Genomic DNA, 50,184 nt, shown 5'->3' with positions numbered 1-50,184 from the left:
GATGATTATGTTCATTGGTTCAATAACATTCGAATTCACGGAACACTAGGCTATTTAACACCAGTCGAATTCAAGCAACAGACCTTATAATTTTTGTCCAGTTTAGTGTTGACATTCCAAAAGCAAAAATGGAGCGATGAGATTCGACAAGAATATAAGATTTCCAACGATGATCTAGTATTTGGTTTTATAGGAAGACTTAATAAAGATAAAGGAATAAATGAGCTTTTATCAGCATTTAAATATATTTCGCAACATAATGTTAAAGTTAAATTAATGATGATAGGTCCTGAGGATAATGATGGAGTTAACCAGGACTTATTTGAATGGTCTCAACAAAGTGACTCAGTAATATATTGTGGGTTTACCAATGAAGTAGAAAAATACTATTCTGCTCTTGATGTTTTTATTTTACCAAGCTATCGTGAAGGGTTTGGTTCTGTAGTTATTATGGGTATTCCCGTTATTGTAACTGATATACCTGGACCAACCGACGCAATGCTGCGAGGAGAAACAGGTCTCGTCGTTCCAAAAGGTGAAGTAGATCCTTTAATTGAAGCAATGAAAACAATGTTAAATCCCGTGCTACGTCAAGAAATGGGTGAAAAAGCTATCGTATTTGTTCGGGAAAAATTTGATCAACGGGTACTTTGGAAACATATTCTTGAAGACAGAAATCGGCTTGTTATAAAGGAAAGGGAAAGAAAAGAGGGGGTAGTATGAAGGAAGATATGCCCAAAGTATCAATAATTATGGGAATCTTCAACTGTTCTGGTACTTTAAGAGAAAGTATAAACTCAATAGTAAATCAATCATACAAGAATTGGGAATTAATTATGTGTGACGATGGTTCAATAGATGACACCTATCGGATTGCAAGACAATATTCAGATCAATACTCTAACATTAAAGTAATAAAAAATGATAAAAATCAGGGACTTGCATATAGTTTAAACCATTGCCTTCAATATTGTAGGGGAGAGTATATTGCTAGACAGGATGCTGATGATCGTTCTCTACCTGAACGATTAGAAAAAGAAGTTAGGATTCTAGATAATAATCAACAGTATGATATTGTTAGTACAGGGATGAAATTTTTTGATGAAAAAGGGTATTGGGGAGAGATTATCCCAATTGAAGAACCAATGCCAGACGATTTTATCGCTCAATCACCTTTTTGCCATGCACCATCTATGCTTAGGAGTAAGGCCTTGTTAGCTGTTAATGGGTATGATGTTACAAAGAGAACTTTACGTGTTGAAGACTATAATCTTTGGTTTAGGATGTATGCTAATGGGTCTAGAGGCTGCAATATTAAAGAGTCTCTTTATGAGGTAAGGGATGATCGAAGTGCTATTACTAGACGGAAATATAACTTGAGATTAAAAGAGGCATACGTACGAATCAGTGGGTATAAAATGTTGAAGCTGCCGTACACTTCGTATATTTATGCTATTCGACCGCTTATCGTGGGGTTAGTGCCTACTGAAATATATAAATTGCTACGGCGTTATAGGTATAATTAACTACTTATAAAATCCAGATCTATTGCAAGAATGAAAAGTTTGGATACTTTTGTTTATTTAATTAATTTATTGATATCTTCTATTCCCCTTAGTAGTAAACCCATTATAATTGAAAACTTTTGATAAAAGAGCTATTGACTTATAGTGATTATGTTGTATGATAAAGGCAATGGTGTTCTTAATAAAGAACTAAATTAACGACTATAAATAATATATTATAAAATTTTTTTATCGCTGTTGGATCTCGCTATCCACTCTTTTTTTTTGGTAGTTTTGTTCTTTAAAGAGAACAGCAGGATAGGAGGAACTTAATGAGCGCAATTGCTGGTATTTATCATTCTAATAATGCACCTGTTACAAGGGATCATTATTCAATCATTATGGATAATCTAGCTCAATTTCCTGCTAATGATATTCAATGCTGGAAAAGAAATAATGCTTTCCTTGGATGTCTTTCGCAGTGGATTACACCTGAGTCTAGAGGCGAACAATTGCCATTTTATGATTCAGTAGGAAAGATAGCTATCACCGCGGATGCCATAATTGATAACCGCGAGGAGTTATGTACCTTATTGCAAGTAGAAACAAGTATAAGAAAAACCATTCCCGATAGCCAATTAATTTTACTATCTTATTACAAATGGGAAGAGGATTGTCCTAAATACTTATTAGGTGACTTTGCTTTTATGATATGGGATGAGAGAAAACAAAAGTTTTTCGGAGCTAGAGATTTCTCTGGAACTAGAACCTTATATTATTACCATGACGAACAGCATTTTGCTTTTTGTACAACTATAGAAGCATTATTAAATTTACCATATATACAAAAGCAGTTAAATGAAGATTGGTTATCTGAATTCTTGGCTATTTCTTCAGTTGTAGATACCGTAAATACATCACTAACTCCCTATAGAACAATTGAACAAGTACCTCCTGCTCATAGTATTTCTGTTGAAGGTAATAAAGTTAAAATAAAACAATACTGTACCTTGCTGGCTGATAATAAATTGAAATTTAAATCTGATAACGAGTATGTAGAAGCTTTTCAAGAAGTCTTTCAAAAATCAGTTAATGCGCGTATACGTACACACCACCAGGTTGGTGCTCATTTAAGTGGGGGGTTAGATTCAGGTTCAGTTGTCGGCTTTGCAGCAAGATCACTTAAGAATGAAAATAAGCTATTACATACATTTAGTTATATTCCTTCTAGAGGCTTTAAAGATTACACACCAAAACGGTTGTTGGCTGACGAGAGACCTTTTATTAAAGAAACAGTTAATTATATCGGGGGGATTAAGGATCATTATTTAGATTTTGCCGGAAAAGACTCATATTCTGAAATTGATGAATATCTTGATATTCTAGAAATGCCATACAAATTTTTTGAAAATTCATTTTGGATTAAAGGAATGTTTGAGACAGCTAATAAAAAGGGAGTAGGAGTTTTGCTAAATGGAGGAAGAGGGAACTTCACTATATCTTGGGGCCACGCATTAAATTATTATGCGATTCTTCTCAAGAAAATGAAGTGGGTAAAACTCTACAAAGAGTTAGACCAGTATAGTCAAAATGCCGGTGGGGCTCGACTACGCAGAATCCCTGTTCTAGCTAAAGTAGCTTTTCCAATAATAAATAAAATGAATTCTTCCGTTACAAACAATCATTTTCCAACGTTGATCAATGCTGATTTTGCAAAAAGGAAAGATGTATTTAATAAAATTAGTAAGTATGGTTTAGATGAAACAGGTTGGTTTGCTACAAATGATATATATGAACAAAGAAAAAGGCATTTTGAGGATTGTTTTCATTGGCATGCAACAAATACTCTAGCAGCTAAATTATCTTTACGTTATTCGTTATGGAAAAGAGATTCAACAAATGATTTAAGGGTTATTCGCTTTTGTTTATCTGTTCCTGAAGAACAATATGTTCAGAATGGAATGGATCGAGCACTCATCAGACGGTCAACTAAAAAATTATTACCTGATAAAGTGAGGTTAAACCAACGTATACGAGGTGTACAAGGGGCAGATTGGGTTCACCGAATGACTCCTGTTTGGGATGAATTCACAAAAGATGTTCAGCAGTTGGCTAATGATGAGAATCTATTAACCTTTGTAGACAGTGAGGTTATTAAGGCCAGTATTGAAAAAGTAAGTAAAGATCCACAACCAAAATACGCTACTGATCCGAACTATAGGCTACTAATGCGCAGCTTGATTGTTTCAAAATTTATAAAAAGGTTTTCTTGAAAGGAGGTGAAAAAATGAAAAATGAATGGCAAAAACCAGAGTTAGAAGTACTTGATGTAAATATGACAATGGCTAATCCTCATAATGGGGAACATCTAGATCAAACTTATCCTGAAGGTACCCCTAGGAGTGAACTGACTTACAGTTAGTATTTGTCTTTTCCGATTTCATATATTATGAAATCAACTTGATTTTAAGTTAGAGTTCTCTTACATATGAGAACTTTAACTTAACTAAACTATTTAAATTAAACTTATATACCAAATAGTTAAACGATAAAAAATGACGGTTTATATTTTAAGATTTATAAATTAAAGGACAATTGCCGTTTGAGAAACTTTTATTATCGGTTTGTTCTTTACTAAGAATTTAAGTTGTGTATTAAAAAAGAAATTTAGTGTTATATTGTTTTTCATTTCCTTATTGTTCTTTTTAAAGTGTATGAATAGTGATTTTGGAGGCTGTTATGAGTGCAATTGGCGGTATATATAATTTTAAAAAAGAACCAATAAATAATAAATATAGTATGGATTTAATGAAATCTTTACAGTGTTTTCCAGCAGATAATGTTCAAACTTTACAACAAGATAATATCTTTCTGGGGTGTCATGCACAATGGATTACACATGAATCCATCAATGAAAAGCTGCCTTATTATGACTATAATAGACAGCTAGCTATAACAACTGATGTAATCCTTGATAATCGAAAAGAGTTATTTGAAATGTTACAGGTTAATAAACAAGATAGAAAAACAATGTCTGATAGTCGGTTAATTCTTTTGGCTTATCAAAAATGGGGGAATGAATTACCTAAGTATTTAATTGGTGATTTTGCATTCGTTATCTGGGATGAAAAGAAAGGACAGCTCTTTGCTGCTAGAGATTTCAGTGGATCTCGTACACTTTATTTTTACAATGATTCCGAACAATTTGCTTTTTCAACCACAATAGAGCCGTTATTCACATTACCATATATAAAGAAAGAGCTAAACGAAGAATGGTTGGCTGAATTCCTTGCTATTCCTAACATTGTTGAATCAGTCGACATGGTGTCAACACCATATCGATCTGTGCATCAACTACCTCCTTCACATAGTTTGACTGTGAAAGAAGGGAAAATCACCCTACAAAGGTACAGCAAAATTGAAGTTAATGAAACTTTAAACCTTAGTTCTAACAAAGAATATGAAGAAGCTTTTCAAGAAGTGTTCCAAAGAGCTGTTTCAGATAGACTTCGTACTTATGGTAAAGTTGGATCTCATTTGAGTGGAGGATTAGATTCAGGGTCAGTTGTTAGTTTCGCTGCCAAAAACCTAAGAAAAGAAAATAAACAACTAAATACATATAGTTATATTCCAGAAGGAGATTTTGTCGATTGGACTGATAAGTATTATGTACCCGATGAAAGACCTTTTATAAAGGAAACGGTCAAACACGTCGGAAACATAAATGACAACTACTTGGATTTTGCTGGCATAAGTCCTTTAACAGAAATTGATAATTTCTTAGACATAATGGAGATGCCATTTAAATTTTTTGAAAACACTTTTTGGCTAAAGGGAATAAGTGAAAGAGCACATAAAGATGGAATTAAAATTCTATTAAATGGTGCAAGGGGGAATCACTCGATTTCATGGGGGTCTCTGTCATTAACTTATCAATATTACAGTAATTTAATGAAGAAGGTAAACTGGATACGCCTTAATCAAGAGCTAGACGCTTACTGTAGGAATTTTAGGACCGGTAAGAAAGTTATGATTCCGTTTGTTGCTAAAAAAACATTCCCTAAATTAGGACAAATGCTCTCTAAAGGTAATCAGAGCGAATATCGGTTCCCAGTTTTTATTAACCCATCCTTAGCTGAAAGGACAAAAGTGTTTGATAAACTAGGAGATTATGGAGTTAACTTGAACGGTGGGTCAAGTGTCGGAAACTTAACTGATTATCGAAAGGAATATTACCAGAACTTAAATGTTTGGAATAAAAGCGGGGTAGCAAATACAAAATTATCATTGCGTTATTCCTTGTGGGATAGAGATCCTACCAATGATTTAAGAGTGATTCAGTTCTGCTTATCGTTACCTGAGGAGCAATATGTCAACGGGGGAATGGAACGCTCATTTATTCGAAGAGCCACTAAAGGGTTTCTTCCTGATACAGTAAGGCTAAACCAAAGTCGGCGTGGGATTCAAGGAGCAGATGTAATTCATCGTATGGCTCCAAAATGGGGAGAGTTTATTTCACAATTACATTCGATGATTGAGGATCCTCAAGTTTCTTATTATCTAGACATTGGAATTCTAAAAAATGCTTTGCAAAAACTTGGGAATACTCCAAAGCCAGAAATGGTTTTTGAAGATGAGTTTAAGATTTTAACACGCAGTTTAATAGTTTACCGTTTTTTAAAGAAGTTCTGACGGATGAAATGAAGATTGAAAGGAGGTGAGAAAGATGAGAAAAGACTGGAAACAGCCATTATTAGAAGTCTTAGATGTTAGAATGACAATGAATGGGAATGGGAATGCAGTGCCTGATTGCTTTGATGTAGGTGAGCAAAATGGTCAATTAAAAGGAAATGTTGATATGGATACATCAAATGCTAGTTGCCTAGGAAGTTAAGAATACTATTAATTTGTGATTAAGCACGTTAATGATTGGCATAGGATCCGTAAACTAAGTTTGCTTTGTAGTATTTGAGAGTTACATGGATGTTAAGTAATTTAAAAAACTTGGATAGTTAATTGTTAACATGTTGACAGATTACCTTTAAAAAAGTAGAGGGGTAATTAAGACAAGTCCCTCCCTTATACCTTAAACAAGTATAAGGGAATCTTAATTAGTTATATTTTTAAGGAGGAAACACTGTGACAAAGCAAATCTCTTACACAGCATTCGGACTAAAAATTTCAAGCGAATTTCCTCTACCAGAGTTACTTCCAATCAAAGAAGATAAAGCACCCGATGTTGTCATAAAAAAAGCCGACCTACAACAAGTCTGGTTTGAACATTCAGAGGTTGATCAGTATTTTGTCATCGATGAAACATTCATCATGTTTAGAATGCCAGAAGTTGCGATTTTTCTTATCAAAAATGGAAACGAAATTCTCGTTTCTCCATTTGACAATGCTCATGAAGACCACATTAGGCTCTATACGTTAGGAACTTGTATGGGGGCAATCTTAATGCAAAGAAAAATCCTCCCCTTACATGGTAGTGCGGTTGTGATCGACGGAAAAGCATATGCGATTGTAGGTAATTCTGGTGCAGGAAAATCCACATTAGCTTCGGCTTTTATAAAGCGAGGTTATCAACTATTAAGTGATGATGTAATACCTGTAACGTTAAATGAATCGGGATGTCCATTCGTTACACCTGCTTACCCTCAACAAAAGCTTTGGTTAGAGAGCTTGAGTCAATTTGGGCTGACATCAGATGGATATCGTCCAATTATCGACCGTGAAACAAAATTTGCGATACCAGTAATGGATCAATTTGTAACCGAACCTATGCCACTCGCTGGAGTGATTGAACTTGTCAAAACAGAAAATGAAGAGATTTCAATACAGCCAATTCAAAGTTTAAAAAGGTTACATACATTATTCGTTCATACGTACCGTAATTTCTTTATTGAACCTTCAGGATTAATGGATTGGCATTTTCAAACGACAGTTAAAATGGCTAATCATATAGATCTATTTCATTTACAACGACCAGTATCAAGGTTCACTGCCCATGACTTAACGGAATTAATTTTAGAAACGGTATATGAGGAGGAGAAAGTTATATGATAAAAAATCAAAATATTACAAATAATCATGTCGTTAGTCAAATAGAAGGTAATATCGTTTCCGATATGGATGGGGAAAAAGTGATGTTAAGTATCCATAATGGGAAATACTACAACCTTGGGGATATAGGTGGAGAGATTTGGGATTCGATCAAAGAACCAATTACGATTGAAGACTTAGTAATTAAATTACAGGCACAATATGATGTCGAAAAAGCTGAGTGTGAGGAACATGTGGTTACCTTTTTAAGTCAATTATTAGATGAAGGGTTAGTACATGTAGAAGATTAGAACTGTTTCGGAGGTATCTATGAAAATAATAAAACGCGTTAAATCATTTTTCGAATTAAAGTGTGAAACAAAGAAATTATTGTTAGAAGCATTTCTCTATTTAGGGTGGGCAAGGTTTTTGAAAACGCGTCCTTTCGCTAAGATTGCGCCTTCACTTGGTCAAAAAATGGAAGAGACGACTTATACTCCGAACATGGCAAATAGAGAGACATTACTAAATGTATCAAACGCAATCCATATTATGAGCCGTTATACATTATGGGAGAGCCAATGTTTGGTAAAGGCCATAGCCGGGATGAAGATGCTAGAGAAGAGAAACATTGAAAGTACTTTGTATTTAGGGACGGGGAAGGACGACGAAGGGAAATTCGCCGCTCATGCATGGCTTAGAAGTGGGCCTTTTTACGTATCTGGTTCAGAAGGAATGGAGAAATTCACCGTGATCGCTAAATTTGCAAAGGAGATTACGCCTGAGAAGGTTGAGGGAGAAAGTTATGGATAAATCAATCAACACAGCTGCTATATCAAGTGAACTTACCTATATTTTTGATTTATTGAAAGATAACGGTAAGGGTATGAAAATACCAGAGTTAGATTGGGACTTGTTTTTAAATCTTTCATTACACCATCGTGTCTTTCCATTGCTTCATTCAAAGATGAAGAACCTTGAAGGTCCCGTGCCGGTCCAAGTTTCAAAGTTTATGCAAGTACAATATCAGCAAAATATTTTTAGAATGATGTCCTTAGCCGGAGAGATGGAAAAGGTCAGTGACATCTTTTCTAAGAGTAAGATAAGAACACTCTTTCTAAAAGGGCCTGTTCTTGCTCATGACCTGTATGGAGATTTATCGCTTCGTACGTCAAGTGATCTAGATTTTCTCATTCCGATTGAGCATCTTGAGCGAGCAGAGGAGATTCTAGTGGAACTTGGATATGAAAAAGATGATTATATTGAAACGGTATTAAACGATTGGCGCTGGAGGCACCATCATGTGACTTACTATCATCCTGTGAAGCAGATGAAGCTTGAGATTCATTGGCGTCTACATCCAGGTCCTGGGAAAGAACCAAGTTTTCAAGAGTTATGGAGGCGAAAGAACGAATGTTCTGATAAGAATACGCCTGTATACTTGCTTGGAAAAGAAGATTTATTTGTCTTCCTCGTTGCACACGGTGCACGGCATGGTTGGTCGCGGCTGCGCTGGTTAGTCGATATCCAAAAAATCATGAAACAGGAGCTCGATTGGAATAAAGTTTATCAACTTTTTCAAAGGTATCACAATCCTCACGTGGGTGGTCAGGCAATCATTTTAGCAACACAATTATTAGAAGCTGAGTTTAAAGAAGAAATGTCTCCATTTGTAACAAATACAGCGGTGAGGTTAGCTCAAGAAGCTATTTTTTATCTGGAAAGAATGGTGAATTTGCATACAGATCCTGTACCAAAAGAGATAGCAAGTTATCATGCAAGTCATCTTTTTTCATTAATGTCAACCCAGCAAAAAATGATTCACCTTCTCAGCTTATTACATCCGTTTCCTGAGGATGCTCAAACGTTACCATTACCGAAATCCCTTCATTTTCTCTATTTTCCTCTGCGACCTGTCTTATGGGCTTGGAGGAAAACGAGGAAACAGGCTGTTTTGTAGGAGGCATCGATATGAAAGATATTCTCTATTTTCTTAAACAAATTCATGCTTATGCTGGGAAAAAGCTATACACGAATATGTTTGCCATGATGTTAATTGGCTTGCTTGATGGGATTGGGATTTTATTGTTAGTTCCGATGATTGCGCTGACTGGCGTTGTGAACCTAGATGCAGAAGGGACGCCTTTAGCTGGTGTACTTGGCTTTTTGCAAGACATTCCTGGGGCGGTGGGCCTTCCTGTGATTTTAGCCGCTTTTGTTTTAATTGTCATTGGTCAAAATCTAATCCAAAAGCAAATCACGATTCGAAATACAAAAATCCAACATGGCTTCTTCCGACATATGCGCGTTGAAACGTATCAGTCATTGCTTCACGCTAATTGGAAGTTCTTTATTAAGAATCGCAAGTCTGATTTGATTAACTTGTTAACGGCTGAGATTGCTCGGTCCAGTGCGGGGACTCATTCATTCTTGCAATTTTTAGCTTCGCTTATTTTTACATGCATTCAAATAGGTCTCGCGTTTTGGTTATCAACCAGTATCACTATGTTTGTCTTAGTTTGCGGGCTGTTTCTGCTATTCCTTAACCGTAAATTTTTAAAGCGTTCTCTGGAGTTAGGGCACCGGAACTATACGTTAGGGAAAGAGTATTTAGGAGGAATTACCGATCAAATCAATGGTATTAAAGATATTAAGAGTAACACATTAGAAGAATCTCGAATGGACTGGTATAAAAAAGTAACGGCAAGTATGGAGAAAGAACAGGTGGAGTATACCGTTTTAAAAACGACTTCACAAGTTTACTATAAAATAGCTTCTGCTGTTTTTATTGCCATCTTTATTTTTATCGCAGTGAATCTTTTTAATGCCCAAGCTGCTCAGCTTATGCTAATTGTCATCATTTTTTCAAGGTTATGGCCTAGAGTTTCCGGAATTCAAGGTTCCTTAGAACAAATAGCCACAACTTTGCCGTCTTTTAAAGCAGTGAAAGCATTACAAAATGATTGCAAATCGGCGAAAGAGTTTGAGAATATTAGCAGTTCAGACGTGGAACCAATGAAGGTACGAAAAGGAATAGAATGCCAAGACATTCATTTTCGTTATAACGACTCTAGTTACGCGTTGCAAAATATCAACCTTTCTATCCCAGCAAATCAAATGACCGCTTTTGTCGGGCGTTCGGGAGCAGGAAAGAGCACGCTAATTGACTTACTCATGGGGTTAAATCAAGCAGAGCAAGGCGAAGTGCTCATTGATTGTACTCCTTTAACAAGTGACAATCTCATTTCACTTAGAAGAGCGATTAGTTATGTCCCACAAGATCCATTTTTATTTAATGCGAGTATTCGTGAAAACTTGCAGTTGGTTGTACCGGATGCAAGTGAAGAAGAGATGTGGGATGCGCTAGAGTTCTCTTCAGCGGCTGAGTTTGTAAGAAAACTCCCTGATGGTTTGGATTCTCTAATCGGAGATAGAGGCATTAAGTTATCTGGAGGGGAGCGCCAGCGTCTAGTGTTGGCACGGGCGGTTTTACGTAAGCCATCGATCCTTGTGCTCGATGAAGCGACAAGTGCGTTAGATACAGAGAATGAGGCAAAAATTCAAGCAGCCCTTGAACGGTTAAAAGGAAAGATGACCATTATTGTCATTGCCCACCGTTTGTCAACGATTCGAAATGCTGATCAAGTCGTGGTCCTTGACGAAGGAAAAATCATTCAAAAAGGTGGATTTTCGCAACTTGCTGAAGAAAAGAGAAGTACTTTCCGTCATTTATTACAAAACCAAATCGAAGCTGCACACTAATTAAATTTGATTAGGCCCACTAGCAGTGTGTTAGTGGGTTACCTATTATTAAGGAAAAAAGGGAAATAGAATGGAGCGAGCATTATTGGGAAAAGCAGGAGGGAAAACAATGATCATTTTTTTATTACTATTTGTCGTTCTGATCATTTATACGATTTGGGATAATAAACGGATTGTAGTGGTGGAGCAAGAAATAGTGATAAACGAGTTACCTGCTGAGTTTGAGGGGTTTCGCATTGTTCAAGTAACTGATTTGCATGAGAGAGAGTTTGGGAAAGACCAGGAGAGGTTGTTGGCAAAAATTAATTCAATCGACTATGATGCCATTGTCTTTACGGGTGATATGTTAGACAGTGCTACGAGTTCAAATTTTCAATCATTTTACCTTTTAATAGAAGGAATACATAATAAAGAGCATGCCTTATACGTTTCTGGTAATGCTGATCCAAAGAATTATACTTTGCATCCTGACCAATCATTTGGAAAATCGTTGTTTATTAAAGGGATGGAAGAACGAGGAGTTAAGCTGCTAGAAACCATTCACAGTATTAATAAGGGAGGAGCTAGCCTACACTTTGCTGAATTTGAAATAGCTATATTAAATACAAAGAGCAAACATAGAGAGTATGAAACAAAGACAGGGCCGAATAGAGAGGCTTATCAAGCTTATAGTCAACATCTCCAACAGTTAGTAAAGGAAATCGAAATTCTAAACGATATGGAAAAGTCTGATATACTGATTGCTCTTACGCATTACCCAGTCGTTGATAATCGAGTTGATTACATAATGTCTAGTTCACCGTACAATATAAAGGAGTTTGATTTGCTGTTAGCTGGACATTATCACGGGGGCCAAATTCGTCTTCCATTTTTGGGAGCCTTGTTTGTTCCTGAACCTTGGTATGAGAGGGGAGGAATTCTTCCACCAAGGGACCGTGTGAAAGGTTTATGGGAGTATAGAGGCATAAAACAATATGTCAGTGCAGGACTTGGTAGCAGTGATGCGCTTCCGTTCTTACAGTTTCGCTTTTTGAATCCTCCTGAGATTAATGTACTAACCCTACGAAAAGAGGTTGTCTCAAACTAATTTTAACTTCGCTACATAAATGGGACAGCCTCTTTTCCTAAGAACTGCTTTATTGTACTAATTATTAACAGTGCGCCGGTTTTTCCTTATAAACTCTCTTACTTCTGCTGGTGTTAGGCCAATCGATTTCGCCTCTTTTATTAGTTCTGTCCACTCTTGTTTGATTTTGTCTTTCGTATTTGTCGTAACCACATTTTTAACCCCCCCATTACTTTTGTTCTGATTTCAACCAGAACATTTCCCCTATTCTGAATTTTTTCTTAAAATTGATACTGTATCTTCCTTTTTCTCTCTACTAAAATAGTATCATAAAAAATTTGGTAGAATAAGAATCGTTTTCCATGAATTTACAATAAATGCTAACTCTATCCGACGGTATTCGACAGGTTTCTGCTATGCTCGTAGTGTTATGTGGGTAAACACAACAAAATTTTATCTTCTTTGTCTTGTTAAGTGTACTTATCTTAATTTTTTATCAGGGTCAATCTCATGACAGAAAAGAGTTCAATAATGTTCTACTACATTAATTTGCAAGGGATTGTTGTTGAACTATTGACAATAACCTAAATTCATGTGTATAATTACTTCGAAATCGAGATAAAATTTAAGGATATGATCATAATGAACTCAAATGAATTGAATAACCAAGATCAATCTCTCAAATTATTTGTTGTTATGACTCGTGCAATGGAAGCTATCACAAAACGTGTAGAGGAAGACATCAAAAGGTACGGTCTTAATCCAACAGAGTTTGGGGTTTTAGAACTATTATATAGTAAAGGAAATCAGCCCATCCAAAAAATTGGAGAGAAAGTCTTGCTTGCGAGTAGTAGCATTACGTATGTTGTAGATAAGCTTGAAAAGAAACAGCTGCTTGAGAGACAACCATGTCCAAAAGATCGACGTGTTACTTACGCAGCCATAACAGACAAAGGAAATCAGTTAATGGCTGATATTTTTCCTAATCACCGTCAAGCCATTGAAGAAATCTTCGGAGGTTTGGATTACGAAGAGAAAGAAGCGATGATCGCCAACTTGAAAAAGTTAGGATTCTATGCTCAGGAGATTTAACCTGTGTAAACTAAATTAAAAGAAATAAACTTGGATTAATAGGAATATACTTCACACAAAGGAGAGTCTTTATTTGAAGTCAATTGACCCGAATGAGCTTGCTGAACGTGAAAATTATAAATTTTTAACCGGAAGTATTATACCAAGACCAGTAGCGTTTGTTACGACACTTTCAACTGAAAACGTACTTAATGCTGCACCGTTTAGTTACTTTAATATCGTATCTGCGAATCCACCGATGATTTCTATCTCTGTTCAACGAAATGAGGGGAATTTAAAAGATACATCGAGGAATGCCATCGACCGTAAAGAATTTGTTGTGCACATTTCTGATGAGTCCTATATAGAAAAAATTAATGAGACAGCTAAGACACTTCCTCCAACTGAAAGTGAAGTAATCGATGCAAAACTAACACAAGTTGAAAGTTTAAAAGTCAGTGTACCGGGTATACAAGAAGCAAGAATTCGAATGGAATGTGTTCTAGAAAGAGCAATTCCTTTAGGTGGGACAGAGGAGAATCCTTCCTGCGATTTACTGATCGGCCGAATTGTTACGTATCATATTCGTGATGATCTTTATAAGAACGGAAGAATTGATGCGATCGGATTAGAACCAATAAGTCGATTAGCAGGAAGTTCCTATTCAAAATTAGGAGAAACATTTCAGTTGAAACGTCCAACGTAAGTACGCCTTTTGAATGAAAGGCTTTCTCTTTACGATAATATCTCAATTTCATAATATATGAATTTATTTAATATGAGTTGATTTTGATTAGGGGGTGATCGGTTTCAACCTGACCTACATATGAACAAAAATGGAGTGATAACGAATGAGTTTTCTAAAAAAATTATTTGGTAATTCTAATTCAACAAAAAAGGAGAGTTTTAATATGTCAAACGTAAAATTAGCAGTTATTTATTATAGTTCTACAGGAACAAACTATCAATTAGCAAAATGGGCTGAAGAAGGCGCGAAAGCAGCAGGTGCAGATGTGAAAGTAGTAAAAGTACCTGAATTAGCTCCCCAAGATGCGATTGAGTCAAACCCTGCATGGAAAGCCCATGTTGAAGAAACGAAAAATGTTCCAGAAGTAACGTTAGATGATCTTGAGTGGGCAGATGCAATTATCTTTAGTGTTCCAACACGCTTTGGTAACATGCCTGCTCAAATGAAGCAATTCATCGATACAACAGGTGGATTATGGGCTAACGGCAAACTTGCAAATAAAGCAGTTAGTGCGATGTCTTCAGCTAGTAATGCACATGGTGGTCAAGAAGCAACAATCCTTTCGTTATATACATCAATGTACCATTGGGGTGCGATTGTAGCATCACCTGGTTACACAGATCCAGTGCAATTTGCATCTGGAGGAAATCCTTATGGAGTAAGTGTAACGGTTGGTCAAGACGGAAAAATGCAAGAAGATGTTGAAGAAGCTGCTAAGTATCAAGCGAAACGTACTGTTCAAGTAGCTGAGTGGATTAAAAAAGGTAATCAATAGTCACAGTAAAGCGTAATCTTTTGGATTGCGCTTTCTTTAATAAAGAAGTGCTCGAATTTAATCAAACGTTTGTTTAATTTGTCGAATTTACTTAATGCTAAGATAGACATAGATTATTTTCAGATAAAAGACATTTACCACTTGAAAAGTCAAAGAAGGTCAAATATAATAATGATAGAGATAATATTCTTTAAAGCCAACAAGGCTTTTTCTTTTATACTATTGGTCAAAGTTAGTCAAAGTCAAATAAAAATCTAAATCAAGGAGGATTGAATTTAAAATGAATCTATGTGAAAAATGCCAAAGCAAACCAGCGAATGTGAAACTGAATTTAATTATTAATAATTCTAAAACACAAATGTCACTATGTTCAGATTGTTATAGTGATACACAAACTCAATATGGTATGTCTTCATATCATTTTGATGATTTCTTCAAAGGGTTTATGAATTCACAAAATGCGTCATCGAATGGCTTTACACAACAGCAAGTGAAGGAAGCGGTTCCTAACCAAGGTGGAAATGGGTTTCTTGATCAACATGGGCGAAACCTTTCAGAAGAAGCAAGACAAGGTCGAATTGATGCAGTAATTGGACGCAATAAAGAAATAGAACGAGTGATCGAGGTGTTGAATCGTCGTTCAAAAAATAACCCAGTCTTAATTGGTGAAGCTGGTGTAGGTAAGACAGCGATTGCTGAAGGATTCGCTCTAAAAATTGTAAAAGGCGAAGTGCCAGCTAAACTTCTAAATAAGGAAGTTTATGTACTAGATATAAGCTCCCTTGTTGCTGGGACAAGTTATAGAGGTCAGTTTGAAGAAAAGATGCAACAACTTGTAACTGAGTTACAAAGCCGTGATAATGTGATTCTTTTTATTGACGAACTCCATATGATGGTTGGTGCAGGTAGTTCGTCTGAGGGTTCTATGGATGCAGGCAATATTTTAAAGCCAGCCTTAGCTCGTGGTGAATTCCAACTCATTGGTGCTACTACTCTAAAAGAGTATCGTATGATTGAGAAAGATGCGGCTCTAGAACGTCGTTTTCAACCGGTGATAGTGAAAGAACCAACGACAGATGAAGCATTTGAGATATTAAAAGGAATTCGTTCTATCTATGAGAACTATCATAATGTCAAGTACTCTGATGACGTATTAAAAGCTTGTGTAACGTTATCAGATCGCTACATTCAAGACAGATTCCTACCGGACAAGGCGATTGATTTACTTGATGAAGCTGGCTCAAAACTAAACTTATCACAAGGGGTTACGGATAAAGACAAACTCCAAAGTCGTTTAAAACAAATTGTTCTTGAAAAACAAGATGCAACAAAAAATGAAGATTATGAAAAAGCTGCAAGCCTACGTGATGAGGAACTTTCATTAAAAAGGAAGCTTGAAAATGATGTAGTTGAGCCGGTAACAGAAGTAACGGTTGAACATATTCAAGATATTATTGAAAAGAGCACAGGAATTCCTGTCAAAAAACTTCAAACGTCTGAGCAGTCAAAAATGAAAGATCTTCAATCAAACCTTGCTAAAAAAGTAATTGGTCAGGAGAAGGCGATTGAAAAAGTCGCAAAAGCGATTCTTCGTGCTCGCGTAGGTCTAAAACCGAAAGCTCGCCCAACTGCTTCATTTCTCTTTGTCGGTCCAACAGGAACAGGTAAAACGGAATTAACGAAAACCCTTGCTGCTGAATTGTTTGGAAGTAGAGATTCGATGATTCGTCTAGATATGAGTGAATACATGGAGAAACATTCTGTATCAAAACTTATTGGATCTCCTCCAGGATATGTAGGTCATGATGAAGCAGGTCAGTTGACTGAACAAGTACGTAGAAATCCGTACTCAATCATTCTCCTAGACGAGATTGAAAAAGCACATCCTGATGTGTTAAATATGTTCTTACAAATCATGGAAGACGGACGTTTGACAGATAGCCAAGGAAGAGTAGTTAACTTTAATGAAACGGTCATTATTATGACTTCGAATGCCGGTGTTACAGATAAAAAGCTTGGCGCGATTGGCTTCAATGAAACAGAAGGTCAAAGTGTACTAGCTACACAAAGTATTTTGGAAAACTTAAGAGATTACTTTAAACCTGAATTTTTGAATCGCATCGACTCGGTTATCGAGTTTAGCCATCTTCAAAAAGAAGACTTAATCAAAATTATAAATATTATGCTTGAAGACTTGCAAAACACATTGAATGAACAAGATTTAAATTTGGACGTAACACAAGCAGCTAAAGAAAAAATTGCAGAACTTGGTTATCACCAGGCTTTTGGAGCACGTCCATTACGTCGAACGATCCAAGAACACATTGAAGATCAAATTACGGCTCTGATTATTACAAGTGAGCAAAAATTCAAAGGGTTTAAAGTGGACGTATTTAATAATGAAATTAAAGTAGAAAGTCAATAAAAACAAGCGAGCAGTAGGGATTAAAATATCCTTACTGCTTTTTGCTGTATCAAGAATTTAACATTAAGATGCAAACTACGATCAAATAGAATGAGAAGTTGTTTACTGGATAAAGTAGAACAAAGGATCAATTGAAGAAAGGGGAGGTTACATTGTCATCCAAAGAGAAAGATTCTAAATTTGAAAGTGGGAAAAGGTCAAAGTAAAGGGTTGTACGGATTAGATCCAGAGCAAAGCCTTTTGTCTGTAAACTTTGCTACAACTGATAATTTATACTTCCGTGAGCATGGGCAAGAAAATGACAAAGAAAATTAATTGTAAATAAATTTTTTCCTTTGAGTACTTAAGCTAGAATAAGTACTCTTTTTTCATTTAATGAATCAATAGGAGAATAAACATACACTTTTAGGGGAAATTACAAAAAAGTCTGTTCTTATGAGGTAGCGAGATGAGTGATACAAGTAATACTTTAGTTCGTGAAATAGGAAAAAACCTCTCAAGATTCGAGCAGTTATTTCAAGATTGCTCTGATGTAGTCTATCGTACCTTTCAAGTTGAAGGGAGAGTTTCCTACATCATTTATGTTGATGGTCTTGTTAACACGACGGATATACAAAACCATGTTGTTCAAGACATACTGACTCATGATGGTCAAAATCTTTCATTGGAAAGAATTGAACAAGAAGTTTTATCGCTTGCTGATGTAACAGAAAGTGATAGTTTAGATGAGTTAACAAAGGTCATTCTTGATGGAAGTGCGGTCCTTCTTTTGGATGAATATGAAAAAGCTTTAGTCTTTCCGGTATCAGGATTTGAAACAAGAGCTGTCTCGGAACCCGAATCAGAATCAGCCATTAGAGGACCACGTGAAGGGTTTATTGAGAATATACGGGTGAATACGTCTCTACTTAGACGAAAAATACGGACACCGAATCTAAAAATTGTTACAAATAAGCTCGGTGAACAAACGAAAACTAGTCTTGGTATCGCATATATAGACGGAATTGTAGATAAGAAAGTACTACAAGAATTACACAACCGGCTTAACCGAATCAAAATTGATGCAATCCTTGAAACTGGTTACATTGAAGAACTTGTAGAAGACCATCCATGGAGTATATTCCCACAAGTCGAAATTACGGAAAGGCCAGACACCGTAGCGGCCAATCTACTTGAAGGCAGAATTGCCATTTTAGTTGATGGTACTCCATTTGTGATGATCATTCCAACAACGTTTTGGCAACAATTTCAGGCTAGTGAAGATTATTATGACCGATTCTATATTGCTATTTTCCTTCGATTTATTAGATTTTTCTTTCTAGGCGTTGCACTACTTTTGCCAGCGTTATATGTAGCCACAACAACGTATCATCAAGAAATGATTCCTACGAATTTATTATTAAGTATTGCTGCTAGTCGGGAGGCTATCCCTTTTCCTGCTGTTGTCGAAGCATTAATTATGGAAATATCATTTGAAGCATTAAGAGAAGCAGGGGTTCGGCTCCCAAAAACAATTGGTCAAGCTGTAAGTATTTTAGGCGCTCTTGTAATAGGTACAGCAGCTGTAGAAGCTGGGATTGTATCAGCGCCGATGGTGATTATTGTTTCTTTAACTGGAATTGCTTCTTTCACGATTCCTAAATTTAGCCTTGCGATTTCAATTCGTTTATTACGGTTCCCCTTAATGATCTTAGGAGCAGTTTTTGGGATGTTTGGCATAGTCATTGGAATGGTAATAATCTTAACCCATTTGTGTAAAATGAGATCTTTTGGAGTGCCTTTCTTTGAGCCAATGGCGCCACTCAAGATCTCGGAACTGAAAGATGTTATTATTCGAGTTCCGAAATGGTTAGGTAATAACCGGCCGGAAGAGTTTGTGAAAGAGAATGTTCAAAAGCAAAGCGAAAACTTAAAACCTTCTCCTAGTCAAGGTAAGGAATAAAGTTGGAGGAAATCTCATGAGAAAACTGTTGACACTCTCTGTTTGTACGATTGTGTTCTTATCATTAATTGGTTGCTGGGATAGACAAGAGATTAATGACATCGCCATCGTAACGGCAACTAGTATTGATAAAATCGGTGAAAATGAGTATAAGGTAGCCACACAAGTCCCTTTGCCTGGAGAAATGGGAGGAGTAGGGAGTGACGGTGGCGGTGGTGGAACATCAGGTGGAGCTCTCATCTATTTGGATGCAGGTATTGGAAGAAATGTTCGTGAAGCGAATGCTGAATTACAACAAAGGATGTCTCGTCGAATGATTTTTGGTCATCGGCGAGTTGCCATATTTGGAGAAGAATTAGCACGAGATGGTCTGCGAAAGTCTCTTGATGTTTTGACGCGAACCAGAGAAGCACGACTTACAACGCAAATTTTTGTAGCTGAAGGAGAAGCCATCCACGTGTTAAGTGCTAACCCGCAATTAGAAAACATTTCATCAGAAGCTGTTAGGGAAATCGGGTTCCGTGAATACCACCTTACACTAAGAGATTTTCTTCTAGACTTTCAACAGAAAGGGAATGATCCATTACTACCTGTTATTTCAATTGTACGAAATCAAAGCCCAGATCCCGAGCTTGTGCAAAATCAAATAAAGATAGATAAAATAGCTGTATTTAAGCGAGATAAATTAGAGTTTATTACAAATAAAACGCAAACATTTGCAGTCAAGTGGTTATTAGGAAAAATGGAAGGTCAAGCCTACACAATTGAATGGAAACCAGGTGAAAACATTGTTCTTCGAATAAAAGAACAAAACGCAGATATTTCATATGACATAGAAAACGAAAAACCTGTTTTTTATTTTAACATTAATTTAGCTGGAAATATTATTGAAAATGAAACTAGTTTAAACTTTGAAGAAACCGGGACATTAGAATCGGTAAACGACAGGATAAAGGATGAAATTAATAAAGAAGTTACTTCACTCTTAAAAGAATCATTTTCTAGAGGTATCGATTCACATGGATTGGGATGGTTATTAAATAGACGTGAAAGGGATAGGTGGAATGATGAATGGAAAGATGATTGGCGCGAGAGTTTATCTGAACTTGCTTACGATATTCAAGTTAACAGCGAAGTGGAGTTTACTGGATTAGTGACCCAAGGGATTGGAATTGGAGAGTGATGCATGATGTTAGAAATCATCTTTATTTGGATAGTTTTAATTTCAACGTACTTTATGGGATTAAATATATTCAAAAAAGAAAAGAAGGTTAAGTATCTTTATATTGTATTCTCAGGTATTACGGCATTGATTAGCGTTTTTTTGAGTTATGGAAATTTCCTTGAAAGTTATACAATGTTTCTACAAAATTCATTTGGTGAATTTACAAATATGGTGATCGGAAGATGAAAACCCAAATCTCCCAACGACAACTTGGGTTTCTAGCTGCGAACATGTTTATAGCTAGTAGCCTAATTGTTCTCCCTCAATCATTAATTGATTTAGCTTTGCAAAATACTTGGATCATCCCGTTTCTATTGTTTCTTTATGTGGTTGTACTCATAAATATAGCGTTATTTGGAATGAAGAAAGTACAGTCACTTTCATTGCAACCAAAAAGTATGAGAACTAAATTATTTGCTTTGTTTATGGTAATTTTTATTTCTCATATTTTAGTACGTGACCTGAGAATTATAAGTGGGTTTATAGAAGTAACGCTTCTTCCATTAACACCGACCTTCATCATAACTTTTTTAGTTATTGGTTGTAGTTTGTATATGGCTTGGGCTGGAGTTGAAGTAATTGCAAGGTTTAATGAACTCATATTCAGTATATTTATTTTCGTTATTTTGTTTATTCCCATTTCGTTAATAGGAGATTTTACATTAGAAAATTTCGAACCAGTTCTTGGTTTGCAAGTTATTCCGTCTCTCTTACAGTCTTCCTATATTGGGTTAGCTTGGACAGGCGAATTCATTATTGTTCTGCTAATACTTGGAGCTAGCTCTTCGATAAAGGAGACAAAAAAGACACTTATTTGGGGGGCGGGACTGGGGCTTGGTTTGCTTTTTGTTCTCATTTTCACACAACTTGCAGTACTTGGAGCTGAAATAGTTCGTTATTCGACTTATCCAAGTTATTATCTGGTTCAACAAATTCGGCTAACTGAGTTTTTGGATCGTCTCGATTTTGTTCTTGTATCATTGTATTTCCCTACTGCGTTTTCAAAATTTGCCCTTTTATTATATGGGTTAAATCGAGCGATGAACCTTTTAGTTAACAGTAATAATAAGATAACTTTAGTGCCACTAGCGAGTTTAATGGGGATATTATCGATTTTATTATTTAAAAGCGAGAGTTCATTGTATGAATATCAAATACATACGTGGGCAACACTTGGGCTTTTGTTAGAGCTTATTATTGTTATAGTTATGTTTTTTATTTTGAGAGGAAGCAGTGGCTCGAATCAAAGAGAAGTAACTGAACAAAAATAATTGAGGAAATAACGTTCATGCACGGAACGTATGTTCGTGATTGGTCTTTTGAATGAAAACTTTAATTTGACACAAGTTATATATGAGGTGGTGGAATTATGAAGAAAAAGGGAAAAGAACAGTTTTCTATGCCTACTGAAGCTAATTCAAATGGTGAAATAGGCGTGCGAACGGAATTAGATCCGGCTCATCCCACGAATACGGTAGATCGTTACGCAGGAGATTCAGTTGATGCTCATAAAGAATTAGAAAGAGCCAATGAAGATTTGGCAGAAGAAGAAATTTCTCAAGTGTTTAATAATTCTTAAAACAGGAAGGCCCAATTAAGGCCTTCCTGTTTCAGTATCGCCTAGTATTAAATTGACTTGCAATATAACCAAACATGGATTAATGCTCAATTAAATTAGATAAGTTTACAACTTGCTCATTTTGAGGATCAGCTAATGGGAAAATCCTTGCTGTATCATGATCATCACTTACTCTTTGGATAAAGACTGGTGTATCGTTATACGTTACATTGGCCATTACAGGTGAAGCTGCAATTTCTTGGGCGCGTTGTTTCAGCATAAAGTTCACTCCTTTATTGTTTTGTCGACCTTACTATTTGCATCAAAATATATTGTTATTCATAATCGAATCATAAGAACGTATTTGTCGAATGACACAACGAAAGTGGGGGAGTCAATGAAATTAAGTATTTTAGACCAAGCACCAATCTCAGAAAATCAGACAGCCTCAGATGCCTTATATGAATCAATGAGGTTAGCTGAAGTTGGTGAAAAGTATGGTTATACACGTTACTGGATTGCCGAGCACCATGATCTAGGTGGTCTTGCTTGTTCAGCACCTGAGGTTGTTTTAAGTTACATTGGTTCAAACACAAAAAAAATTAGAATCGGCTCAGGAGCCGTACTATTACCACATTATAAACCTTATAAAGTAGTGGAATTATATAATACATTAGCAACATTATTCCCAGGGCGAATTGATATTGGCATTGGCCGAGCTCCTGGTGGGTCAGCCGAAGCGACCAATGCTTTATCAGCTAACTTTTTACAGCAGGTGTTTCAGATGCCTAAGTCGGTTGAATTACTCTTGAATTTTTTGGAGAATAATCACCCTGACGATCATCAGTTCGCATCTGTTACTGCTGCACCGTTTCCACAAATAGCACCTGAACCGTGGCTATTAGGGACTAGCAAGAAAAGTGCGTTGCTAGCAGCAAAGTATGGCTTACCTTATGCATTTGGACTATTTATGAGTAGTAAAGATGGAATCAACATTATCGATGAGTACAGGAGACAATTTAAAGCTAGAAATAAAGGCGATAAACCAAAGGTCATCCTAACGGTTTCTGTTATTTGTGCAGATACGACCAAAGAAGCCGAAGAGATCGCCCTTAGTTCACTTGTATGGAAATTGATGATGGAAAAAGGAAAAGGGAATGAGGGGGTTCCATCTATTACAAAAGCAAAGGAATTAGCGCTAACGGTTGAAGAGGAACAGAAATTAGTAAAAATGAAAGAAAGGATGATTATTGGTAACTCACAAACTGTGAAAGATAAAATAGCGAGTCTTCAAGAAGCATATCATATGGACGAGTTGATGATGGTCACGATTACATATGACCCAAAAGCACGAAGGAAGTCTTACAAATTAATAGCAAGAGAAATGCTTTAAAAATTTCATATAATTTATAAGGATTCCATATTTGTATTTTTAAAAAATCAAATATAGATAAGTAGAAATACTTAGAGGTAAAAAGAGGAATTCATAGATGGAAAAATAATAGCAATTATATTCGCATAGGAATCGTTAAATTGGCTAATATTCCCTATTTATTAACATTGTTATTATTATGATTTTTAATAAAATGAAGGGTGGGAAAAGTTAAAGGCCCAAACAATCAAATACTGATGAGGAGTGAGTAAATTGGTATCAGATTTATATCCTTCAAGAATTAGCAATGAAGCAAAAATTCTAAAAAGGCAGGATCCGATTATTTATACGAATCCGAATCATTTGGCTACTGGGCCATTATCACAAGACGAATTGCATTCGTATGAAAAAAACGGATATATTTTGTTGAATTCTTTATTTTCAAAAGATGAGGTTACTATTTTAAAAGAGGAACTAAAAAAAACAATGGACCTAAATCGTTCTAATCAATCTAATGATGTTATTAGGGAACCAGGGAGTGATGAAGTTCGTTCTGTTTTTGAAATTCATAAAAACAGTGATTTTTTTAAACGTCTATCACAGAATGAACGAATCGTTTCAATTGCCCAACAAATTTTGGGGAGTCAAGTTTATATTACGCAATCGCGAATTAACTTTAAGCCAGGATTCAAAGGAAAAGAATTTTATTGGCACTCAGACTTTGAAACATGGCATGTTGAAGATGGAATGCCAAACATGAGAGCAGTTAGTTGCTCAATTATCTTAACAGACAACTATGAATTTAACGGTCCACTAATGTTGATTCCAGGTTCGCATAAGTGGTATATTTCATGCCCTGGAAAAACACCAGAGAATAATTATAAGCAGTCTCTAAAGAAACAAGAGCTTGGTGTACCGGATAATGAAAGCTTACATTGGTTGGTCGACGATACTGATAATCAAATCGATCGTGCAACCGGCCCTGCAGGTTCGGTATTATTTTTTGACTGCAATGTAATGCACGGTTCAAGTGGTAATATGTCACCATTTCCTCGAAGCAATGTTTTCTTTGTATTTAACAGCATTGAAAATAAACTAGTTTCTCCATTTTCAGGAGGGCAGCCTCGTCCTGAATTTTTGGCAAATCGGGAAGATGTTATGGCAATTAATCCTGTTAAAGAAGACATACTACAACAACGTATACTTACTTAAAACACTGAAGGGGCATGTACTATAATTGTATGTGCTCTTTTTCACATTAATTATTACAGGCTAACCGAAATTAAACAAACGTTTGATTAATAAATGGACACTAAATAATAGGGGTTTAAAAATCAATCTGAACTTTGTCGATTTAGCTATGTCGACCCGTTGACATTTTTGTTGAATTGTGCGCTTCCCCAGGAAATTTCATTTATTTACTGAATTATCTGATATATATATATACTCGCTTTCAGTAATGTATAAAAAGATAAAAACACCTAACAATAAATGGGTAACCCATTCGATTGGAAGGTGCTGTTCTTGGTACTTATATTATCCATTATAGGTTTATTGTTATTAAGTAGTTTTATCGTTCTAACATATTTTGTAGTAAATGAACGAACTATTGTAGTAGATGAAAAAATGATTACGTTTGTCAGTGAATTAGAGCATCCGATTGTAACAAAGGTAATGAAAGTACTTAGTGTAATAGGTGATACTTGGCCGGTAATCATTATCTCTATTATTTTATTGATTAGTATTCACATTTTATATAATAGAAAAGATGAGGTCATTTTATTTGCAGTTGTGTCACTTGGGTCAACAGTAATCAATCAATTATTGAAATATTTATTTAAACGTGATCGTCCTTTGTTTGATCCGCTCCTTATTGAGTCTGGTTATAGCTACCCGAGTGGTCATTCTATGGCAGCCTTATCCCTATATGGTATTCTTACGTTTTTATTTTGGAGACATATCCCTTCTAGAAAAGGGCGTGTTATATTACTTTTATTTAGTACACTTATGATCCTTTTTATTGGAATAAGCAGGATCTATTTAAGAGTTCATTTTCCTAGCGATGTTTTAGGTGCTTATCTAATGAGTGGATTTTGGTTGCTCATTACAATCTCAGTTTTTCAATATATAAAGGATAAACAACACAAGAAGAAGGATACAGATAAGATAGCATACGATAAATAAAAATAAAGAGGGAAGGGGGAAGTGACTAATAACTATATTTCCACCTTGCCTTAGTTCGTTAGCGAAAAAAATATGGGAGCCAAACATAGGTCGCAAGCACAATGACGATTATTGCTATTAGATTAAGTCGAAAGCCTGTTTTAATCATGTCTTGAATAGATACATACTTTGAACTGAAGATCACAGCATTTGGAGGGGTAGATATCGGTAACATGAAGGCGCATGTAGAAGCTAATGCGACTATCGCCATTAATGTATAAGGTTCTACTCCAATACCACTAGCAAGTCCTACTGAAATAGGTATAAACATATTGGCAATTGCCGTATTTGATAAGATTTCTGTCATAAACAATAAGGAGCAAGCGAAGACAATTAACAAAATAAAATACGGTAGGGTACCGATTCCACTTAAATGCGTTCCAATCCAGCCTGTTAAATTCGTCTCAGTAAAAGCGGCAGCTAGAGAAAGTCCTCCACCAAATAGCAATAGAATGCCCCATGGTAATCGACTCATATCAGTCCACCTCATTAAACTACCATCTTGTGATTGACTAGGAATAAAAAATAAGACAAGAGCCCCAATTAGGGCAATACTTGTATCTGTGATGTCTATAGGCAATATACTCCCGAACATCCAGAACAGTACAGTTGCTAAAAATACGAACGAAACTGCTTTTTCTTCTTGTTTAATCGGTCCTAACTCATCCAGTTGCTGTTTTATGATTTCATTTGGTATTCGACTATGTGATGACATTGGAAATCTAAAAAGGATTAAAAAGAAGAGTGAAATTAACAAAACGACTGTAACTGGAAAGGCGAAAAGAAACCAATCAACGAACGTAATCTTATGATGAAGGACCGTATTCGAAATACCAGCAAAAACAGCATTAGGAACAGAACCGATAAGTGTAGCTAGTCCACCAATTGAAGCTGAATAAGCGACAGTTAAAAGTAAGGCTTTCGTAAAAGACTCTATTGAGCGTTGATCGAACAATCGTTTGTTCTTTATCTCGGAAATTAAAGCAACAGCAACAGGGAACATCATTAAAGCTGTCGCAGCATTTGAAATCCACATAGAAAGAAAAGAAGTGCCCAGTAAAAATCCTAATATTATTCGCTTTGCGCTTGTTCCAGTTATTTGTAAAACATTCATAGCGATTCTTTTATGTAAATTCCACTTTTCTATTGCTAGAGCTATAGTAAAACCACCTAAGAACATAAAGATAATCGGGTTCATATAAGCTATTGCTGTAGATTCTTGACTGGTACCACCACTTAGAGGAAGCAAAATGAGTGGGAGGAGGGAAGTGGCACCAATTGGAATGGGCTCTGTAATCCACCAAGTCGCAACTAACACTGTTATAGCCAATACAGCTCTTGGTTCATTAGGTAATTGTGTTAATGTTGGTATAAAATATAAAACTAGGGCCATAAAAGGACCTAAATAAAGTCCAGTCCATTGACGATTTGTATAATGAATAGGGATCACCACCATTTAGAAATACAAAAATTTTACGTTTCATATAAAGATATGTATGTTGATTGGGATGTAGGACAACTTGTGAAAGATTTTATATCACTTAATCAAGGATTTTTCGCTATATAACGAATTAGATTAATTTCTTTTTTCGTCTCAAAATATAGAGTATTCTTTTGATTTGAGACAAAAAGCGTTCATTTCTTTTGCTTCTGATAATATATGTTATGTAAACTAGAATAAAAATAAAATTTGTTTTGAAAATGACCTTCCCTCCCTAATTACTTAGATACTGAAGCTAAACTATTTAACAAAAAATATCCCTCCTTTAAAATGTTGTTTTAAAGGAGGGATATAAATCGTATCTTCTTTCTTAATAAAGAGATCATCTAGCATTATTTAAGTTTCATCTCTGGGAATATCCATCATATCCACTGCGTTTTTCAGATCATCATTGTTAATATGAGTATAGATCATCGTTGTTTGTATTGAGGAGTGACCTAGTTGTCTTCTTAACTTTGGAACATCATTAATTTCTGCATGATATCTAGTAGCAAATGAGTGTCTTAGTTTATGAACCGATAACGACGGTTTGCCGAATGCTTTTGCATATTTTTCGATTAGTTTTTCGACAGAGCGAGCAGTTAATCTTCTTGGTGTTCCCTTTGGACCCATGGGTGCTGCGACAAATAGTGCTTTATTTGTTTTATCAACTTGATAGCGATCTTCGCGAATTTGTAGGTATTCCTCGAGGTCATTCATTGCTAATTTACTAAAATAAACATATTGTTCTTTGTTTCCTTTCCGAATAACCCGTGCTGTATATTTGCTGTAATCAATATCATCTAAATTTAAATTGACAACTTCAGAAAGGCGAAGACCTGATCCTAGAATAAGCGATACAATGGCTGTATCTCGTTCTCGGTTTAACGTATGGAAGTTCACTAGTTTCTTATTATCTTTATTTACATGACCGTAATCATAGGAGATGAACTGCCTGAACGCTTCGTATTCATCTCCCATAAGAATTTTTCCTTCCATTTTATTTGCAATTGTTTCCATGCTTTCTTTTATTTCATTAAATTCGATTTTAGCCATAACATTTCTATTTAAGTAGGGCTTTAAATCTCGAGTTTCTGCAATATTTTGTAAGTAGTTAAAAAGGGACTTTAATGCTGATAACTTTCGATTTACAGTTACTTTTTTATTGTTCAATTGATATTGTAGATAGCTTAAAAACCCTTCAGCTTCTTGGACAGTAAGCGATTCTAAAAGCTCGAGAGGAACATTTTTGCTATCACAAGTATACAATTGTTCAATTTTTAGCCAATTAAAAAAGATTTTGTAATCATGAGCATAATTTAATAAAGATGCTGCTGATAATTTTCGTTTTTTAAAATTTATGTATTCTTCAACATACCAAGGTAAATCTTTAAGTAAAGTTTGTAATTTCTTATAGGAACGTTGTTGCTCATGGTTTGTCAAAAATATCACCTCATTATTAACAATTCTACAAGATGAAGAAAATCCCTCCACAATATTACGTCAAATTTATATTTTACGTAATATTGTGGAGGAATAGAGTGAGCTCAAAAGAACAACCTTCTGAGCTCACTCCTCCTATGTTCAAACATTTTTAGTATATAAAAATCAACTTCTCACAATCGTTATAGCAAATTACATTAATCATTGGCTTGTTGAATTCGTTCATAAAATTCATTCACTGCTGAGTAACCTTGTTGCTCTAGGCGCCAATTCTTTGCTGCTACTTCAATAAGGCTCGCAATATCTCTTCCTGGACGCATTGGAATTTTAAGGTGAGTAACAGAAACGTCTAAATAGTCAACAACTTCATCAGGATGCTCAATTGCGTCATAATATTTCGTTTCATCCCACGTGGCTAATTCGATATCAAGATTAATCATCGTTTCATTTTGGAAAGCTCCAGAACCGTAAAGTCTTGGTACATTAACCATCCCAATACCACGTAAAGATAAGAAATCACGGTTTGTTTGATTATGTGTTCCCACCAACATTTCAGGTCCGATTTTCTTTATAATAACTAAATCGTCTGAAATCAGCCGATGTCCCTTTTCAATTAATGAAAGTGCAGATTCGCTTTTTCCAATCCCACTCTCCCCTCTAATTAGTAATCCCACGCCAAAAACATTTACACAAACAGCATGAATTCCAATACTCGGTGCCAATTCTTTCTCCAAATAATTATTTAATTTACTTATTACTTTTGTCGTTTTCTCTTTAGCTCGAAGAAGTGTTACACCTTCTTCATTACAGTGCTTCTTTAAATAAGGAAGACCTTCTTGGTCACGCGTTATAATGATGCACGGAGGAAGTTCTTTTATTATATTTCCAATCCTTTCATCGCGCTGGTCTTTTGTTAATGAATGTAAATATGTAATTTCTTGTCTCCCTAATAATAGTATTCGTTCCTTTGGGAAAAATTTTAAATAGCCGGTTAATTCTAGCCCTGGACGGTGAATATCATCATTATCTATGGAACGTTCAAGACCTTGTTGTCCAGCAAGAATTTCTAATCCTAATTTCTCCGCTAATTGTTGTACGGTTATCATAATTTCAAAGCTCCTATCTGTTACAAACTTTATATTTTTTAGCTTCTTGTTGTTTGTTCTCTATACATTTACTGTGAGATATCAAGCCTTATTAAATAATCCACCTTTCTTGCTTATTTTTTTATTAAGCTGAGTCTTTATACGTCTTAAGCAAATTAATTTATCATCGAGTTCATAGCCAACTAATTAAAAACTCTAAAGATAAGTCTTAGATTGGTAATATTTACACTCTAGTTGATATAACCGTTGCTGAATAAAATAAAACATTTCTCAAAATACTATAATCAAATCCAAGAAAGAGGTGTTTAAACATGGCAAGTAGCAACAATAATTCAAATCAATTATTAGTTCCAGGTGTGCAGCAAGCATTGGATCATATGAAGGTTGAAATTGCATCAGAATTTGGGGTTCAATTAGGAGCTGACACGACTTCCCGTGCAAACGGCTCTGTTGGTGGAGAAATTACAAAACGTCTTGTCCAAATGGCTGAGCAGCAAATGGGTGGATCTCAGTTTTAAAAGTTATTAAATTAGGGGGCGCTTTAGGCGCCTCTCTTATTTTGAGAAACGACTCATATTTCTTTCTTTCGAACACTAATAAGACCAATAAATTTTTCCTCTGTTTATTTGATATATGAAAGCCGAATCTCTCTAACACTCGATCGAATAGAGGCTAAATTATTTGGGTTACAAGTTGCGACTACCTTCTTAACATTCGGGTAACCTCTAGCCTACTTCACCAGTGCTTTTCCCATCTCTGTTAAGTATCCCTTTCTTTTCATCAATCTTGACTCTATCTGTACTAATCAGTAACATAATCCCCCTCCTTAATGTTTTATTCTATTGCTGCCTAGAGGGAAATTCTATCAATTAATACTACCTTACCATAATAATCCAAAGTCTTGCTATTTAAAGAGTAGATGTTAACAAAATTGAAAAGGTTATGAGACTAAAAGCTCATTAGTAGAAAAGAACTTGAATCATATGAATGGAATGACTATTGTGGAATATAGAATAATTTATTACTTGGAGGTTTCATACTATGCTTGCGCCATATTCGAAGTTTGATAACTATAAGCATGTAATCACACAATTATCATCCCCCCCTTAACGTGGGTCAATTAATGGATCAACAATTTTTATTAGATAAAGATGAAAGAAAGAACATAGAAATTTATTATGCGCCATTTGAATATGTGAATGAGAAGGCAAAAGTTCTTATTGTTGGAATTACACCGGGGCTTCACCAAATGAAAAAATCCTTTTCGGCAGTGAATGAGTTGAAAGATCAAATATATGATGATGAACAAATTCTACACGAAGTTAAGAAAAATTCTAGTTTTGAAGGACCCATGAGGAAAAATCTGATTACGATGTTAGACGAACTACAATTACCTCACTTTCTAGGGCTATCTTCTACGAGTGAGCTTTTTAGCAGTGCAAGTTACATCGTACAAACAACTTCTGTTCTAACATATCCTGTTTTCTATAAAGGGAAAAATTATAGTGGGTCGACACCCACTATTTTAAAAACGGACATATTGAAGAAATATATAATGGAGAATTTCGCAAAGGAATTGAGGTACTTACACAATCCATTGATCATCCCATTAGGAGTAAACGTTTCAAAAGTACTGAGCTACCTTGCTGACAATGACATTATTAATTCAAACTCAATTTTAGATGGTTTCCCTCACCCTTCAGGTGGCAATGGTCATCGTCATAAGCAGTTTGCAGAAAATAAAGAAGCTATGACAAAGATAATAAAAGAATACTTTGAAAACTAAGGTATTCGGTGTGTTCTAAATACAGTAAAAATAGGTGTCGCAACATCCTATTTTTACTTTTTTACTCTTTACCAGGTATTCAAGAAAGTTAGCGAAACCAAACGTAGCTTCGTTAATTATGCCTGCTTCTTTTGATTACCGTATACAAAGTTTTGGATATACTCAATTTGTTCTTCATTTGGTAGAGTATTTCGCACCTGATTAAATGTAGCAACAGCTTCATCAATCGAAACTTCTGTACCTACAATTTCACCAATGCTAGTTAATTCATCCAAAAAAATCCACATTTCTTCGTGTGTTTTTGGATTTTGATGACCTGTTACATAGCTACTTACTTCATATTTTTTTATTCTATCAATAAGGGCTGTTAATTTGTTCAAGTCATAACTCCATTCACCACTATAAAAATCTTGATATACGCAATCTCCTAGGAACATTATTTTTTCATCGGGGATATAAATTATCGATGAATCATGAGCATGCTCCCCTCCTACATGCTCAACCACACAGGTGATACCACCTAAATCAATTTCGATCTTATTAGTAAAGGTTAAATCCGGCGCTTTTAACTCCAAATAATCACGGCTAGGCATTTCACGTTTTATCATATCCCTGCAAAATTCAATTTCTTCGCCAGTCTTTACTCGCTCATCTATCGAATCATCATTCCATTTTAACGTTTTCATGTATTCTATTTTCTTTTTCGTTTCATTATGACTAATCGTTAGCAAGCCCATTGTTCTAATACCAAAGATATGATCCCAATGCCAATGTGTAATGACAACAAACTTTACTGGTGATATATCCATCTTTTCGATTAAGTTAAGAAAATCACTTGCATGTGCAGGTGAATTCCCTGAATCAACTATCAAGCTAAAAGTATCCCCACAAATTAAACCTAAAGTAGGCCGATCAGTTTCTGAATAATGAGGCATATAATACACTCTTTTTCCTAATTTTTTAAGCATATAACTACCTTCCCTTTATACTTAGAATATGTAAATTTGTCCGACTTAAAGAAACAGTAACTTAAAAAATAAAAAGTATTGAGTTCCCTTAAAAATACTATTATTTCCTTGGGTTCAGGCTTTTATCCCTTTTAAATGACCTTAAAAAACCATCTATTATAAAGACGAGATATATAATAAGAAATTGATAAAGTAATAAAACTCCAGTACCATTTCCACTTTTTGTACTTGATAAGGTCAGTATACCTCTCGGTTAATACCTCTATGAAAGTTATAGCCCCACTAAAGGAAAAAACATGTACTATCTTTTTTATTATGCTTTTATTATCTGGAAAGTAAAGATTAAAAAGGACTGTTATGGCTGGATTAATAAAATATTCAAAGACAAAGCTTGATTTGTTTGCTTTCTTAAAAAAAATTCGATGAGGGTATTTTAGCAACCCTTTCTCTACAACTAACAATCCGAAAAACCATGTGATAACTTGTTGAAATAAAAAGGATACTTGCGCTTCCCTTATTTTACTGCGAGGGACATATTTACAGATTAGAAATAGCGTAATGATACTTGTTGAAAATAGAACTGCATTGTTCCTCTTTTTACTAGCCATTTTGTCACTCCCTTATTCTCTAAATACTAGTTCTCTCATACCAAGTTATTTTAGCAATGTAATGTTATATGAGAAATTGGTCATATTATGGCACAGAATCCAAAAAATATTTGCGATTGCAAATAAAAAAGTCGAGGAAAATTATTTCCTTGACTTCATTTGAAAAAAATTGGTATTTACTTCCGGTTTTAAGTGAAAACACGTTAATATGATATCTTAGAGTATGTTTCAGTTAAAAATTCATTAAATTGTTTACCAATTAATTCTTCACTTAAAATAGATGAAACTTCAATAAACGTAGAGAGATCTTCATTTGGAATCTTATCCATTAAATGAACTAATTTTATATTCGACTTTTCAATATTTTCTTTAATGAACTCTTGTACTACTTTTTGTCCATCTTTTGTTAACGTTACTTCTTTCGTTCTTGCATCGTGACCATTGTTTATAAATACCAAACCTGCTTCTTCTAATTTAGTCAACTGTCGAAAAACATTTGATATATTTACTTGAGTTAGATAAGTTAGGTCTGTCATTCCTATTTTTGCGTGAAAATATACAATCCAAAGAATACGAAAACCTGGATAAGATACTTCTTTATTTTCAATTAATCGTCTTACATCATTATCAATTATAAAATTTAACCCCCTAATATACGCATGTACTAAATAACTTTTGGCAAATTGTTGTTTTAACAAACTCACCTATATTCCCCCTTAAATTCCGGTATAAAGCAATTTATATTTTGAGATGAAAATGAAATCTTTTTAGATTACAATTATTACCAATTAATTTTGATTTAAACCGTTTATTAAATTTCTTGTACAGTAGTGGTTTTTTTTTGAGGAAATTCCATTATTTATTAAGAGGATGTGAGTTGACCGCCGTTAACATGTAAAGTTTGACCTGTCATGAATCGTGAATCGTCAGACGCTAGATAAACATAAGTAGGAGCAAGTTCAAACGGTTGCCCTTGACGTTTCATTGGGTTATCTACTAATGGAATCTGGTCTGCAGAGAAACTAGAAGGGATTAGTGGGGTCCAAAAACGACCGGGAGCAACTGCATTCACGCGGATGCCTTGACTTACTAAGTTATTCGCTAATGCACGAGTGAAACCAATGTTTGCTGCTTTAGTTGCTGAGTAATCCATTAATTGTTCATGTCCGGAATAAGCGACAACAGAAGAAGTGTTGATAATTGAACTTCCAGGTTTAAGGTGTGGCAAGGCTGCTTTTGTTGTGTAGAAATGTGAGTAGACGTTTACTTTAAATGTGTCATCAAACTGCTCATCGGTAATATCTAACAAATTCGTTTGTTGAAACTGGATTCCAACATGGTTACACAGAATATGAAGTTCCCCAAAGGTAGAGATTGTCTTTTCTACAATATCGATACAATGTTGTTTCACTCTTACATCACCTGGTAATAATAAACAACGTTGACCAATCTCTTCAATTCTCCACTTTGTTCGATTTGCATCGTCGTGCTCATCTAAATAAGAAACTGCAACATCTGCTCCTATGCCACTGTCACCACCTGTGATCAAAGCAACTTTCCCCAACAACTTTCCGGTTCCAGCATAACTTGGGTTTTCTATAATTGGTCTAGGCACCATTAAGTTTTCTACACCAGGTTGTCAAAACTGGCGCTGTTCTGGAACTGTAACAGCTACTTCTTCGTAACGTGTGACCTTTCCATAGTTCGGGTACATTGGATAACCTTGATACTTATGAATATTTTCCTGCTCTTTGTACATGGAAATCCTCCTAGAAAAAATCAGTTTGGAATTAGGCTATGTAATATGGGCATATATCGTGCTTGGAAATAAAAAATCGTGATAACAATATATCGATAGGTGTCTCACTTTGGTGGAGGTAGAATAAAATGTAATAAAAAATGGTTTAAGGGAGGAATTGAGTTTGCAAACCTTTCAATTTAATCTTGAAGTAATGCTATTACTTATTGGCTATTCTGAAAAAAAGGAAGACATTATATATAGTGGCAATCCTTATGCCTATCAAATTCCTCATATAGGACCTAGGCCTCCTTACTATTGCAATCCAACTTATGATCAATATTATCCATTGATTTAGTTTTTGCAAATAGCAAACAGAGCAACACCTAAATGAGGATTGCTCTGTTGTAGCTATAACAAATGCTCCGTTAACCGCGTGATGCCGGATAATATTTTAACACCACCTGATTTGGTTGCAGAGATTGATCGTTCTTCTATTTGGAGATGATCGTTATATGAGCCATCTCTTTTCACTTGAAGGCTGTTTTGGGAGATAATTTGGTCAATGTTAGATCTCATTTCACTAGCGAATTCCTCACTATCAATGACCACCATTATTTCGGTACTTAGATACGTACTCCTAGCATCTAAATTAAATGAACCGACAAGACTAATCCGATTATCAAATATGAATGATTTTGTGTGGTATGATTCAGTCGGACCTTGGAATTCAAATACATTTACCCCTGAATGGACGAGCTTTTTTCTATATCTACTATAACCAGAATAGGCCATCAAATTTGGGGATGCAGCAAGTGAATTAGTCACAGCGATTAGTTCCTCAACAGAAAGGTTCTTTTTATTTAAATGATGAAGCATGCTTTTAGTTGGAATAATATATGGGCTCTGTATTACTATCGATTCTTTTGCTGCTTTCATCAAACTTGAGATTTCAAACCAGACCCATGGTTCTTTATTTAGACGTTCAATAGGATTGTGAATAAATGTCACTTTATTAGTTGGAATCGACCTCTCCGTCCAATCTATATCATGGTGAAACATTTTTGGTTCAGATTGTAGCAAAGTAGGATGAAGTTTTCTTAAATCTGAAAGTTTCTTTTCTCCCATTTCTCGCTGTTGTTTTGTTAATTTCTTTGTTGGATACTGGGAAAATTCATGTTGCCAAACATAGTCATAGTACTCTTTTATTTGATAGATAGCACTATTTTCAAATTCAGCAGGTTTTGTATTGACAATCACAACATCACGATCGTTAGTTGCGCCGTCATAGCCTACCGGTGCAAAGTATTTATCCCCAATGTTTCGTCCACCGACCATGGCTAGCTTTTTGTCTACAATGATAATTTTATCATGAAGCCTATTGTTCCATTTCCAAGGTCTTAATGCATCGAACGGTTCATAAAATTTCAGCTGTATATTGGGATGTACAGTAATCGCATATAAAACTGATTTTCTCTTTCCATTCATGTGATGAAATAAACCATCTAGATGTACCCGAACTTGAACCCCTCTATCTGCAGCATCAATAATGCTTGTTAGAAAGATATTCCCGGCAAGTCCAGGACTAATCATATAATAAGAGATATCTAAAGTTTCTTTTGCATTTTCTATAAGGTTAATACGTGCAAGTCCCGATTCATACCGTTCTTCTATTAGAACAACTCTATCTTGGGAATGAGCTTGTCCCAAAAATCGTTGGCTATCCCTCTTAGATTCACTTTCATTAGGTTTATGTAATTTGAAAAGAACAATCGCGCAAATGATTGAATACAAAAGATAAATTCCTGTTAAATATACGATTATCATATTCTGCCCCTCTACACTATTATGTTCGTATGTAATTCGTGCTAACATTCATCTTCGCTAAAAAACCTATTTCCGTTATCCTTAACAAAATGACTAATTTTTATAAAGATTTCCAGAAAAAATTTATGAACTCACCTATAAATTATAGAAGACATAGACATCATAATTAATAAATTAAATAAAACCCAAGCATGTTACCACAGCTCAGGTTAAGTATATACAAAAATTAGTTCCTCTGAAAAAATAGTACTCAATCAAACTCATCATATGCAAAGCAAAATTCAAAATTTTTTATTTCACTTTTTTTATTCTACAGACTTCCCATTACTTTCTAATAATTCAATTAAATTATCTTTTAATATTTTACAGTCTCGAGGGAGAGTTTTCGATAAAACAATGTTAATCAGTTTTGCCCCTATACCGGTACCATTCATCATAAGATTAAATTCTACATCTGTCGAATTAGGACCGGTAGCTACTGCCGTATATGAGCCTTCACCTGTAATTCCTTCACCCTTTGCTTCAATTATAAAAGCAACACGTTCTGGTTTTACTCTGTCCGTAACTGTGACGGTGAAATCAACTTTTCGTTTTAAAATCCCCATATCTCCTTTGAGTGTCCAAATTGAGATTTTCTCATTTACTTGCTCGAAATGAACATACCCTGGCATACAAGGAGCCCAATTTTTCATATCTTTTATAAATACCCACATTGTTTCTATATTGCAACCAACATTTCCTCTCTCTTTTGCCACTGGCATATTTCTCACCTCTTTCTCAATTTAATTCTGTTAAGCCTTATCAAAACGATAATATTCTATAAAACGGTGTAAAATTCATATTTTTCTTTATAAGGACAATCTCTAGGTACATACATAACGTGTATTAACCTAATAAGAGAAGGAGGAGATTACTGCATGGATGAAAATTACATTAAACAAGTTCCACGTATACATCATATTCCAATCATTGAAGCTGATATCCCTTATATTCAAAAAGTAACGAATACGATCCGGCAAGCCCAAGTGTCATTAGAGCCTTTTGCTAATTTACAAGAAGAAGCTCCTATTGTCATTTTTGATAAAGATGTGATTCAATATACGTAGTACCTTTATCCCGAACTAGAATGCAACAGTTATAACAAGTTATTAGGCGCAGGAGGCATACTGACAGGTAAATTAAACATGCATGAGTTTGGAGGAGGTTTAACGAATACTAACCCGTTTTATGTACTGTGCGAAATCAGAGGTAGTGCTACTGCGATAGCAGCTGGTTTAACGACATTAGCCACTGGTACTGATACGTTTGGGTCCATTCGAGTACCAGCTTCAATGTGTGGGATGTACGGGTTAAAACCAACATACGGTTTAGTTAGTTCAGAAGGAGTTGTTCCTCTTGCCTGGTCGATGGATCACTGTAGGTCCGATGGCACGTTCTGTATCAGATCTTGCCTTAATGCTTACTGCTATAGCAGGATATGATCCTAAAGATCCAGCAAGTGTTAGAGCACCGATACCTAACTACAATAGAAATCTCAATAAAGGGCTAAAAGGTATTAAAATTGGAATTCCGAGATACTATCTGCAAAGGCTAGATCCAGAAGTAGAATTAGCTTTTAGAACGCCGTAACAACCTTGGAAAAAATGGGCGCTGAAATTCGAGAGGTTACCATTCCAGAGTTATCAATGACAACATTTTGCGGGATACATGATTACAATAGGTGAAGCCAGTTCGTATCATTATGAACTTTTACGAAATAATTATGAAGAATATGCTGTAGATGTCCGTATTTTCTTTCAATCGGGAATTTTGTCAAATACACCTCAATACGTAATGGCTCAACAAGTTCGTAGAGCTATAACAAAAGCTTTTAAAGATTGTTTTGAAGAAATTGATAATGTGTTACGGCTAACCTTCTTCTATAAATAATTTGTTATTTTTAATATAAAATTATTACAGTATGTGAAATTAATGGTACTGCAATGCTTTACCTTTATATTCTTTTGTACCCATCGGTCGTGGTCGGCTTGATTTGTACCATTGTAAACACAGAATGAAAATGATTATGACGTCAACAATATCTCCACCGTAATACATTAACATTCCACCTGCTTCTGCTTGAGCTACACTTACACCAGTTAGAGAATGCGCATAAATATACTTTGATAAGATTCCGTGACCTGCCAATGCTAATACTAATACAATCGAACGATAAAGAAAGCTTGTACGATGTGGCGTTGGATCAATATAGATCATTGATATTGTAAAAACATAACCTGCTAAGAATACATGTACATGGATAACTACATGAAGAAAGGCGTTTGTATGCATAGCTACATACAAATCTGTTGTATATAGAATCCACAATCCTCCAACATTTAATAGTGATGCAACAATTGGGTCTGTTACAAACCGTACATATTTACTCTTTAATAAGCAACTAAGTTTCCTAGCAGAGGATACGGAAAGGCTACGAAACACTAGTGTCATAGGTGCAGAAAGTACCATTAACAAAGGAGCGATCATCCCTAGAAGTAAATGTCCTAACATATGTACTGTGAAATCATGGTGTGCTTTTTCAGCTACTGGCCCAAAAACGGCAATGCTAGCGCAGAGTACTCCGAAAATCCAGCATAATGTTCGATAGGCGGACCACTTTTTATAGATTTTATTAGAGTGTAAAACAGCAATTAAATAAGCGATGAAGCCAATTAAAAAAGGTATTACCAATATCAATTGAGGTGCTAATCCCATAACAACCTCTTCGGGATGATGAATGTGACTAAGAATGTTCACTTGAAACAGCTCCATTTGTTTCCTTTTTGAATTTAGTGCGCTTAATTAAAAGAACTCCGACTATAATCATCAAAATTGCCGAAATATTCCATACTAGATCATAAACAATAACATTCTCTACGTAACGTATTTGATGTAGGCGCATCATTTTATGCTGAACGATCCCATCATATAATTGAAAAACTCCAGCACCTAGGAAGACACCTCCCCACCACTTTCTAATAGACACAGCATTCCGTCTCCTTAGATCAGCAAACATAAAGAGTCCCCCAACAGTCGCAAACCAACTAAATGCATGAAACAGACCATCAGCGATTAACCCAACTCTTGTTGTTGATCTATCATAAAAATGATGCCAGTGTAATAGTTGATGAAAGACCATCTCATCAATAAAAGCAATCAAACCAATCCCAAACAAGATTCCAGACCATAAATTGCGCTTAGAATAATTGGGCTTCGAAGAGGTTGCATCTTTAGAAACTTCTCCATTCATAACTTTTTCCTCCAATTTCAGGGAATTAGTAGACATAAATTTCTTTATTAGTCTAACCTGAAATCATAATTGTAATCATTTCCAATTGACGCTAAATAATGAAGGGATGATGAATCATTGTGATACACGCGTCTAGTGTCAGTAAACAACGTCACCTTGGAAGAATGTTAAAGAGAGTATGAGTTTGGGTTTATGAAAACTTCATGATAAAAAGGGCTGTTTAATATCATAGTGATATTAAACAGCCCTTTTTCGTTATGGCGCTTATTCAATAAACAAGACAAATTGGTCATGGTTTCCAGTAGATTGGCCCTTTTGCGTGATTTAACCCCTTACATAGATATAATGCTACATACATGTTAAATCCCTCCACTTCTTAAAGGTTCCATAAATTTTGTGAATTTGTGACGTGCTCATAATGTAGTTTTTCTTTTTTGCATAATTTGTTCTCTCGTTACAGGAAAAACATATAAAGCTCTTTCTTTATTAACTTTCTTCATTTTTTCCTCTAACAATGTTGGTTCTACTTGCTCTTCACAAATTACTTTCTTCTGCCATTCTAACCATTCTTTATCAGTCATTTTTTTCACTCCCTTCTTTTCCATCGTGATCTACCTTGTACGTATTACTATTAAATCACCTCCTTTAAAGTACATTAGGTCAATGATCTATTCAGGTATCATGAAGGGAACTTACTCTTCCTTATGTAAAGGAATTGTAACTGAAAAAGGAACTTTGAATTTGGCATAGAAGATATTATGGAGTAGTTTTTATTTGTTTTTATATGAGGAACTAACATAAAACAAAGTTTATGTCATCACATATATATTAACATAAGTTTTGTCACCAGATGAACTGTAATAAGATTTTGATCGGATTAAAAAATTATTAGAGCTTATCCTTATAAGAATAGGCATATACTGTAACATCTATTGAAAGAGTGGTCTCGTTATCTTTATTAGAAGGATAGAAGAAAAAAATTTACAAGGAGGGATGGCTTTTGATCGTTCGACAAAAACAAGAGACGTTTATTTTAATTAGTCAACATGATCATGCTGATATATCAGGGGAAATAGCTAAAAATTGGAACCTAGAGCTACATTATAGTTTAAACAGGTTAAATGATATGATCTATGCTGTTTATCAGCATGACCGGAGTTGGATTGGTCTCGATCATACTCCATTCTGGAACGACGTAACTAAAGCCCCCTATTCCTTTCTTGATTTCCCTCAAGCCCCGAAACTTGTACATTATAAACATGGGGTTGATGAAGTGGAAAAAGTAAACCCTTATTCAGCCTTACTCTGCAGCTTACATTTTTGTGCATTACTAGAAAACAATAGCAAAGAGGAGAATTGGTTTTTGCTATTAGAGAAGAAAAGGCAAAAGAAACTCAAGGAGCTACTAGGAATTTACTCAGGAGATTTAGAGTCCCTTTTGGATTATCATTTCCATTTACTTCAATTCTGTGATCTTTTCTCTTTATATTTTTGCATGAATGAACCAGGTGTTAAACATTATAGCGAATTTGAGAACCCTATCCTGTTTGATTTTATAAAAAGAAAGAAGATCATTGTGAATTGGCTAAACAAAAACAAGATTTCTATTACCCCTTTCCCTTTTCAGCAAGATTTTGAAATAGCAATCAAGTATAAAGAAATTAACAAACGCGAAGTTGAACAGTATGGAATTGCAACAGTTTATGAAAGAAGTTCTTTTAATGAGTTTAAGATTATGCTGTGTCAATAACTTAAGCTATAAATAAAAAAAGGAGTTGCTTGGTGACAACTCCTTTTTTGTAACTAATCATTGTACGTTAATCAATTTTTAAAATTACTCAAACTTGCTCCATTTTTAAACAAACGTTCTATGTTTCTCTCTACTGGTTCATCTGCAATTAGTGGTGGTGCATGATGCGTTTTTATGCGAGCATCAATGATAACATTATCGCAGCCCCAATGCTTGTTTTCGTAATAACTATTAACTCCATATATATCATGTGAAGGATTACTACGTGTAAAGGTTGCCCAAAGAAAATTGTTAAGAGCATCGGTCATAAATTCACTATCATCACAAAGGATAATAAGTGGACAATTGGATAATTCTCCATCGTTTTCAATAGCTGAGCTTAATTCCTTCATTTCGATTTGAGCGTGCTCATATGACGTAAACTTAGAACCTTCTAAAGCTACAATGCCTGGCATAATTAAACGTGGATTAACGAACCCTTTGATACCTTTTAGGATTTCCGGCACATCTTCACATAACTCTCTTTTTTTATCGCCATATGCTGCAAAGACTACTTTACTACCAGTATTTAAGCCTGTCCCAGAATAATCTAATGTATCGATCGTTGTATTCGTCTGAAAATGAATGTCGCGATGAAGGTCAATTCGTTCAAGAATATAGCGTAAAAACTCCTCTTCCTTGTGTGTGTCTAAAGATAACTCTTCCTCTGCTGTGATAAATAAGTATTTAGCCAAGCTTACTTGGTTTGTACCTAAAATGCGATTCGCAATTGTGAGTAATTCAGCTGGTTGTTTTACTTTTTGATATGGTGTATAACGTTCGCTTCCGATCGCAAAAAGTAAAGGATGAACGCCTGCAGCATCAACAGCATGTACCTCTTTCACTCCAGGAATTTCTTTTTTAATCGCATCACCTGTTAACTCGTGAATTAAATTACCGAAAGCAGTGTCTTCTTGAGGTGGTCGTCCCACAACAGTAAAAGGTAAGATCGCATTTTTCTTAGCGTACACTTTTTCAACTTTTAAGACTGGAAACGGATGGATAAGGCTGTAATAACCTAAATGATCACCGAAGGGTCCTTCAGGTTTTGTCTCACCAGGGTGGATTTCTCCTGTGATGACAAAATCAGCATCATGACTAATACAGTATCCGTCAACATAGCTGTAGCGAAAACGTCGTCCTGCAAGCAACCCTGCAAATGTCATCTCACTAAAGCCTTCTGGCAGTGGCATTACCGCTGCTAATGTATGAGCTGGTGGACCACCAATAAAAATACTTACTTTCAAAGGCAATCCTTGTTTAACTGCTTTTTCTTGATGTATTCCAATCCCACGATGAATTTGATAATGCAGGCCAATTTCTTTGTTTATTTCATAATCATTACCACTAAGTTGTACGCGATACATTCCTAAGTTCGCGTTCATAATACCCGGCTTTTCTAAATCTTCACTGTATACTTGAGGCAATGTTATAAATGCCCCTCCATCGTCAGGCCAGTGGTGAATAGGTGGTAGATCAGAAATTTGTATTTCTTCAAAAGTATTAGGTAATTTATTTGATTTTTTCATCGGTAATGCTTTTGATGCAGCTATTCCTGAGCTAACATGTTTGAACGGATTTTTCAAAGCATTCATAGGATCATCGCGTAATGTAACAACATTTTGCGTTGAATTCCATGTCTTTCGGAAAATAAACTTACTTCTCTCTATTGTGCCAAATAAGTTCGACACAGCCTGGTATTTTGACCCTTTTACATTTTCAAATAATAAAGCAGGGCCCCCAGCCTCATGAACTTTCATATGAATAGCAGCCATCTCAAGATATGGGTCAACCTCTTCACTAACTCGAACTAAATGACCATGTTTTTCCAAATCAACAATGCATTCTTCTAAATTTTGATACATTCAATTAACTCCTAATTCTATATCGTATTCTAATCTTATTATAACCGTTATAACTTCTAATGTCTTTTAACAAGTATGGTACGAATATCGAAAAAACCTCAAACTCGATCGTTCAAAGTTACTGCGATTTATAAACGGATCAGTTTGTTATTACGCAAAGAATTTTGACATGCTTCAAGCACTTTCATGTTTTTAATCGTTTCATCTCCACTATATATTGGCGTGATACCATTTAATATACAATCAGAGATATGATCAACTTGAAGTTTATATTGATCGCCTTTTAATACTTCTTTACGTATTTCTCCAGATTGATCTGTAATTAAAATGGTACCGTCACCATCATTCACCATATCAGGTCTAAATGCATCTAATACTTCAATTTTCCCCTTCGAACCTATTATTTCATATTGATTTACTTTAGGTTGAAGAAAACTACAATCAAAGGTCGCTATTACGCCATTATCAAATGATAAAGTTCCAGCCGTAGTTAGATCAATACCAAATTGGGATGAGAAGTTACTTGTTGCGTAGGCTTGTATAGGTTCTTTACCTAGTATCATACGGCTCGCATGAATACAGTAACATCCAACATCATAAAGACTGCCCCCACCTAAATCGTCATTCAGTTTGATACTATCTTTGGTTAAATCTAATTGAAAAGAAAACGTTGAGCGCATCACACTCACTTCACCAATTACGCCATTACGAATGATTCCTCTTACTCGCTCGTGTTGAGGATGAAATTGATACATAAACGCTTCCATAAAAACAACGTTGTGTTCATGACAAACATCAATCATTGATTGGGCTTCCTTAGCTGTTAATGCTGCTGGTTTTTCACATAGTATATGTTTCCCTTTTTGTGCAGCTTTTTTTACCCAAGTTGCGTGCAAAGCATTAGGCAAGGGAACATACACTGCTTGAACCTCATCATCATTTAGTAATTCCTCATACGATGCATAACGCTTTGGAATGTTAAAATGATCAGCAAAATCATTAGCTTTTCTACTATCAGTTCTATTAGCTACTGCAACTACTTCAGCATTTTTTGATCTTATCATAGCTGGGACAAGGGCTTTTTTAGCTATCCCAGCTGTCCCTAAAATCCCCCACTTAATTACGTTTCCCATCCGATCTTCCTCCACCTTTACATTTTGTGTATGTATTTATTTTACACTAGAAATGCAATCGTTTTCACAATTTATCAGTATTCACTTATTTGTAACACAATAACAAGTAGAGACAGGATGAGTTCCTGTCTCTAGAAAATTAAATATTAATCATGGAAGTTGGTACCATCCGTAACAGCTTTAATAACACCTACACGGACAACAAAGTCACCAAAATGCTCCCCTTCCTCTCTTTCTTTTGCATAACGCGAAAGAAGTAGACGAAGTTCGTTTAAGATTTCTTCTTCACCAATATTTTCACGATACATTTTGCTTAAACGACTGCCGTCAAAAGCTGCACCTAGGTACATATTATATTTTCCGGGCGCCTTCCCTATGAACCCAATTTCACCAAGTGTTGGGCGCGCGCAACTATTCGGACATCCCGTCATTCGAATGGTGATTTCCTCATCTCGTAATCCATTTTCGTTAACAATATTGTCTATTTTATCAATTAACTCTGGCAAATACCGTTCTGCTTCAGCCATAGCTAAACCACAGGTTGGAAGAGCCACGCAAGCTAATGAGCTACGACGAAGGGCCGAATAATGCTTGCCATCTGTTAATCCGTACTCCTCAATTAATTCAGTGATTTTTTTCTTTTTCTGACTAGTAACATTTGCTATCACCAAATTTTGATTAGCAGTTAAACGGAAATCACCAGTATGAACTTTGGCAATTTCGCGTAAGCCAGTCATAAGCTTATAATCTTCAAGATCTGTAATGCGTCCACCTTGTACGAAAAGGGTAAAGTGCCATCTGCCTTTAGTTCCTTTCACCCAGCCATAGCGATCACCGTTCGATTCAAATTGATACGGCTTTGCTGCTTCCAAATTCCAACCAAGTCTGTTTTCAAGTTCATTTTTGACTGTATCAAGTCCAAGTCGATCTACTGTGTACTTAAAACGAGCATTTTTTCGGATGGAACGATTACCATAGTCACGCTGAATTGTAATAATCTTTTCGGCTACCTCATATATTTGTTCTGGTCTACAGAAACCAATCAATTTACCAAGTTGTGGATATGTTTCTTTATCGCCATGAGACATACCCATACCACCACCAATTGTAACATTGAAACCAATTAACTTGTTATCTTCTACAATTGCAATAAAACCTAAATCTTGTGAAAAGATATCAACATCATTTGATGGTGGAACTGCAATGCCGATTTTGAACTTTCGTGGTAAATAAAGTGGACCGTACATCGGCTCAACTTCTTCTACTTCCGGTGTGCCAGCCACTTTCTCTTCATCAAGCCATAATTCATGATAAGCCCTAGTACGAGGCAATAAATCGTCACTCAATTTTTTTGACCATTCAAATACTTCTGCATGAATGTCTGACTGATCTGGGTTTGGATTACACATCACGTTTCGATTAACATCACCACATGCTGCAATTGTATCTAAAAGGGATGCATGAATTTCTTGGATTGTTTTTTTCATATTCCACTTTAAAATTCCGTGCATTTGAAATGCTTGGCGTGTAGTTAATTTCAACGTACCGTTTCCATATTTCTGTGCGAGATCATCCATAACAAGCCATTGTTCAGGAGTTGACACTCCACCCGGTGTCCGAACCCGTAACATAAACTGATATGCAGGTTCTAGTTTTTGTTTTTGACGCTCATTACGGAGATCTCGGTCATCCTGTAAGTAGCTGCCGTGGAATTTCATTAAGCGGTTATCATCGTCAGAAATTCCCGAGCTAATACGATCCAACATCGTCTCTCTTAAAGTACCACGCAAATAATTGCTTTCATCTTTTATGCGCTCCACATCACTTGGTTGGCCTTCGGGCGCTTTTAATACTTTATTGACCATCTATATCACTCCTCCAATCTTAAAGATCAATATACATCTCGTTGATAACGTTTTTGTTGTTGCATCTCAGAAAGATAACTTTCTGCTTGCTCATCATTCATATTGCCTTCTTTTGCGATAATGTGAAGCAATGTTTTATGAACATCCTGTGCCATGTTTTTTTCATCACCACAAATGTAAACAGTAGCTCCTTCTTGAAGCCACGCAAACAACTCTTTGCTTTGTTCAAGCATACGATGCTGTACATATACTTTCTCATCTGTATCACGTGAAAATGCGACGTCCATTTTAGTCAGTACACCGTCTTTTAACCATTTTTGCCATTCTATTTGATAAAGAAAATCAGTCATGAAATGTTGGTCACCAAAAAACATCCACGATTTACCGGTAATTCCCGCTTCTTCTCTTTCCTGCATAAATGAACGAAATGGCGCAACACCAGTTCCTGGACCAACCATAATAATTGGTGTCTCTGGATTCTCTGGCAATTTAAAATTTTGATTTTTCTGCACATAAACTGGAAGCGTATCACCAGGTTGTAGGCGTTCTGCACATAAAATCGAGCAAACTCCCTTGCGTTCACGGCCATGTGATTCATAACGAACTGCACCTACTGTTAAATGAACTTCATCTGGATTTGCTTCTAAGCTACTAGCAATTGAATAAAGTCGTGCTGGCAGTTTTCGTAAAATTGAAATCAGTTCTTGCGCAGAACCATTCCATGGTCCGTAATCACGAATCAAATCAAGTAAATCACGACCATTAATATATTCTTTTATTCGTTGTTCATTTTCGGTTGATAACAAAGACTGTAATTCTTTATTCTCTAAAAAATCGCTTGCCTTCTCAACTAAATTTTTCGTTAGTACAGTAATTTCAAATTGTGTAGTGAGCGCATCCTTTAATGGGAGTATTTCTCCTTGTTTGTTAATGGTCACTTCTGCTGTTGGGCTCAAATTTAGTTCTTTTAATAAAGTCTCTATTAATTCCATATCGTTTTCCGGGTACACACCGAGGCTGTCACCAGGTTCAAATTCAAGTCCTGAGCCTTCAAGTGATAATTCTAAATGACGAGTTTCTTTATTGGAGCCTCTTCCATTTAAGTTAATGTTCTCAAGTACTTCTGCTTTAAATGGATTTGTTCGGGAATACTCGGTTCCAGTTCCAGAACCTTGTGATGATGTTACTTCTGACTTTTCAGTAGCAACATCACTCTGTCCTTCATTCAAACCTTTTATAACGCCGTCTAGCCATTCTGCAGCCGGTTCATCAAAGTCAAGGTCACAATCAACTCGATTATAGAGGCGAAGGCCCCCTAACTCTTCTAATTTTTGGTCAAATTCTTTTCCTGTCTGACAGAAATATTCATATGAACTATCTCCTAGTGACAAAACGGAAAAGCGCAGGTCTTTCAGTTTTGGTGCGCGTCTACTATGTAGAAACTCATGGAAAGAAATCGCATTATCAGGTGGTTCACCTTCTCCATGTGTACTTACAATAACTAGTAGATTATGTAATTTCTTCAATTGATTTGGTTTAAAATCATTCATTGACGAAACAGTTACATTGAAATTACTTGCCTCAAGAGTTTTACCTGCGTTTTCAGCAAGGCCTTGCGCATTACCTGTTTGTGAGCCATAAAGTATCGTTATGTCTTTTGAAACTGGTGTACTTGAGCTCGGTTGAACTGCTACTGTCTGCGCCTCTGGTGCAGCAGTAACTGCAACTGTTTGGCTTGCGCTTAAATAACCAGTTAACCATACTTTTTGAGAGTCTGTTAATGTCGGCAGAAGACGATTAAGGAGCTCTGCCTGCTCCTGACTAAAGGGACTGTTCATTACCTGAAGTTGCAACACGATCCACCTCACAAATTAATATATTTTCTTATGCTGGTTCTTCAGCATTTTTCTGTCTAATCCAACACAGTTTGAATAAATTCCTGTAACTGTTAACTAAATCCTAGCTCTGTATTTCCGATTAGTCAAGTTGGTATTAGTATTCGATTTATTATTATTTTTGATTAGTCTTATTAGAAATTACAAATCAAACTTCTGTTCCTTAAAAGAATTTATCTTTGTTAACATAAAATGTCCTACAATCGAAAAAAATATAAGGGTATTCCTATTTACATCAAAAGGGAGTGAAATAAACATGAGTAAACGTTCAAAGTCAAAACGTAACATGATCAAGGGAAAAGATGCTGTGCAACCTAGTACAGGAGAGGAAAGAATTACGATTTCTAAAGTTGGCAGGGAATTAGAGGATCGTAAATAACAATATTTAACATAGAAGTGCTTGCCTCCACTACCAGTCCGGCAATATGACTGTTGTGGAGGCATTGACTTTTTGCCTGGAAACAATTTGCTCTTTTCTTTACAGGTGAAGTACTTTATAATTTCCTGTTAGCAAAGGAGGGGGTATAATTGTCACAAATTAAACATTATATATTTTTTGATTTTGAAATGCTTTGTGCAGATAAAGGTATGACTTTTCATTCGATGGAATCTATTAGATTAGGCGCAGTAAAATATCACATTGATACAGGCCAGATTGAAACATTTGACCAATTCATAAAACCAAAATCCACTAAAACACTAAGTCTATTTTGCACCAAATTAACTGGCATTCATGATCACGATCTAGCTGACGCTGCTGACTTTAAAACCGTATTTCATGACTTTTTATCATGGGTTGGTGGTGTGAAAAAATCACGCTTTTTCTCTTGGTCTACTAGTGATTTAATGCGCCTAAAAATAGATGCGGCAACACATCTATTTTCAGACGCAACGATTCAAAAAATTGAAAAGCGTTATGTAGATTTTCAGGCTCTTTTTACAAAAAGGGTATCGAAAACAAACGCATCTGTTGAATCTGCATTACAATTATATGGTTTGCATTTTATTGGTAAAAAACATAATCCAATGTATGATGCTTACAATACGCTTCGAATTTATATGCACTTTCTAAATCAGCCGATAAAAACAGATTTACTAATGCTAGAGGCTTTTATATTTGAAAATGAATCATATTCGTTAACGCATTTAAATACCCAACTTAATGAAAAGATTCATCATGACCTCTCTATCCTTATAGGTACTAAGGACACGTACGAAATAAAAGAAGCTAGTAAGCTTTTAAAAACAGTAAAAAAGCTAGTAAAGAAATACAATAACATTCTTACCAATCGATCAGGATTATTTAATAAGAATAATGTTTTATTAGTTGAGCTTTTAGTTTCGTTTTATTACTCTTTCCAAAAAACATACCAAGAACATGTCTCTTACTCTTCTAAAGTTTTAATTTTAGATGAATTTCACTGGTTTTCACCTAAAAAATTATCTTTGAAGCGAGGATGAAAATCTTCCTTCATACATAGAATATGATTCTTCCTTTCCTACTTACCCTAATGCTCTTTTCACTTGAAAATTAACGTCATGTTACGTATCCTTATTTGAATAAGTACAATATTCATTCATAGGAGACTAAAACTAATGATTGATGCTCATATTCATCTCTCCCAATACGATAAGGAAACTCTTCCTCACGACATTCAAAAATGGAAAGAAGCTGGGG

General features: G+C 35.4%; 54 protein-coding genes and 1 pseudogene (1 of these 55 cut by a window edge). 37 read left to right on the top strand and 18 right to left on the bottom strand.

Annotation, left to right across the window (positions count from 1 at the left end; all coding sequences use genetic code 11):
• From AC1FXZ_RS02470 to AC1FXZ_RS02410, 13 genes are all read left to right on the top strand, one after another.
• Positions 1–90: IS3 family transposase (locus AC1FXZ_RS02470; protein WP_480050685.1), on the top strand; the 90-nt coding region annotated here is incomplete at its 5' end.
• 3 nt (positions 91–93) lie between these two features.
• Positions 94–723: a glycosyltransferase gene (locus tag AC1FXZ_RS02465; protein ID WP_480050671.1), complete on the top strand. Its 630-nt coding sequence runs from the start codon at positions 94–96 to the stop codon at positions 721–723.
• On the top strand, positions 720–1,526 hold the full coding sequence (locus AC1FXZ_RS02460) for a glycosyltransferase family 2 protein (protein WP_480050669.1): 807 nt from the start codon (positions 720–722) through the stop codon (positions 1,524–1,526). Before AC1FXZ_RS02465 ends, AC1FXZ_RS02460 begins: the two co-directional genes overlap by 4 nt.
• 311 nt (positions 1,527–1,837) lie before the next feature.
• Complete coding sequence (locus AC1FXZ_RS02455) at positions 1,838–3,778, top strand: lasso peptide isopeptide bond-forming cyclase (RefSeq protein ID WP_480050667.1); 1,941 nt, start codon at positions 1,838–1,840, stop codon at positions 3,776–3,778.
• Positions 3,779–3,792: 14 nt separating this feature from the next.
• Positions 3,793–3,927, top strand: a complete 135-nt coding sequence (locus AC1FXZ_RS02450) for a paeninodin family lasso peptide (RefSeq protein ID WP_480050666.1) — start codon at positions 3,793–3,795, stop codon at positions 3,925–3,927.
• A 317-nt stretch (positions 3,928–4,244) separates the two neighbouring features.
• Positions 4,245–6,197 (top strand): asparagine synthase-related protein, encoded by a 1,953-nt coding sequence (locus tag AC1FXZ_RS02445; RefSeq protein WP_480050664.1) that lies wholly within the window; start codon positions 4,245–4,247, stop codon positions 6,195–6,197.
• Positions 6,198–6,231: 34 nt separating this feature from the next.
• Entirely contained in the window at positions 6,232–6,399 is a 168-nt protein-coding gene (locus AC1FXZ_RS02440; protein WP_480050662.1) for a paeninodin family lasso peptide, read from the top strand.
• Positions 6,400–6,644: 245 nt separating this feature from the next.
• Entirely contained in the window at positions 6,645–7,568 is a 924-nt protein-coding gene (locus tag AC1FXZ_RS02435) for an HPr kinase/phosphorylase (protein WP_480050660.1), read from the top strand.
• The gene (locus AC1FXZ_RS02430) at positions 7,565–7,858 is read left to right on the top strand and encodes a lasso peptide biosynthesis PqqD family chaperone (RefSeq protein ID WP_480050658.1); all 294 of its coding nucleotides are present in this window, start codon (positions 7,565–7,567) and stop codon (positions 7,856–7,858) included. Before AC1FXZ_RS02435 ends, AC1FXZ_RS02430 begins: the two co-directional genes overlap by 4 nt.
• 19 nt (positions 7,859–7,877) lie before the next feature.
• Entirely contained in the window at positions 7,878–8,360 is a 483-nt protein-coding gene (locus AC1FXZ_RS02425; protein ID WP_480050656.1) for a lasso peptide biosynthesis B2 protein, read from the top strand.
• Entirely contained in the window at positions 8,353–9,507 is a 1,155-nt protein-coding gene (locus tag AC1FXZ_RS02420) for a nucleotidyltransferase domain-containing protein (RefSeq protein WP_480050654.1), read from the top strand. The genes AC1FXZ_RS02425 and AC1FXZ_RS02420 overlap by 8 nt, the downstream gene beginning before the upstream one ends.
• An 11-nt stretch (positions 9,508–9,518) precedes the next feature.
• Positions 9,519–11,309, top strand: a complete 1,791-nt coding sequence (locus tag AC1FXZ_RS02415; protein WP_480050652.1) for an ABC transporter ATP-binding protein — start codon at positions 9,519–9,521, stop codon at positions 11,307–11,309.
• A gap of 109 nt (positions 11,310–11,418) precedes the next feature.
• Positions 11,419–12,396: a metallophosphoesterase gene (locus AC1FXZ_RS02410; protein WP_480050650.1), complete on the top strand. Its 978-nt coding sequence runs from the start codon at positions 11,419–11,421 to the stop codon at positions 12,394–12,396.
• A gap of 57 nt (positions 12,397–12,453) precedes the next feature.
• Here the strand turns inward: AC1FXZ_RS02410 and AC1FXZ_RS02405 are convergent, their stop codons facing one another.
• Positions 12,454–12,588: an anti-repressor SinI family protein gene (locus tag AC1FXZ_RS02405; protein ID WP_480050648.1), complete on the bottom strand. Its 135-nt coding sequence runs from the start codon at positions 12,586–12,588 to the stop codon at positions 12,454–12,456.
• 429 nt (positions 12,589–13,017) lie between these two features.
• On the opposite strand from AC1FXZ_RS02405, the gene AC1FXZ_RS02400 reads away from it, so the two are divergent.
• The 10 genes from AC1FXZ_RS02400 (at position 13,018) to AC1FXZ_RS02355 (ending at position 22,140) form a co-directional block, all read left to right on the top strand.
• A complete protein-coding gene (locus AC1FXZ_RS02400; protein ID WP_480050646.1) occupies positions 13,018–13,467 on the top strand; it encodes a MarR family winged helix-turn-helix transcriptional regulator in 450 nt (149 codons plus the stop codon).
• A gap of 73 nt (positions 13,468–13,540) precedes the next feature.
• Positions 13,541–14,152 carry a flavin reductase family protein gene (locus tag AC1FXZ_RS02395; protein ID WP_480050644.1) on the top strand — a complete coding sequence of 204 codons (612 nt, stop codon included), beginning with the start codon at positions 13,541–13,543 and terminating at the stop codon, positions 14,150–14,152.
• Positions 14,153–14,297: 145 nt separating this feature from the next.
• On the top strand, positions 14,298–14,969 hold the full coding sequence (gene wrbA / locus AC1FXZ_RS02390; RefSeq protein ID WP_480050642.1) for an NAD(P)H:quinone oxidoreductase: 672 nt from the start codon (positions 14,298–14,300) through the stop codon (positions 14,967–14,969).
• A gap of 280 nt (positions 14,970–15,249) precedes the next feature.
• Positions 15,250–17,394, top strand: a complete 2,145-nt coding sequence (locus AC1FXZ_RS02385) for an ATP-dependent Clp protease ATP-binding subunit (protein ID WP_480050640.1) — start codon at positions 15,250–15,252, stop codon at positions 17,392–17,394.
• 180 nt (positions 17,395–17,574) lie between these two features.
• The gene (locus AC1FXZ_RS02380) at positions 17,575–17,709 is read left to right on the top strand and encodes a hypothetical protein (RefSeq protein WP_480050638.1); all 135 of its coding nucleotides are present in this window, start codon (positions 17,575–17,577) and stop codon (positions 17,707–17,709) included.
• A gap of 133 nt (positions 17,710–17,842) precedes the next feature.
• Positions 17,843–19,336, top strand: coding sequence for a spore germination protein (locus AC1FXZ_RS02375; protein ID WP_480050636.1), 1,494 nt, complete (start codon positions 17,843–17,845; stop codon positions 19,334–19,336).
• A gap of 16 nt (positions 19,337–19,352) precedes the next feature.
• Entirely contained in the window at positions 19,353–20,519 is a 1,167-nt protein-coding gene (locus tag AC1FXZ_RS02370; RefSeq protein WP_480050634.1) for a Ger(x)C family spore germination protein, read from the top strand.
• 3 nt (positions 20,520–20,522) lie between these two features.
• Positions 20,523–20,747 (top strand): hypothetical protein, encoded by a 225-nt coding sequence (locus AC1FXZ_RS02365; protein WP_480050632.1) that lies wholly within the window; start codon positions 20,523–20,525, stop codon positions 20,745–20,747.
• Entirely contained in the window at positions 20,744–21,832 is a 1,089-nt protein-coding gene (locus AC1FXZ_RS02360) for a GerAB/ArcD/ProY family transporter (RefSeq protein ID WP_480050630.1), read from the top strand. The genes AC1FXZ_RS02365 and AC1FXZ_RS02360 overlap by 4 nt, the downstream gene beginning before the upstream one ends.
• A gap of 98 nt (positions 21,833–21,930) precedes the next feature.
• Positions 21,931–22,140, top strand: a complete 210-nt coding sequence (locus AC1FXZ_RS02355) for a hypothetical protein (RefSeq protein ID WP_480050628.1) — start codon at positions 21,931–21,933, stop codon at positions 22,138–22,140.
• 79 nt (positions 22,141–22,219) lie between these two features.
• Here the strand turns inward: AC1FXZ_RS02355 and AC1FXZ_RS02350 are convergent, their stop codons facing one another.
• The gene (locus tag AC1FXZ_RS02350) at positions 22,220–22,399 is read right to left on the bottom strand and encodes an H-type small acid-soluble spore protein (protein ID WP_480050626.1); all 180 of its coding nucleotides are present in this window, start codon (positions 22,397–22,399) and stop codon (positions 22,220–22,222) included.
• A 117-nt stretch (positions 22,400–22,516) separates the two neighbouring features.
• On the opposite strand from AC1FXZ_RS02350, the gene AC1FXZ_RS02345 reads away from it, so the two are divergent.
• The 3 genes from AC1FXZ_RS02345 to AC1FXZ_RS02335 all read left to right on the top strand — a co-directional run bounded on the left by AC1FXZ_RS02345 (position 22,517) and on the right by AC1FXZ_RS02335 (position 25,675).
• Positions 22,517–23,512 (top strand): LLM class flavin-dependent oxidoreductase, encoded by a 996-nt coding sequence (locus tag AC1FXZ_RS02345; protein WP_480050625.1) that lies wholly within the window; start codon positions 22,517–22,519, stop codon positions 23,510–23,512.
• Positions 23,513–23,764: 252 nt separating this feature from the next.
• Positions 23,765–24,703 (top strand): ectoine hydroxylase, encoded by a 939-nt coding sequence (thpD, locus tag AC1FXZ_RS02340; protein WP_480050623.1) that lies wholly within the window; start codon positions 23,765–23,767, stop codon positions 24,701–24,703.
• A gap of 312 nt (positions 24,704–25,015) precedes the next feature.
• On the top strand, positions 25,016–25,675 hold the full coding sequence (locus AC1FXZ_RS02335; protein ID WP_480050621.1) for a phosphatase PAP2 family protein: 660 nt from the start codon (positions 25,016–25,018) through the stop codon (positions 25,673–25,675).
• Between the two features lie 58 nt (positions 25,676–25,733).
• On the opposite strand, the gene AC1FXZ_RS02330 is transcribed toward AC1FXZ_RS02335, so the two are convergent.
• The 3 genes from AC1FXZ_RS02330 to hprK all read right to left on the bottom strand — a co-directional run bounded on the left by AC1FXZ_RS02330 (position 25,734) and on the right by hprK (position 29,743).
• Positions 25,734–27,170 carry an SLC13 family permease gene (locus AC1FXZ_RS02330; protein WP_480050619.1) on the bottom strand — a complete coding sequence of 479 codons (1,437 nt, stop codon included), beginning with the start codon at positions 27,168–27,170 and terminating at the stop codon, positions 25,734–25,736.
• A gap of 381 nt (positions 27,171–27,551) precedes the next feature.
• Positions 27,552–28,637, bottom strand: coding sequence for a tyrosine recombinase XerS (gene xerS / locus AC1FXZ_RS02325; protein WP_480050617.1), 1,086 nt, complete (start codon positions 28,635–28,637; stop codon positions 27,552–27,554).
• A 197-nt stretch (positions 28,638–28,834) separates the two neighbouring features.
• A complete protein-coding gene (gene hprK, locus AC1FXZ_RS02320) occupies positions 28,835–29,743 on the bottom strand; it encodes an HPr(Ser) kinase/phosphatase (protein WP_480050615.1) in 909 nt (302 codons plus the stop codon).
• 311 nt (positions 29,744–30,054) lie between these two features.
• On the opposite strand from hprK, the gene AC1FXZ_RS02315 reads away from it, so the two are divergent.
• Entirely contained in the window at positions 30,055–30,261 is a 207-nt protein-coding gene (locus AC1FXZ_RS02315) for an alpha/beta-type small acid-soluble spore protein (RefSeq protein WP_480050613.1), read from the top strand.
• A 605-nt stretch (positions 30,262–30,866) separates the two neighbouring features.
• Entirely contained in the window at positions 30,867–31,529 is a 663-nt protein-coding gene (locus AC1FXZ_RS02310) for a hypothetical protein (RefSeq protein ID WP_480050611.1), read from the top strand.
• Between the two features lie 116 nt (positions 31,530–31,645).
• Here the strand turns inward: AC1FXZ_RS02310 and AC1FXZ_RS02305 are convergent, their stop codons facing one another.
• The 4 genes and pseudogenes from AC1FXZ_RS02305 to AC1FXZ_RS02290 all read right to left on the bottom strand — a co-directional run bounded on the left by AC1FXZ_RS02305 (position 31,646) and on the right by AC1FXZ_RS02290 (position 34,864).
• On the bottom strand, positions 31,646–32,497 hold the full coding sequence (locus AC1FXZ_RS02305; RefSeq protein WP_480050609.1) for an MBL fold metallo-hydrolase: 852 nt from the start codon (positions 32,495–32,497) through the stop codon (positions 31,646–31,648).
• A gap of 131 nt (positions 32,498–32,628) precedes the next feature.
• Positions 32,629–33,105, bottom strand: coding sequence for a CBO0543 family protein (locus AC1FXZ_RS02300; RefSeq protein WP_480050607.1), 477 nt, complete (start codon positions 33,103–33,105; stop codon positions 32,629–32,631).
• Positions 33,106–33,308: 203 nt separating this feature from the next.
• Positions 33,309–33,809 carry a MarR family winged helix-turn-helix transcriptional regulator gene (locus AC1FXZ_RS02295; protein ID WP_480050605.1) on the bottom strand — a complete coding sequence of 167 codons (501 nt, stop codon included), beginning with the start codon at positions 33,807–33,809 and terminating at the stop codon, positions 33,309–33,311.
• 158 nt (positions 33,810–33,967) lie between these two features.
• Positions 33,968–34,864, bottom strand: a pseudogene (locus AC1FXZ_RS02290) (SDR family oxidoreductase).
• 163 nt (positions 34,865–35,027) lie between these two features.
• On the opposite strand from AC1FXZ_RS02290, the gene AC1FXZ_RS02285 reads away from it, so the two are divergent.
• Positions 35,028–35,201, top strand: coding sequence for a hypothetical protein (locus tag AC1FXZ_RS02285; protein ID WP_480050603.1), 174 nt, complete (start codon positions 35,028–35,030; stop codon positions 35,199–35,201).
• A gap of 53 nt (positions 35,202–35,254) precedes the next feature.
• On the opposite strand, the gene AC1FXZ_RS02280 is transcribed toward AC1FXZ_RS02285, so the two are convergent.
• Positions 35,255–36,670 carry a phospholipase D-like domain-containing protein gene (locus AC1FXZ_RS02280; RefSeq protein WP_480050602.1) on the bottom strand — a complete coding sequence of 472 codons (1,416 nt, stop codon included), beginning with the start codon at positions 36,668–36,670 and terminating at the stop codon, positions 35,255–35,257.
• A 305-nt stretch (positions 36,671–36,975) separates the two neighbouring features.
• Positions 36,976–37,431, bottom strand: a complete 456-nt coding sequence (locus AC1FXZ_RS02275; RefSeq protein ID WP_480050600.1) for an SRPBCC family protein — start codon at positions 37,429–37,431, stop codon at positions 36,976–36,978.
• Positions 37,432–37,587: 156 nt separating this feature from the next.
• Between AC1FXZ_RS02275 and AC1FXZ_RS02270 the strand changes: the two genes are divergently transcribed.
• From AC1FXZ_RS02270 to AC1FXZ_RS02255, 4 genes are all read left to right on the top strand, one after another.
• On the top strand, positions 37,588–37,776 hold the full coding sequence (locus AC1FXZ_RS02270; protein ID WP_480050598.1) for a hypothetical protein: 189 nt from the start codon (positions 37,588–37,590) through the stop codon (positions 37,774–37,776).
• A 78-nt stretch (positions 37,777–37,854) separates the two neighbouring features.
• Positions 37,855–38,151 (top strand): amidase family protein, encoded by a 297-nt coding sequence (locus tag AC1FXZ_RS02265; RefSeq protein WP_480050596.1) that lies wholly within the window; start codon positions 37,855–37,857, stop codon positions 38,149–38,151.
• Entirely contained in the window at positions 38,066–38,299 is a 234-nt protein-coding gene (locus tag AC1FXZ_RS02260; RefSeq protein WP_480050594.1) for an amidase family protein, read from the top strand. Before AC1FXZ_RS02265 ends, AC1FXZ_RS02260 begins: the two co-directional genes overlap by 86 nt.
• 78 nt (positions 38,300–38,377) lie before the next feature.
• Positions 38,378–38,599, top strand: a complete 222-nt coding sequence (locus AC1FXZ_RS02255) for a hypothetical protein (RefSeq protein ID WP_480050592.1) — start codon at positions 38,378–38,380, stop codon at positions 38,597–38,599.
• A gap of 39 nt (positions 38,600–38,638) precedes the next feature.
• On the opposite strand, the gene AC1FXZ_RS02250 is transcribed toward AC1FXZ_RS02255, so the two are convergent.
• The 3 genes from AC1FXZ_RS02250 to AC1FXZ_RS02240 form a co-directional block, all read right to left on the bottom strand.
• Positions 38,639–39,424, bottom strand: a complete 786-nt coding sequence (locus tag AC1FXZ_RS02250) for a cytochrome c oxidase assembly protein (RefSeq protein ID WP_480050683.1) — start codon at positions 39,422–39,424, stop codon at positions 38,639–38,641.
• A gap of 28 nt (positions 39,425–39,452) precedes the next feature.
• On the bottom strand, positions 39,453–39,959 hold the full coding sequence (locus tag AC1FXZ_RS02245) for a DUF2243 domain-containing protein (RefSeq protein WP_480050590.1): 507 nt from the start codon (positions 39,957–39,959) through the stop codon (positions 39,453–39,455).
• Between the two features lie 413 nt (positions 39,960–40,372).
• Positions 40,373–40,540: a hypothetical protein gene (locus AC1FXZ_RS02240; RefSeq protein WP_480050589.1), complete on the bottom strand. Its 168-nt coding sequence runs from the start codon at positions 40,538–40,540 to the stop codon at positions 40,373–40,375.
• A 419-nt stretch (positions 40,541–40,959) separates the two neighbouring features.
• Between AC1FXZ_RS02240 and AC1FXZ_RS02235 the strand changes: the two genes are divergently transcribed.
• The gene (locus AC1FXZ_RS02235; protein ID WP_480050588.1) at positions 40,960–41,709 is read left to right on the top strand and encodes a DUF3891 family protein; all 750 of its coding nucleotides are present in this window, start codon (positions 40,960–40,962) and stop codon (positions 41,707–41,709) included.
• Between the two features lie 71 nt (positions 41,710–41,780).
• Here AC1FXZ_RS02235 and AC1FXZ_RS02230 read toward each other — a convergent pair whose 3' ends face one another.
• The 4 genes from AC1FXZ_RS02230 to AC1FXZ_RS02215 form a co-directional block, all read right to left on the bottom strand.
• Positions 41,781–43,613, bottom strand: a complete 1,833-nt coding sequence (locus AC1FXZ_RS02230; protein ID WP_480050587.1) for a UbiD family decarboxylase — start codon at positions 43,611–43,613, stop codon at positions 41,781–41,783.
• Between the two features lie 128 nt (positions 43,614–43,741).
• Entirely contained in the window at positions 43,742–44,746 is a 1,005-nt protein-coding gene (locus AC1FXZ_RS02225) for a Gfo/Idh/MocA family protein (RefSeq protein WP_480050585.1), read from the bottom strand.
• Positions 44,747–44,892: 146 nt separating this feature from the next.
• Entirely contained in the window at positions 44,893–46,611 is a 1,719-nt protein-coding gene (gene cysI, locus AC1FXZ_RS02220) for an assimilatory sulfite reductase (NADPH) hemoprotein subunit (RefSeq protein WP_480050583.1), read from the bottom strand.
• A 26-nt stretch (positions 46,612–46,637) separates the two neighbouring features.
• Positions 46,638–48,464 (bottom strand): assimilatory sulfite reductase (NADPH) flavoprotein subunit, encoded by a 1,827-nt coding sequence (locus AC1FXZ_RS02215; protein WP_480050581.1) that lies wholly within the window; start codon positions 48,462–48,464, stop codon positions 46,638–46,640.
• A 298-nt stretch (positions 48,465–48,762) separates the two neighbouring features.
• On the opposite strand from AC1FXZ_RS02215, the gene AC1FXZ_RS02210 reads away from it, so the two are divergent.
• The 3 genes from AC1FXZ_RS02210 to AC1FXZ_RS02200 all read left to right on the top strand — a co-directional run.
• A complete protein-coding gene (locus AC1FXZ_RS02210) occupies positions 48,763–48,885 on the top strand; it encodes a hypothetical protein (RefSeq protein WP_480050579.1) in 123 nt (40 codons plus the stop codon).
• 149 nt (positions 48,886–49,034) lie between these two features.
• Complete coding sequence (locus AC1FXZ_RS02205; protein WP_480050577.1) at positions 49,035–49,967, top strand: 3'-5' exonuclease; 933 nt, start codon at positions 49,035–49,037, stop codon at positions 49,965–49,967.
• A 135-nt stretch (positions 49,968–50,102) separates the two neighbouring features.
• Positions 50,103–50,184: the 5' portion of a TatD family hydrolase gene (locus AC1FXZ_RS02200; protein WP_480050575.1), read on the top strand. It continues 686 nt past the right edge of the window; only the first 82 of its 768 coding nucleotides appear in the window; it begins with the start codon at positions 50,103–50,105; the stop codon falls past the right edge of the window.

The sequence above is a fragment of the Halalkalibacter sp. HAAS-P014 genome, assembly GCF_056619965.1.
Note: the sequence above shows the minus strand (reverse complement) of the source record. Positions and strands in the feature narration are given on the sequence as shown.

Coding starts and splice junctions, on each gene's coding strand:
- AC1FXZ_RS02385 (WP_480050640.1), top strand. CDS start 15,250: ATGAATCTATGTGAAAAATGCCAAAGCAAACCAGCGAATGTGAAACTG.
- hprK (WP_480050615.1), bottom strand. CDS start 29,743: ATGATAACCGTACAACAATTAGCGGAGAAATTAGGATTAGAAATTCTT.
- AC1FXZ_RS02265 (WP_480050596.1), top strand. CDS start 37,855: ATGCATGAGTTTGGAGGAGGTTTAACGAATACTAACCCGTTTTATGTA.
- AC1FXZ_RS02415 (WP_480050652.1), top strand. CDS start 9,519: ATGAAAGATATTCTCTATTTTCTTAAACAAATTCATGCTTATGCTGGG.
- AC1FXZ_RS02275 (WP_480050600.1), bottom strand. CDS start 37,431: ATGCCAGTGGCAAAAGAGAGAGGAAATGTTGGTTGCAATATAGAAACA.
- AC1FXZ_RS02330 (WP_480050619.1), bottom strand. CDS start 27,170: ATGGTGGTGATCCCTATTCATTATACAAATCGTCAATGGACTGGACTT.
- AC1FXZ_RS02410 (WP_480050650.1), top strand. CDS start 11,419: ATGATCATTTTTTTATTACTATTTGTCGTTCTGATCATTTATACGATT.
- AC1FXZ_RS02305 (WP_480050609.1), bottom strand. CDS start 32,497: ATGCTTAAAAAATTAGGAAAAAGAGTGTATTATATGCCTCATTATTCA.
- AC1FXZ_RS02270 (WP_480050598.1), top strand. CDS start 37,588: ATGGATGAAAATTACATTAAACAAGTTCCACGTATACATCATATTCCA.
- AC1FXZ_RS02210 (WP_480050579.1), top strand. CDS start 48,763: ATGAGTAAACGTTCAAAGTCAAAACGTAACATGATCAAGGGAAAAGAT.
- AC1FXZ_RS02355 (WP_480050628.1), top strand. CDS start 21,931: ATGAAGAAAAAGGGAAAAGAACAGTTTTCTATGCCTACTGAAGCTAAT.
- cysI (WP_480050583.1), bottom strand. CDS start 46,611: ATGGTCAATAAAGTATTAAAAGCGCCCGAAGGCCAACCAAGTGATGTG.
- AC1FXZ_RS02365 (WP_480050632.1), top strand. CDS start 20,523: ATGATGTTAGAAATCATCTTTATTTGGATAGTTTTAATTTCAACGTAC.
- AC1FXZ_RS02225 (WP_480050585.1), bottom strand. CDS start 44,746: ATGGGAAACGTAATTAAGTGGGGGATTTTAGGGACAGCTGGGATAGCT.
- AC1FXZ_RS02240 (WP_480050589.1), bottom strand. CDS start 40,540: ATGACTGATAAAGAATGGTTAGAATGGCAGAAGAAAGTAATTTGTGAA.
- AC1FXZ_RS02450 (WP_480050666.1), top strand. CDS start 3,793: ATGAAAAATGAATGGCAAAAACCAGAGTTAGAAGTACTTGATGTAAAT.
- AC1FXZ_RS02425 (WP_480050656.1), top strand. CDS start 7,878: ATGAAAATAATAAAACGCGTTAAATCATTTTTCGAATTAAAGTGTGAA.
- AC1FXZ_RS02310 (WP_480050611.1), top strand. CDS start 30,867: ATGGATCAACAATTTTTATTAGATAAAGATGAAAGAAAGAACATAGAA.
- AC1FXZ_RS02315 (WP_480050613.1), top strand. CDS start 30,055: ATGGCAAGTAGCAACAATAATTCAAATCAATTATTAGTTCCAGGTGTG.
- AC1FXZ_RS02445 (WP_480050664.1), top strand. CDS start 4,245: ATGAGTGCAATTGGCGGTATATATAATTTTAAAAAAGAACCAATAAAT.
- AC1FXZ_RS02230 (WP_480050587.1), bottom strand. CDS start 43,613: ATGTATCAAAATTTAGAAGAATGCATTGTTGATTTGGAAAAACATGGT.
- AC1FXZ_RS02255 (WP_480050592.1), top strand. CDS start 38,378: ATGATTACAATAGGTGAAGCCAGTTCGTATCATTATGAACTTTTACGA.
- AC1FXZ_RS02400 (WP_480050646.1), top strand. CDS start 13,018: ATGAACTCAAATGAATTGAATAACCAAGATCAATCTCTCAAATTATTT.
- AC1FXZ_RS02440 (WP_480050662.1), top strand. CDS start 6,232: ATGAGAAAAGACTGGAAACAGCCATTATTAGAAGTCTTAGATGTTAGA.
- AC1FXZ_RS02370 (WP_480050634.1), top strand. CDS start 19,353: ATGAGAAAACTGTTGACACTCTCTGTTTGTACGATTGTGTTCTTATCA.
- wrbA (WP_480050642.1), top strand. CDS start 14,298: ATGAGTTTTCTAAAAAAATTATTTGGTAATTCTAATTCAACAAAAAAG.
- AC1FXZ_RS02420 (WP_480050654.1), top strand. CDS start 8,353: ATGGATAAATCAATCAACACAGCTGCTATATCAAGTGAACTTACCTAT.
- AC1FXZ_RS02455 (WP_480050667.1), top strand. CDS start 1,838: ATGAGCGCAATTGCTGGTATTTATCATTCTAATAATGCACCTGTTACA.
- AC1FXZ_RS02300 (WP_480050607.1), bottom strand. CDS start 33,105: ATGGCTAGTAAAAAGAGGAACAATGCAGTTCTATTTTCAACAAGTATC.
- AC1FXZ_RS02280 (WP_480050602.1), bottom strand. CDS start 36,670: ATGATAATCGTATATTTAACAGGAATTTATCTTTTGTATTCAATCATT.
- AC1FXZ_RS02375 (WP_480050636.1), top strand. CDS start 17,843: ATGAGTGATACAAGTAATACTTTAGTTCGTGAAATAGGAAAAAACCTC.
- AC1FXZ_RS02350 (WP_480050626.1), bottom strand. CDS start 22,399: ATGCTGAAACAACGCGCCCAAGAAATTGCAGCTTCACCTGTAATGGCC.
- AC1FXZ_RS02360 (WP_480050630.1), top strand. CDS start 20,744: ATGAAAACCCAAATCTCCCAACGACAACTTGGGTTTCTAGCTGCGAAC.
- AC1FXZ_RS02460 (WP_480050669.1), top strand. CDS start 720: ATGAAGGAAGATATGCCCAAAGTATCAATAATTATGGGAATCTTCAAC.
- AC1FXZ_RS02250 (WP_480050683.1), bottom strand. CDS start 39,424: ATGGGATTAGCACCTCAATTGATATTGGTAATACCTTTTTTAATTGGC.
- AC1FXZ_RS02430 (WP_480050658.1), top strand. CDS start 7,565: ATGATAAAAAATCAAAATATTACAAATAATCATGTCGTTAGTCAAATA.
- AC1FXZ_RS02345 (WP_480050625.1), top strand. CDS start 22,517: ATGAAATTAAGTATTTTAGACCAAGCACCAATCTCAGAAAATCAGACA.
- AC1FXZ_RS02245 (WP_480050590.1), bottom strand. CDS start 39,959: ATGAATGGAGAAGTTTCTAAAGATGCAACCTCTTCGAAGCCCAATTAT.